The following is a 56,270-nucleotide window of genomic DNA, read 5'->3' as shown; positions in this document are numbered from 1 at the left end:
GCCACGTCGACGCCGCCGTTCCTGTACCAGCTCGGCCCCGACGGCGCCCGAAAGGTGCTCGACGACATCCAGGCCGCACCGATCGACAAGCCGGAAGTGGATGAGCAGTGGATCACCGTCGCCGCAGCTGTGGGCGACGTGCGGGTGCGCATCGTGAAGCCGCTCGGCGCATCCGGCCCGCTGCCCGCGATTCTGTACGTGCACGGCGGCGGCTGGATCCTCGGCAACGCCGGCACGCACGACCGGCTCGTGCGCGAGCTCGCCACGGGCGTCGAGGCGGCCGTCGTGTTCGTCGAGTACGACCGCTCCCCCGAGGCGCACTACCCCGTGGCGATCGAACAGGCCTACGCGACCGCGCAGTGGATCACGCAGCACGGCTCCGACGAGGGGCTCGACGCCTCGCGCCTCGCCGTCGCCGGCGACTCCGTCGGCGGAGACATGACCGCCGCGCTGACGATCCTCGCGAAGCAGCGCGGCGACGTCACGTTCGTGCACCAGTCGCTCTACTACCCGGTGACGGATGCCGCGCAGGACACCGACAGCTATCGGGAGTTCGCCGATGGTCCGTACCTCACGGCGAAGGCCATGGCCTGGTTCTGGGACGCCTACTTGCCCGATCGGGCCAAGCGCGCCGAGATCACCGCGTCACCGCTCCGCGCGACCCTCGAAGACCTCTCGGGCCTTCCCGAGGCGTTCGTGATCGTCGACGAGAACGACGTGCTCCGCGACGAGGGCGAGGCGTACGCGCGCAAGCTCACGGCGGCGGGCGTGCGAACCACGAGCGTGCGCTACAACGGCATCGTCCACGACTTCATGATGCTGAACCCGGTGCGCGAGAGCGCCGCCGCCACCGCGGCGATCGAGCAGGCGATCCATGTGCTGCGCACGGCGTTCGCGCGCGTTCCGGCGCTCGCGAACTGAACCACCCGATCGATTCATCCGAACACCGATTCATCCGAACACCGATTCATCCAACGAAAGAAGCAGGAATCATGACTGATCAGAAGCCCACCATCGTGCTCGTGCACGGCGCCTTCGCCGAGTCGGCGAGCTGGAACGGCGTCATCGAGGGCCTCCAGGCGCAGGGGTACGACACCGTCGCGGTAGCCAACCCGCTGCGCAGCCTCACCATCGACGCCGCCTACGTGCGCGACGTCATCGCCGGCCTCGGCCGGCCCGTCGTGCTCGTCGCGCACTCCTACGGCGGCATGGTGATCACCGAGGCCGCGTCGAACAACGACGCCGTGCTCGCGCTCGTCTACGTCGGCGCGTTCGCGCCCGGCACCGGTGACAGCGCCCTGTCGCTCTCGGTCAAGTTCCCGGGCAGCACGCTCGGCGACGCGCTCGCCGGCTACCCGGTCTCGACCGGCGGCAACGAACTCGTCATCCGCACCGACGTGTTCCACCACCAGTTCGCCGCCGACGTGCCCGCCGAGACGGCGGCGCTGATGGCCGCGACCCAGCGACCGGTCACCGAGGCAGCCCTCTCCGAGCCCCTGCCGACGGATGCCCCGGCCTGGACGCAGCACCCGTCGTGGTTCGTGTACGGCGAAGACGACCTCAACATCCCCGCCGAGCTGCAGCGGTTCCAGGTCGAGCTGACGAAGGCCCGCGGGGCCCGCGCGCTGGCCGGCACCTCGCACGCGCTGAGCGTGTCCCAGCCCGGCGAGGTCGTGGCATCCGTGCTCGAAGCGGTCGCCGGGGTCGCAGCGGTCGCCGCATAACGACACGAACGATGAGCGGCGGCGTCGTCGGCTCCGGCCGGGGCGCCGCCCTCTCGCATCCGCATCACGACCACGCATCCGCATCACGACCACGAAGGTGAGCCCCGCCATGAACGACACTCCCCAGCGGCTCGAGCCGCTGCAGCAGATCGCCGCGGGCGTGCTCGACGTCTCGTACTTCGAGACCGGCCCCGCCGACGGCCCGCCCGTGCTCCTGCTGCACGGGTTCCCTTACGACATCCACAGCTACGTCGACGTCGCTCCGCTGCTGGCCGAGGCCGGGTTCCGCGTCATCGTGCCCTCCCTCCGCGGGCACGGCGCCACTCGCTTCCTCGACGCCGCGACGCCCCGCTCAGGCCAGCAGGCCGCGCTCGGTCGCGACGTCATCGACCTCATGGATGCGCTCGGCATCGACCGCGCGATCCTCGCGGGGTTCGACTGGGGCGGGCGCGCCGCGTGCGTGGCCGCCGCGCTCTGGCCCGAGCGGGTGTCGGGCATCGTCTCGGTGAACAGCTACCTCGTTCAGGACATCCGGTCGTCGATGCATCCGCTGCGCCCCGACCTCGAAGCCGGCCTCTGGTACTTCTACTACTTCCTCACCGAACGCGGCAGGGCAGGCCTCGAGGCGAACCGGCGCGGCATCGCCGAGGTCATCTGGCGCCGCAACTCCCCCGACTGGGCGTTCGACGACGCCATGCTCGACCGGGCGAGCGAGGCGTTCGAGAACCCCGACTACGTCGACATCGTCATCCACTCGTACCGCCACCGCCTGAACCACGTCGACGGCGCCCCCGACTACCGGCGTCTCGAGGGGATGCTCGCGGCCCTGCCGCCCATCGCCGTGCCGGCCGTCACGCTCGACGGGCTCGCCGACGGCAACTTCCCGGCGACGGATGCCTCGGCGAGCGCCGCCCACTTCACAGCGCCGCGTGAGCATCACCACGTGCCGCACGCCGGGCACAACCTCCCGCAGGAGGCGCCCACCGCGTTCGCCGCAGCGGTCGTCGAGGTCTCCGACCTGCACCGCCGAACACGAAGCGAGTTGCTCGAGCGCCGATCGGTATAGCGTCGACGATCACAGACGGCGCAGCGGCGCCCGGCGACGAGGTCGGCGACGCGGGCGACTCGACGAACTCGAGGGTGCCGCCCTCGTGCGAGACGAGGCCCGCGGGTAGTGCGAGTCGCCTTCAGTCGCCGGTGCTCGACGACCAATCGGGATACCGCAAGACGCTCGTGACGCAACGACCCGACTCGCCGATGGAGATCTACGGCGGTGAGTTCGCGGTGGGTGGTTCGACCGGCGAACACCCGTACACGCACGGCGATTCGTTCGAAGTGCTCATCGTCGTCGTCGGCACCGTGCTGCTGCAGCTCGGCAAGCAGTACTTCTCGATGAGCGCGGGCGACAGCATCGAGTTCCAGAGCTCGATGCCGCACCGCATCTCGAACCAGGCCTCCGAGCGAGCCGAGCTCTACTGGATCGTGTCGCCGCCGAGCGAAGAGATCCAGTTCGTCCCGTCGCCGAGCATCGCTCGGAATGGCGGTCGCGAATAGCGCGAAGCACGATCCGAACTCGACGGCACCGATCGAAGGCGGCTCGCCCGCGACCTACGCTGCAGGCGCGTCATCGACGATCACGTAGAGCTTGCGCACGGTCTCGAGCACGACCCAGACCCCGCGCCATCCGCTCGGCATGACGAGGGTGTCGCCCGCACCGAGCGTGACGGGCTCCTGCGCCTCGACCTCGATCGTCACACGCCCCGAGAGGATCTGGCAGATCTCGGTGTAGCCGTCTCGGGTCGCCGTGAAGCGGCCGGGCGTGCACTCCCAGTAACCGGCGTCGAGGCCGTCGCGGCTCCAGAGCGAATCGGAGGCCTCGAAAACACCCTCGGTAAGGGCGGTCGGCTTCGGCGAGCGCTCGCCGAGGTCGCGCTCGAGCGGGCCGAGCCCCGCGACGGTCCGGTGCTCCCCTGCCACGTCAGCGGCCCGCGACGAGGTCGGCGACGCGGGCGATCGGCGACGTGGTCGCCCGGCCGCGCAACTCGGTGCGGTCGGCGGCGTGGTACGCCCCGTAGATCGCCTGCACCGCGAGCCAGCGCAACGGCTCGATCTCCCACTTGCGCGCGCGGTGGCCGACCCAGGGCAGCCGGGTGAGCTCGGTGTCGCGGTCGAGCACGAGGTCGCGCAGGGTGCGGCCGGCGAGGTTCGTCGCGGTCACGCCGGTGCCGACGTAGCCGCCGGCCCAGCCGAGTCCGGTGGCGCGGTCGTGGCCGACGGTCGCGGCCCAGTCACGGGGCACGCCGAGCACCCCCGACCAGGCGTGATCGATCGAGGCATCCGCTGCTGCCGGGAAGAAGCGCGCCAGCAGCGCGCCGAGGCTCTCGATCGTGGCCTGCTGGGTGCGGCCGTCTTGATCGACGCGCGAGCCGTAGCGGTAGGGCACACCGCGGCCGCCGAACGCGATGCGATCGTCGGCGGTGCGCTGCGCGTACATGTAGACGTGGGCCATGTCGCCGAGCGTCTCTCGATCGTTCCATCCGATTTCATTCCAGACGGATGCCGCGAGCGGCTCGGTCACGATGAGCGACGAGTTCATCGGCAGCCAGGTGCGGTGCTCGCCGCGCAGGTCCGGCGTGAAGCCCTCGGTGGCACGCAGCACGTGGGCGGCGCGCACCGTGCCGTGGTCGGTGCGCGCTTCACCGGGGCGGATCTCGGTGACCGTGGTGCCCTCGTAGATCGTCACGCCGAGGCGCTCGACCGCTGCGGCGAGGCCGAGGGCGAGCTTCGCCGGGTGCAGGCGTGCGCAATGCGGGTGCCAGAGCCCCCCGAGCGTGCCGGCCACGTTCACGCGTGCGGCCGCCTGCGTCGCGTCGAGGAGTTCGACGTCGGTCGCCGGCCACGACTGCTCGGCGGCGACCGTGGTCTTCAGCCGGGCGAGCTGCGCCGGCGTGTAGGCGACGACGAGCTCGCCGCCCTTGTGGAGGTCGGCGTCGATGCCCTCGGCGGCCGCGACGGCGATGACCTCGTCGACCGTCGCGTTGAGCGCGAGCTGCTGGGCGATCGCGGCGTCGCGGCCGTGCGTCTTCACGTACTGCTCGCGGCCGCCGGTGACGGAGTTGGTGAGCCAGCCGCCGTTGCGGCCCGATGCTCCGTAGCCGGCGAAGCGCCGCTCGAGCACGGCGACGCGCAGGTCTGGCTGGTCGCGCTTCAGGTAGTACGCCGCCCAGAGGCCGGTGTAGCCGGCGCCGACGATCGCGACATCGACGTCGAGATCGCCGGGCAGTGCCGGGCGCGGGGCGGGCAGCCCGAGCTGCTGCAGCCAGAACGAGACGCCGCCGTTCGCGGTGCCGGTCGCGGTGCCGTTCGCGGTCATGCGTGATCCTCTCCATCGATTGTCGGCGGCCATGAGACATCCGCTCGTACTAAAACAGTGTTTTGAAACGTACCGGCGCAACTGGCATGCTGTCAACCGAGCACCAACCGAGAGAGGGAGGGCACCGTGCCGATCGACGTCGACACCGATGAACGCCTCGCCGACATCGCTCGCGCGACCGTCGAGGTCGCCCGCGAGCGCGGTACGCGAGCCGTGACCCTGCGCGCCGTCGCCGAACGCCTCGGCCGCTCGACCGCGTACATCACGAACTTCGTGCCCTCGCGCGCGCTTCTCATGGCCAACGCCCTCGACCATGCCCGCGCCCAGTGGGACGTCGAACGCCATGAACACCTCGGCGAGCTCGTGGGTGTCGAGCGCCTCGCCGCCCTCGCCCGGTGGATGTGCACCTCCTCCCCCGAGGAGAACGTGCTGCGCAGCCTCTGGATCGAGGTCATCGCCGACGTGCACGGCGCCAACGAACGCGCCTACCGGGTCGTGCGCGGGGTGACGGATGCCACGTACGAGAAGTTCCTCGCCGGTGCCGAGCACGTCGAGCGCGACGGGGCATCCGTCGACCTCGAGACGGCCGCGCACATCGCCGACATCCTCTACCTCTACTGCCGCGGCTACGAGGTCAAGGCCGTCGAAGACCCGGAGTCGTGGACGGATGCGCGCGTGCAGGCTTCGCTCGAGGTGCTGCTGCGCGGGCTCGTGTTCGACGGCAGGGCATAGGCGAACGGAGCGCCTTACGGCTCAGGACGCGAGTGCCGCCCCCGGGATCGCCGCCAGCAGCTCCTGCGTGTACGGGTCCTGCGGGTCGTCGAAGATCTGCTCGGGCGTGCCGCTCTCGACGATGCGGCCGCACTGCATGACGTGCACCTCGTCGGAGATCATGCGCACGACCGCGAGGTCGTGGCTGATGAACAGGTAGCTGAGGCCGAGGCGGGACTGCAGCCCCGCGAGCAGCTCGAGGATCTGCGCCTGCACAAGCACGTCGAGCGCCGACACGGCCTCGTCGAGCACGACGAGCTCGGGCTCGAGCGCGAGGGCTCGGGCGATCGCGACGCGCTGGCGCTGGCCGCCCGAGAGCTCGTGCGGCAGGCGCGAAGACATCGCGACCGGCAGCGCGACCTGCTCGAGCAGCTCGGCCACGCGCTTGCGGCGGTCGGCCGCGTTGCCGATGCGGTGCACCTTCAACGGCTCGGCGATCGACTCCTCGACCGTGTAGCGCGGGTCGAGCGAGGCGTACGGGTTCTGGAACACGGGCTGCACCCGGCGACGGAACGCGAAGAGCTCGCGGCGCTTCAGGGCGGTGAGGTCGGTGCCGTCGAAGGCGATGCGCCCAGAGGTGATCTGCTCGAGCCCGAGCACGAGGTTGGCCGTCGTGGACTTGCCCGACCCCGACTCCCCCACGATCGAGACCGTCTTGCCGCGCGGGATCGTGAAGCTCACGCCGTCGACGGCGGTGAACGTCGTGGGCTCCCCCGCCTTCGGCGAACGCAGGTGGAATTCCTTGCGGAGGTCGGTCACCTCGACGAGCGGGCGCGCGTCGACGTCGCCGCTGCGGATCGGCAGCGGTTCGCGGCGCGAGGCGAGGCTCGGGGCCGCGGCGAGGAGCTGCTTCGTGTACTCGTGCTGCGGGTTCGCGAGCACCTCCTGCGAGGTGCCGGTCTCGACGATGCTGCCGCGGAACATCACGACGATGCGGTCGGCGCGCTCGGCGGCGAGCGCCAGGTCGTGGGTGATGAGGAACACCGCGGTGCCCATCTCGCCGGTCAGTTGGTCGAGCTGGTCGAGGATGCGGCGCTGCACCGTGACGTCGAGGGCCGAGGTCGGCTCGTCGGCGATGAGCAGTCGCGGCCGGCACGCGAGGCCCATGGCGATGAGGGCGCGCTGGCGCATGCCGCCCGAGAACTCGTGCGGGTACTGCCGCGAGCGCTGCTCGGGTTCGGGGATGCCGACGAGTTCGAGCAGCTCGACCACGCGGGCGCGCACGGCCTCGCCGGTGCCGTAGCCGTGCACCTCGAGCGCCTCGCCGATCTGCTCGCCGACCCGCATGAGCGGGTTGAGGTTCGACATCGGGTCCTGCGGCACGAGGCCGATGCCCGCGCCACGGAGCTTCACGAGCTCGTTCTCGCCGAGCTCGGTGATCTCGCGGCCCTCGAAGCGGATGCTGCCCGCCGTGATGACGCCGTTCTCGGGCAGCAGCCGGTTGATCGCGGCAGCGGTCGTCGACTTGCCCGAGCCCGACTCGCCCACGATGGCGACGGTCTCGCCGGCGGCGACGTCGATCGAGACGTCGTTCACGGCGGTGATGAGCTCCCCGCCCGAGCGGAAGGCGACCGAGAGGCCGCTGATGCGGAGCACCGGTTCGTTCGTGGTCATGTCGCGTTCACTCCTGTGTGCTGAGAATCGAGGCGAGCGCATCGAGCACGCGCTGCCAGTGGAGGTCGGTGGGCCGTGGCTCGGCGGCGAGCAGGCGATTGCTCGCGAAGGCCACGGCGATGCCGCGCCCGGGCACGAAGCCCACGGCGCAGCCAGTGAATCCGGGGTGCCAGACGAGCGGCATCCGCTCGCCCTGCACGATGAGTTCGCGGCGCCGCCAGCCGAGCGCCTGCTCGGCGTCGGGGCCGGCCGCCACGACATCCGCCGTGACCTCGGGGGTCCAGAGCTCGGGCCGCTCGTCGGCCCGGCTGAGCGCCGCAGCGACGTCGAGCACGTCGTCGATGGAGCCGAAGAGCCCCGCGTGACCGGCGACGCCGCCGAAGGCGTGGAAGCAGTTGCCGTCGTTGGCCTCGCCGTTGACGGGGCCGGTACGCCAGGCGAAGCCCGCATCGCCCCATGAGACGGGGTACGGATGCCCCGTGGCGACCATGCGCCGTTCGGCCTCGTCTCCTCGCGAACTCGTCGCCGCATCGCCTTCGACCGGCCCGTAGCCCAGCGAGCGGAGGCCGAGCGGTCTCGCCACGAGATCGCGAACCGCATCATCGAGCGGGAGTGCGGCGGCGACCTCGACGACGCGGCCGAGGTGCATGAACCCGAGGTCGGAGTAGTGGCGCTCGCTGCGCGGGGCGTACCGGAGCGGGAGCGCTTCGATCGTCGCGAAGGGATCGTCACCCGGTGGGAGGTAGAGCGGCTGCCATTCCCAGAGGCCGGCGCGATGCAGCAGGAGGTCGCGGATGCTCGTCTCGGCGTCGCCGCCGAAACTCGGCACGAACCTCGTGACGAGGTCGTCGAAGTCGAGCGCGCCCGCCGAGGCGAGGCGGTGCAGCGCGGTCGTCGTTCCGACGGCCTTGCTGACCGATGCGAGGTCGTGCAGGGTGCCACGGCGCATCGGCACGGGCGCCGGAAGCTCCGGCGCGGCGAGTCCTGCTGTCGCCACGTGCCGCGCGCCGTCGATGTCCACGCCGAGCACGCAGCCGGCGGGTGCCCCTGCGGTCGGCGCGATCATCGCCGCGGCCGCGGCCTGGAGGATCTCGGGCGCGCTCATGCCGCCACCCGCCCGGCGAGGCCGAGGATGCCGAGCCCCGGGGCATCCGACAGCACGGCACGATCGGCGGAGTACGCGAGTCCGCCGCCGACCGGGGAGGTGCGAAGCCACAGGCCCGCGTCGAGGTCGTGCACGGCATCGGGGCGGATCGCGGCGGCGAGCGACGCGGCGGAGGCGACGCCGACGGCGCTCTCCATCATGCAGCCGACGAGCACCTCGACGCCCGCCGCCCGCGCTTCGGCGGCGAGGCGGAGCGCCTCGGCGGGGCCGCCCGTCTTCGCGAGCTTGATGTTGACGAGGTCCGCCGCGCGGCGACGCACGATGCGACGGAGGTCGAGGGTCGTCCAGACCGACTCGTCGGCGAGGATCGGGGTGTCGACGGCGGCCGTCACGGCGGCGAGGCCGTCGAGGTCGCCCGCGGCCACAGGCTGCTCGACGAGTTCGAGACCGACCCCGGCGTCCTCCGCATCGCGGATGATCCGGATCGCGTCGTCGGGCGTCCACGCCTGGTTGGCGTCGACGCGCAGCGCGACCGCCGGGCCGAGTTCGGCGCGGAGTGCTGCGAGCGCCGGCACGACGGGTTCGCCCGCCGACGCCTTGACCTTGATGCAGCCGAACCCGTCGTCGATGTGGCCCCGGGCTCGCGCCACGAGATCGTCGACGGACCCCGCGGAGAGCGTCATGTCGGTCTGGACCTGGGCGGCGCGGGGTGCTGCGCCGAGAAGGTCGGCGACGCGGCATCCGGCGATCTGGGCGGCCAGGTCGGTCAGCGCGCACTCGACGGCGCTCCTCGCCGAGCTGTTGCCGACGACCGCGGTCGCGATCGCCGCGGCCCACTGCTCACGATCGGCGATCTGCACACCGAGCACCGCCTCGGCGATCGGTCCGGCGACCGCCGCCCGCACGCTCTCGGGGCTCTCCCCGGTCACGCGCCAGCTCGTGGGCGCCTCGCCCCAACCGCTGCGCCCGTCGCTGTCGACGGCCTCGACGAGCATCACGTCGATCTCGTCGGCACGACGGATCGCCGTGACGAACGGACGCACGAGCGGACTCGGCACCCGGTGCACCCGGAGTTCCGCGAGCCTCGTCATGCCGCACCCCGCCCACCACGACGGAGGCGCAGCTCGGGCTCGCCGAACTCGGCCTGCGTGCGCGCTCCCCCGTCGGGCAGCCAGCCGCGGCTCTCGTAGAACGCGATCGACGGGGCGTTCGCCGCGAAGACCCAGAGTGCGACCGACTCCGCGCCGCCGTCGCTCAGCGACTCGTACGCGGCGTCGAGCAGGCGCGTGCCGAGGCCGAGACCGCGGGCGTCGGGCGAGACGTAGAGCGAATGCACCGCACCGTCTTCGCCCTGCTGCCCGGGTGCGAAGCGGGTGACGCCCAGCACCCGGCCGTCATGCTCGGCGACGAGCACCGTGCCCTCGGTCGAGGCCAACACCCGACGCCAGAGCGACTGCGCCCGCGCATCGGTCATCGCCTCGATCGCGGCGGCCGGCAGCACGCCGACGTAGCTCTCGCGCCAGCAGGCGAGGAAGACGGCGACGATCGCGCCGTGGTCATCGCTCGTCGCGGGTCGAAGCGTCGCAGTCACGGTTCAGCGCCCCGCCTCGAGCACGAGCGAGCGCAGGGCGTCGACCGGCTTCGGCAGCACGAGCGGGCCGTCGCCGGGCGTGATGGTGCCGAGGATGCGCGGAGCGCGTGCCCCCGTGCCGCCGGGCACCGTCGACGGGACGCCGTGCATGGTGCACCAGCCGATGAGCGCGAAGGCGATGGCCTCTTTGCTGTCGGCCGGGGCGCCGAGCTCGTCGGCGAGCACGACCTCGACCTCGGGCAGTGCTGCGCGGAGCCCGCCGAGGATCAGCGGATTGCGGCATCCACCACCCGAGACCGCGAGGAAGCCGATGCCGACAGCCCGCACATCGCGGGCGACGGTCTGCACCGTGAGCTCGGTTAGCGTTCGCACGAGGTCTGCGACCTCGAGCGAGCGACCGAGGCGCGCCTCGGCAGCACGCACGTAGGCGAGGTGGAAGTGCTCCTTGCCCGTGCTCTTCGGCGCCGTCAGGGCGTAGTACGGGTCGGCGAGGAGCAGCGCGAGGAGCTCTTCGTCGACGGTGCCGCCCGATGCGATGCGCGCGTCGTCGTCGTAGCCGAGGTCGTTCAGGCCCTCGTCGACGACGACGGCGTCGACGAGCGCGTTCGCCGGACCGATGTCGTACGCGACGAGCGAGCTCTCGCCGACGACGGTCATGTTCGAGATGCCGCCGAGGTTCAGCGCTGCCGAGACGCCCGTGCGGCCGCGGAGCAGCAACTCGTCGAGGAACGAGACGAGCGGGGCGCCGTGACCGCCGGCGACGATGTCGCGGATGCGCACATCGGAGACCACCGGCACACCGAGCAGCTCGGCGATCCACGCGGGCTGGCCGATCTGGAGGGTGCCGAGCGCGTGCGCACCGTCGACCCAGTGGTACACGGTCTGGCCGTGCGAGGCGACCGCGTCGACTCCGCCCACCGCGTCGCGTGCAGCGAGCGCCGCATCGGCGAACGCCTGACCGATGAGCGTGTCGAGCTCGCAGATCTCGGCGAGCGTCGTCGGCGCCGGAGGCAGGGCGGCGATGAGCCGCTCGCGCAGGGCCGGCGCGTAGGAGGTCGTGGCGTCGTGGAGCACCCGGCCCGAGAGCGCGCCGCCCTGTTCGGTGAACTCGACGACGGCGACGTCGATGCCGTCGTGCGAGGTGCCCGAGATCATGCCGAGAACGCGCATCATGCACCTTCCATCGCGGGTCGGAGTCGGCCGCCGGCCGCCGCCAGGCGCGACTCGGCCTCGGCCTGCGACACACCGCGGGCGAGCACGAGCACGGCCGTCTTCACGTCGTAGCCGTTGCCCTCGAGCGTTGCCACCGCCTGCTCGCGCGTCACCCCGGCGATCTCGGCCACCATTCGCACCGCGCGGTCGCGGAGCTTGTGGTTGGTCGGCTTCAGGTCGACCATGAAGCTGCCGTAGGTCTTGCCCTGCTGCACCATCACGATCGTCGAGAACATGTTGAGCACGAGCTTCTGGGCCGTGCCGGCCTTCAAGCGTGTCGAGCCCGTGAGCACCTCGGGGCCGACCGCCACCTCGATGGGGAACTCCGCGGCAGCGCTCAGCGCCGTGTCGACGTTGCACGAGAGGCCGACCGTGAGGGCGCCGCGCCCGCGAGCACGCTCGATCGCCGCGATCACGTACGGCGTGCGGCCGCTCGACGCGATGCCGATCACGGTGTCGAGCGGCCCGATGTTCGCCGCGTCGATCGCGGCCGCGCCGGCATCGGCGTCGTCTTCGGCACCCTCGGTCGGGGTGACGATCGCCGAGGCCCCGCCCGCCATGATGGCGAAGACGAGCTCGGGCGGCGTGCTGAACGTCGGCGGGCACTCCGAGGCGTCGACCACGGCGATGCGGCCGGGCGTGCCGGCGCCGACGTAGACGAGGCGCCCGCCACGCGACATCCGCTCGCTCGCCGCCGCGATCGCCGGAACGATCTGCGGCAGTGCGCGATTGACGGCGCCGGGAACCGTGGCGTCCGCTTCGTTCATGGCGGCGGCGATCTCAGCGACGCTCATGCGGTCGAGCTCCGCGTAGCGCGGGTTGCTCGCCTCGGTGGCGAGGTTCGACAGGTCGTCGTCGAGCGTCATTTCTTTCCTCTGTTTCTGGGGTCGAGTGCGTCGCGCAGGCCGTCTCCGAGCAGGTTCAGTCCGACGACGAGGAGGACGACGACCGCGCCGGGCGCGATCATGGTCCACGGTGCGATGCCGATGAGCGTGCGCGCCTCGAAGATCATGGAGCCGAGCGACGGGGCCGGCGGAGGGGTGCCGAGGCCGAGGAAGCTGAGCGAGGCCTCGGTGAGCACTGCCCACGAGAGCGACAGCGTGACCTGCACGATGATGATCGAGGTGATGTTGGGCAGCACGTGCCGGAACATCACCATCGAGCGGCTCTGCCCCGTGCTCGTCGCCGCCTTCACGTACTCGATCTCGCGGAGCGAGAGCACCGGCCCGCGCGTCACGCGGATGAAGATCGGCACGTACACGATCGCGATGGCCACGGCGATCGTGAACCAGTTGCGGTCGAACACCGAGGCGAGAGCGAGCGCGAGCAGCAGCGGCGGGAACGCGAACAGCACGTTCGTCACACCCGAGATCACTCCGTCGGAGACGCCGCGGTAGAACCCCGCGACGAGACCGCAGAACGTGCCGACGAGCGCGGCGAATGCCACCGCGACGAGCGAGATGAGCGCCGAGTTGGCCACGCCCGCGGCGACGCGGGAGAACACGTCACGGCCGAACTGGTCGGTGCCGAACCAGTGTTCCGCCGACGGCGGCTGCAGGCGGGCGGGCGGGTCCTGCACGATCGGGTCGTAGGGCAGCAGGCCGAACGCCGAGAGCAGACTGAGCACGCCCAGCGCGATGACGATGATGAGGCCGACGAGGCCGCTCCGGCTGCGGAGGAGCAGACGCACGCGCTCCATGGTGCGCCCGCCGCCGGGAGCGAGGGTCGCGGTCTGGGTGATGTCGGTCATGCGGCACGCACCCTCGGGTCGATCATGCGGTAGAGCACATCGGTGAGCAGGTTCACGATCACGAACGAGAGCGCGATGATCAGCACCGTGCTCTGCACGAGCGCGTACTCCTTCTGCTGGATGCCGAGCAGCACCTGACGGCCGATGCCCGGCAGCGAGAAGATCTGCTCGACCACCACGGCGCCGCCGAGCAGGTAGCCGAACTGCAGGCCGGTCATCGTGACGATCGGCACGAGCGCGTTGCCGAGCACGTGCTTCGCCTGAAGCCGGCGGGGCGGCACACCCTTGGCCCTCGCCGTGCGGATGAAGTCGTTCGAGCGGATCTCGAGCACGGCGGTGCGGGTCGTGCGCATGATCGGGGCGGCGATGCCGAAGCCGAGCACGATCGACGGCAGCAGCATCTGCTGCAGGTTCAGCCACGGGTCGTCGAGGAAGTAGGCGTAGCCCTGACCGTTCGGGTTGAACCCGAAGCTGGACGCGAGCACTGCGAGCAGCGTCGTCGCGAGCAGGAAAGCGGGGATCGAGAGGCCGGCGAGGCCGACGACCTGCCCGAAGGCGTCGCGGGGCGAGTCGGGCTTCGAGGCCGACAGCATGCCGAGCGGGATGCCGATGAGCAGCGCGAGCACGATCGAGAAGATCGCGAGCTCGATGGTGACCGGCAGCGACTGCGCCGTCAGTTCGAGCACGCTCTGCTGCGCCCGGGCCGAGAAGCCGAGGTTGCCGGTGAAGATGTTGCCGAGCCAGCTGAAGAACTGCACGATGAGCGGCTGGTCGAGGCCGTAGTACGCCTCGAGCTGTTGCTGCTGAGCGGGCGTGAGGGCGGCGGCCTCTGTGCCGAGGCCGGCCGTGATCTGGTTGCCGGGGATCGCCCGCAACATGATGAAGACGAACACCGCAACGCCGAGCAGCGTCGCCAGTGCGGCGAGGATGCGCCGGAGCACCGGGTTCCTGAAGAGTCGTCGAAGCATGGTCTTCCGTGGGTTGAGCGGAGTCGAACCGAACGGCGCGGCGCATGTGTGAGGCGCCGCGCCGTTCGGGGTCTTAGTTGACCGTCGTGGTGCGGAGGTACTGCAGCGACCCGTTGGCCATGGGCGTGAAGCCCTGCACCTCCGACGCGGCTGCGGTGTAGGAGTAGCTCGTGAAGAGCCAGATCCACGCGGCGTTGTCTTCGAGGTTCTCCGAGATCTGCGCGTAGATGTCCTTGCGCTCATCGGCGTCGGAGCTCTGCTTGCCCTCGGCGAACAGCGCGTCGAGCTCGGGCGAGCTGTAGCCGGCGACCTGGTTCAGGTTGCCCGTGCTCGTGAAGTAGCGGCCGTACATGCCGTCGGGGTCGGGGCGTCCGCCGTTGAGGGCGACGGCCGCATCGAAGTCGGCGGCGATCCAGCGGTCGACGAAGGCACCCGACTCGAGCACCTCGAGCTCGAGCGTGATGTTCGCCTCGGCGAGCTGGGCCTTGAGGTTCTGCGCCTCGTTGACGCTCGTCGCGTACTCGCCCTGCGAGACGATCGTCTTGATCGTGACGCCGTCGGACTTGCCGGCCTTGTCGAGGTACTTCGCGGCCTGGTCGAGGTCGCGCTCGGGGCAGGGGCGGGCGTCGGGGTCCGAGCGGTAGGCCGGCGACGTGATCGGGCCGGTCACCTCGCCCTCGCCGAGGGCTGCGGTGTCGAGCACCTCCTGGCGGTCGACGGCGCATTGGATCGCGAGACGCACGTTGACGTCGGCGAGGTCGCCGCGGCGCGCGTTCAGCTGCAGCGCGTGGTAGCTGAGCTGCGGAGTCTTCTCCACGCTGACCGTGCCGCTCTCGGCGGTCTGCGCGACGAGCGGGTCGTCGAACACGGCGAGCTGCACGTTGCCCGACTGCATCGCCGACACGATCGAGGACTCGTCGGGGATGACGCGGAACTCGACCGTGTCGAGCTCGGCGACATCGCCCCAGTACGCGTCGTTCTTGGCGAGCGTCAGCGACTGGCTGGCCTTGCGGTCTTCGAGCACGAACGGCCCGGTGCCGTTCGGCGTGGTGTTCAGCTCGGCCTCGGTGTCGTCCGACGAGAGCATCGCCATGTTGATGACGGCGAGGTTCGCCGGCAGAGCGGCGTCGGGCGCGCTCAGCGTGAGCACGACGGTCTGCTCGTCGGGCGCCTCGACGGACGCGACGGAGGCGAGCGAGGTGCGGGCGACGGCCGCGGTGGCCTCGGCCTGGATGGCCTCGAGCGAGAACTTCACGTCTTCGGAGTCGAAGGCGGAGCCGTCGGCGAAGGTGACGCCCTCGCGGAGCTTGAAGGTCACGGTGAGGCCGTCTTCCGACGCCTCCCACGACTCGGCGAGCCCGGGCACGACGTTCAGGTCGGCGTCGAACTCGGTGAGCGTGCCGTACAGGTTCTGCAGCACGTTGACGGCCTGGAACTGCGTGGCCTTCCAGGGGAAGAGCGTGTCGGGGTCGCTCGTGACGCCGACGACGAGCGTGCCGCCGGCGGCGGCCTCGTCGGTGGGCGTCGGCTTCGCCGAGCTGCAGCCGGTGATCGTCAGTGCGACGGCCGCTGCCAGGCCGACCGCTGCGAGGGCGCCGCGTGCACCGCGGTTGCCTCCGTTCATGGGGGAACTCCTCAGGGCTAGGGTGCTGCCTCGTCCGGGTGGTACTGCGCTGTGTGCGCCGGCTCGAAGAGCATCGATGATCTCAGTAGGTCACAAAAGTACATCACATCAGCTAGGCATGTAACAAAATTTCTTCTAGTGTTGTCAGCACCGCCCCCCGTTGGGGCATCGAGTGTCATCGACGAGGAGAGCTGATGCCCACGCACGAGCCCCGAGCCGACGAGCACGGCCAGCGCCCCGTGCTCGTGCGCATCCGGGCGATCATGCCCGAGCTGCGACCGAGCGAGCAGCGCATCGCGTCGCTCTTCGTGTCGCAGCCGGCCTTGATCGCCGAACTCTCGATCGCCGAGCTCGCGGCGCGCTGCGACACCTCGACCACCTCGGTCGTGCGCTTCTGCAAGCGCATGGGCTACGAGCACCTCAAAGACCTCCGCATGGACGTGCTCCGCGACGTCGCGCGCGAGACGTTCGAGACGGCGGGCCTGCCCGAGATCTCGGGTGACATCGATCGCGACGACACCCTCGACGACATCGTGGCCAAGGTCTCGATGGCCGAGACGCTCTCGATCGCCGACACGGCCAAGGCACTCGACACCGAGGCCCTGCGCGCCGCCGTCGACGCCGTGGGCGCGTCGCCGCGCATCGACATCTTCGGCGTCGGCGCGAGCTCGTTCGTCGGCCTCGACCTGCAGCAGAAGCTCACCCGCATCGGCCGCACCGCGCTCAACTGGTCCGACCCGCACGCCGCGTGGACTTCGGCGGCGACGCTTCGGCCCGATGCCGTCGCGATCGCCGTGTCGCACAGCGGCGGCACGGTCGACACCCTCGAGTTCCTCGCGATCGCCCGCGCCTCGGGTGCCACGACGATCGCGATCACCAACCACGACCAGTCGCCCCTCGCCGAGCACGCCGACATCGTGCTGACGACCGCCGCCCGCGAGACCGGGTTCCGCTCGGGCGCGCTCGGCAGCCGCATCGCACAGCTCATGGTCGTCGACTGCGTCTTCATCGGCGTCGCTCAGGCGAGCTACGACCAGTCGATGGAGGCGATCCGCAACACCTATGCGGCGGTGCACCACCTCCGCGCGCGCCGCCCGTGACCCCGGCGATCCGGGGGCTCTACGCCGCGTTCGCCGGCCTGGGTGCGACCGCGGCTGCCATCCCCGCCGTGCTCCCGTCGGTCGAGCAGAGCGTCGGGGCATCCGTCGTCTCCGCCATCCCGGCCCTCTTCGGCGGCCTGCTCGCCGGCGTGCTCGCGTCGGGTCTCGTGCTGCGCCACGTGCGGGCGCTGCATCTGGCGGCGATCGGATGTCTCGTGCAGGCCGCCGCACTCGGCGGCGGCGCCCTCGCGGGCACCGCACCGACGTTCATCGCCTTCGCCGCCCTCGCCGGCCTCGGGTTCGGGCTCACGGAGGCATCGGCGAGCGTCGCGTCGAAGGCCGCCTCGACCTCGTCGACGGCCACCATGCTCACCGCGCTCACCGCGACGGTCGCGGTCACCGCGGCCCTCACGCCGCTCCTCGTCGCCCTGGCCGCCGGCATCGATCGGCCCTCGCTCGTGCTTGTCGTGGTCGCCGTCGCGCAGGCCGCTGCGGCTCTCGCGCTGTTCGCCGGAGCTCGTGGCACCGTCGCGCCGGTGCGCGGTGAGCGGGGGCGCAGCCGCGGCCTTCGTCGTGCGAGCGTGCTGGCGCTCCTGCCCCTCGCGATCGCGCTCCCCCTCTACGTCGGCGTCGAGACCGTGTTCGCCGGGTGGTCGGCCGTGATCCCTGCCGAACTGCTGCGGGTCGACCCTGCAGCGGCGGCGATCGGCACCTCGCTGTTCTGGGGACTCATGGCCGTCGGCCGGTTCATCTCCTCGGCCATGCTGCGCGGCGGCGTCTCGACCCGGCGGGCCCTGCTCGGCGGCATGCTCACCGCAGCGGTGGTGCTCGGCATCGCCGCCGTGGTCACGCCGACGGCCCCGGCCTTCGGACTCGTCGCGATCGGCGTCGCCGTCGTCGCCCTCGCCCCGACCTACGCGCTCACGGTGGGCCTCGCACTCGACCGCCTCGACGACGACGAAGCCGCACGGGCCACGGGAGTGCTCGTCGCCTGCGGCGCCGCCGGCGGCAGCTTCGTGCCCGCCGCGATCCTGTTCTTCACCGAAGATCCCACCGCCCCCGCGACCTTCGTCGCGACCGCCGTCATCTGCCTCGTGGTCGCCGCCCTCTCGGCGATCCGCGTGCGCACCGCACGCCCAGCAGTCACAGGAAGCCGCACCGCATGACCGTGTCAGCCACCGCCCATCGCTCCGCCGTCGACCCGGGCGACGCCCGGCTCGCCGCCGATCTCGAGCGAGTGCTCGGTTCCACCGCCCCGAGTTCCGGTTCGACGGCATCGGATGTCTCGGTGACCGAGTTCGACCGCATCGTCGCGGGCGTCGACGCCTCGCACGTGCTGCTGACGCCCTCCGCGGTGGTCACGCCGCGGAGTCTCGAGCAGGTCTCGGCGGTTCTCCGCTTCGCGGCCGAGACCGGACTCGGCGTCACCGTGCGCTCGGGCGGCACGAGCCTGTCGGGCCAGGCCTCGACCAAGGGGATCCTCCTCGACACGCGCACCGCGTTCCGCCGCATCCAGCCCGAGGCCGGCGGCGACCGCGTCCGCGTGCAGCCCGGCGCGACGGTGCGGCAGGTCAACGCCCGACTCGTCCGACACGGCCGGAAGCTCGGACCAGATCCGGCCAGCGAGATCGCCGCGACGATCGGCGGCGTGATCGCGAACAACTCGAGCGGCATGGCCTGCGGCACGCACCACAACAGCTACCGCACGCTCGCCTCGCTCACCTTCGCACTGCCGAGCGGCACGATCGTCGACACCTCGCTGCCCGATGCCGACCGGCGGCTCGCCGCCGCCGAACCCGAGCTGCATGCGGGCATCGCCCGGCTCCGCGATCTCGTGCGCGGCCGGCCCGACCTCCGCACCGAGATCGAGCGGCAGTACCGCGGCAAGAACACGATGGGCTACGGCCTGAACTCCTTCCTCGACTTCACCGAGCCGGTCGAGATCCTCGCGCACCTCATGGTCGGCAGCGAGGGCACGCTCGGCTTCGTCGCCGAGGCGGTCTTCGACACCGTGCCGATCGCGTCGAGCATCGCGACGGCGCTCGTCGTCTTCCCGACGCTCGACGCGGCCACCGGCATCCTCCCGGTGCTCGTCGAGACGGGCGCCGCCACCCTCGAGCTGATGGATGCCGCGTCGCTGCGCGTGATCCAGGCCGACCCCGCGGCATCCGGCATCATCGACGACCTGGCGATCGACGGGCACGCGGCCCTGCTCGTGGAGTACCACGGCCGCGACGACGACGACCTCGCCGCGCAGCTCGCCCTCGCCGGGGCCGCCCTCGCCGCCGCCGGCGCACCCGCACTCGACGTCACGCGCGATGCGAAGGAGCGCGCCCTCCTCTGGCACTTCCGCAAGGGCCTCTACGCGGCGATCGCCGGTGCGCGGCGGCCGGGCACCACCGCGCTGCTCGAGGACATCGCCGTGCCCGTCGAGCAGCTGGCCGCGACCTGCGCGGCGCTCCAGACCCTCTTCGATCGCCACGGCTACGCCGACGCGGTCATCTTCGGGCACGCGAAGGACGGCAACATCCACTTCCTCCTCACCGAGGACTTCACCGCGGCCGACGCGATCCTCCGGCAGGAGCGCTTCACCGAGGAGCTCGTCGCCCTCGTTCTGGGCGCCGGCGGAACCCTGAAGGCCGAGCACGGCACGGGCCGCATCATGGCGCCGTTCGTCGAGCGCCAGTTCGGCGCCGAGCTCTACGCCGTCATGCGCGAGGTCAAGGCACTGTGCGACCCCGCCGGCGTGCTGAACCCCGGCGTGCTGCTCACCGACTCGCCGACCGCCCACCTCGAGCACCTGAAGCTGACGCCTGAGGTCGAGCCAGAGGTCGACCGCTGCGTCGAGTGCGGCTACTGCGAGCCGGTCTGCCCGAGCAAGGACGTCACGATCACCCCGCGTCAGCGCATCGCGGTGCGCCGGGCGCGAGCCGCGGCCCGGGCGTCGGGCGACGCCGCGCTCGACGCCCGCCTCGCCGCCGCCGAGGAGTACGCCTCGGTCGAGACGTGCGCCGCCGACGGCATGTGCCAGACCGCGTGCCCCGTGATGATCAACACCGGCGACCTCGTGCGGCGTCTGCGCGAGCAGGAGGCGAACGCGCCCACCCGCGCGATCGCGGCGGGTCTCGCGAAGACCTGGGGCCCCGTGACGCGGGGTGCCGCACTCGCGCTCACGGCCGCGAAGGCAGTGCCGCCGATCGCCACCGCGGCGAGCGCGGCGGGACGTGCGGTGCTCGGCGCCGACGTCGTGCCGCAGTGGACGACCGACCTGCCGCGCGGCGGGGCCAAGCGCGCCCACGCCTCGGCGGCCACCGGCGACGTGGTCTTCTTCTCGGCCTGCGTCGGCTCGATGTTCGGCCCCGAGGGCGACGGCATCGGCGCGGCATCCGCGTTCCGCCTGCTCTGCGAGCGCGCCGGGGTCGGACTCGTCACGCCCGACGGCATCGACGGGCTGTGCTGCGGCACGCCGTGGAAGTCGAAGGGCCTCGCGGCCGGCTACGCCACCGCGATCGAGAAGACGGTGCGCGCCCTGCTCGCCGCCTCCGACGGCGGGCGCCTGCCGATCGTCTGCGACAACTCCTCGTGCACCGAGGGCCTCGTGCACGCGCTCGAGAACGTGGGCGAACTCGATGGCGCTCCCGTCTCGCTCCGCATCGTCGACGCGGTCGACTTCGCGGCCGAGCGACTGCTGCCCGGCCTCGACGTCGGCGAGCGCCTCGACTCGCTCGCGCTGCATCCGACCTGCTCGAGCACGAGGCTCGGCTCGAACGACCACCTGCAGCAGCTCGCGAGCGCGGTGGCCGTCGACGCGGTGGTTCCGGATGCCTGGGGATGCTGCGCCTTCGCCGGCGACCGCGGCATGCTGCATCCCGAGCTGACGGCGTCGGCAACCGCGGCCGAGGCGGCGGAGCTCGCCGAACGCGACTTCGACGCGCACGCCTCGTGCAACCGCACGTGCGAGATCGGCATGACGCGCGCGACGGGCGAGCCGTACGTGCACATCCTCGAGCTGCTCGAACGCGCGACCCGCTGAGACCGAGGCCGCACCCGCTGCGTCATCCGACGCGGAGCACCACGCTCCCCCGCTTGCGACCGGTGTCGACGTAGCGGTGCGCCTCGACGATCTCGTCGAAGTCGAAGATGCGGTCGATGACGGGCCGCAGCGTGCCCGACTCGGCGAGGGCCGTGAGCCGCTCCAGGCCTTCGTGCCCCATGCGCCCGCCGCGGTGGTCGACCGTGAGGCCGCTCCGGCGCGCCTGCATGCCGGAGGCCAGCATGCCCCACAGGTCGGCGATGACGAGCAGCAGTGCGCCGCCCGGGCGGAGCAGGTGGGCGACGCGGCCGAACGGTGCGTTGCCGACGCACTCGACGATCACGTCGAAGCGCGCGTCGTCGTCGGCAGAGGCGCCGGGCCCGGAGCGCGCCGCGAAGTCCTCGCGCGTGTAGTCGACGACCTCGCTCGCACCGAGCGAGCGCACGAGCTCGGCGTTCCGCCCGCTCGTCACGGCGGTGACGTGGGCGCCCCGTGCCGCAGCGAGCTGCACGACCGCCGAGCCCACCGCGCCCGAGGCGCCGTTCACGAGCACTCGGGTGCCGGGCTCGATCGTGACCACATCCAGGTAGCGCAGCGCGGTGTGCCCGCCGAAGACGATGGCGGCGGCCTCGTCGAACGAGAGGTTCGCGGGCTTCGGCGCGATCTCGCCGTCGGCGTCGACGATGACGAGTTCCGCGTGGCAGCCCATGCGCGAACCGCGCATCACGGTGACCTCGTCGCCGGGAGCGAACCGCGTGACGCCGGCGCCAACGCGCTCGACGACGCCTGACGCCTCCATGCCGAGCACCGGCTTCTTCGGGCGGAGGAACCCGATCACCGGCCCGACGGCCAGCCCGAGACCCCGGGGCACGCTGCGGCTCCGGATCCGGTGGTCGGCGACGCTCACGGTCGAGGCGCGCACGCGAACGAGGAGTTCGCCGGGCCCTGGTTCGGGCTTCGGCATGTCGGCGACGTGCACCACCTCGGGCGCCCCGAAGCGTGCGGCCACCGCGGCGCGCATCGTGGATCGGATGATGGCGGATGTCGCCGGCAGACGTGATTCGGTGGACATAGTAGCTCCCTTACGTTGTAAGACTTACGCCGTAAGATACGCCGCCGACACCGCCGTGTCTACTCCCAGGGGACGATTGCCTAACGCTGTAAGGTGAGACCATGCCACAGCGGTCGGTCATGCGCCCCCAGCTCACTCGCGAGAGCGTGCTGCAAGCCGCGCTGCGACTCGCCGATCGCGACGGCATCGAGGCCCTCACGATGCGCGCACTCGCCGAGCAGCTCGGCGTCGAGGCGATGTCGATCTACTACCACCTGCCCAACAAGGACGCGATCCTCGACGGCCTCGTCGAGGTCGTCTTCGCCGAGATCGAGCACGAGGTCGGCGGGTTCGCGCCGCCTCAGATGACGGATGCCTCGGGCTGGGCGCCCGCCCTCCGCGAACGCATCCTCGGCGCGAGGCGCGTGCTGCTGCGACATCCATGGCTGCCGAACATCATGAACGCGCGCGGCGCCTCGGGGCCGAACGCCATGCGCCACGTCGACGGCGTCGTCGGCATCATGCGCGCCGGCGGCATGTCGCACGACCTCATCCACCACTCGCTGCACGCGATCGGCAGCCGCATGTACGGCTACGTGCAGGAGCTCAGCGACGACGGGGCGGCCCCGGCGCCGGTCGAACTCGAGCAGCTCGCCGCGCTCGCCCCGCACCTGGCCGCGATGCTCGCCGAGGTCGTGCACGACGACCCCGAGTCGACCCTCGGCTGGTGCGACGACCAGACCGAGTTCGAGTTCGGGCTCGATCTGCTGCTCGAGGGGCTCGAGCGGAGGCGGGCGGCGCAGCCCGCCTGAACCCACCCCGGTGGTCGAGTAGGCGCGCCAGCGCCGTATCGAGACCCCGTCACCCGGCCTCGATACGCTCCTTCGTCGCTACTCGACCACCAGTACCAGGGCTCAGAGCGCCCCGGTCGCCGCCGTCTCGCGCACGCGCGGCGTGCCGTCGAAGACGAGCAGGCGGTCGGCGAGCTTGTCGACGAAGAACCGGTCGTGCGACACCACGATCACCGCGCCCGGGAAGTGCGTCAGCGCCCGCTCCATGACCTGCGTCGAGGTGATGTCGAGGTGGTTCGTCGGCTCGTCGAGCACGATCACCGCGGCCCCCGACAGCAGGCACTGCGCGATCGCGACGCGTGCGCGCTGACCGCCCGAGAGCGTGCCGATCTTCTGCTTGAGGTCGGCCTCCGAGAACTGCAGCATCGCGAGAAAGCGGTTCACGCTCTTCTTCGTCGCGGTGAACGCGAGCGAGTCGGGGTAGGCGTTCACGGCGTGCCCGACGGTGTCCTCCATATCGAGCGCGGCGTAGACGGCGTTGTACGACACGAAGCGCGCCCCCTTCGCCCAGCGCACCGTGCCGAAATCGGCCTCGGTCTCGCCGGTCAGCACGTCGAGCAGCGTCGACTTGCCCGAGCCGTTCGAACCGAGCACCGCGACCCGGTCGCCGCGCTGCAGATCGAACGAGAGCCCCTCGAACAGCGGCGCGCCGCCGAAGCTCTTCGTCAGCCCCGTCACCGTGAGCAGGTCATTCGAGACCCGCAGGCCCTCGTAGATGCCCGTGATGATCTGGTCGATCGGGCGCGGCGCCTGCCGCTTCTTGATGTCGGCGAGCCGGCGCGCGACCGCGTTCGACGGGTTGCGAGCGGCCTCGCGCCGCGCGGCGGAGGCGGCCTGTTCGTAGGCGAGCAACTCCTCTTCGTGCGCGAACTGCTTCTCGAGCATCTTCAGGCGCGACTGCTTCGCGTGCACGTACGCCGAGTAGTCGCCCTCGTACTCCTGCAGGCGGTAGTTCTCGAGCTCGATGATGCGGGTGACGACCCCGTCGAGGAACTGCCGGTCGTGCGAGACGACGAGCACGGCGCCGGCGAAACCCGAGAGCCAGTTCTCGATCCACTTCACGCCGTCGAGGTCGAGGAAGTTCGTCGGCTCGTCGAGCAGCAGCACGTCGGGTAACTGCACGAGGATCTGCGCGAGCGCGGCGCGGTTGCGCCATCCGCCCGAGAGCCGCCCGACGGGCAGACCCCGCCGCTCCTCGTCGAAGCCGAGCCGGGTCAGCACCGTGTCGATCGTGGTCTCGTAGGTCCAACCGCCGATGTGGTCCATGAGCTCGAAGAGCTCGCCCTGTTCGGTCAGGAGCCGCGTCATCGCGTCATCCGCCATCGGTTCGGCGAGCCGGCCGCCGATCTCGTCGAGGCGGGCCTGCGCCTCGTGCACAGCGGCGAAGTGGCCGCTCAGGATCTGCTGGACGCTCTGCTCGCCGTCGAGCTCGGAGAACTGCGAGAAGTAGCCGATCGTGGTGCCGAGCGCGACGTCGCGCGTGCCGCCGCTCGGCTCCCGCCGCCCGAGCACGACCTCGAGCAGGCTCGACTTGCCGGTGCCGTTCTTGCCGATGAGGCCGACCCGGTCGCCCTGCTTGAGCTTCAGGAACGCCTCCTTCAGCACCGGTCGCCCGTCGAACTCGATGCTGACGTCGTTCAGGCGGATGAGACTCACGGAGGTCCTTGCGGTGAAGAGGTGAAGAGGTTCGGCGAGACGGATGCCTCGAGCCGCGGCCAACTCTACCGACGCCGCCTGCGCGAACGGTGGCCGCGGCGCATTCGGCCCCGACGGGGCGACGCGTCGTGACACGGACCCCGTTCAGCCCCGCTCAGCCCCGCTCGGCGAGCGCGGCCTCGACCACGGCCAGCCGGGCGGCTCGGTCGCCGCTCACCTCGATGACCCGAGTCCCTTCGCCGACCATGTCGGGGTCGTCGCACAGTTCGAGCAGCGCATCGTTCATCGCCTCGCGCAGCTCGGGATCCTCGTCGCCGCCGATGCGGATCGCGTCGCGGTGCGCGAGCGGCAGCACCACGAGCAGGTCGACGTGCCGCATCGCCGTCGCGGCGATGCCGAATCCGCGATCGAGCAGCGCCTCCGAGCGGCCGCCGCGTCGCAGCTCGACGAGCGCGGCGAGATAGGCGAGGAAGTCGATCGGCCCGCGCTCGGCGATGACCGGATGCTCCGTGGCATCCGGTGCCGCCAGCCTCCGTGCGCTCGAGCCGAGCTGTTCGAAGAACGTCGAGGCATCCGGCTCGTCGAGCGCGTCGTCGACGAACTCGAACGGATCACCCCACCGCTCGTACTCGCCGTGCACGGCGAGCAGGTCGTCGATGAGCGTGGTCTTGCCGCTGGCGTGGGTGCCCGAGACGACGATGCGCATGCCGGGATTCTAGGGGCACGACGACTCGCTGCCTCGATCACGGGACGTGTTCGGAAGGTTCTCGGCGCCCGCCGCGTTGGGCATTGCATGAGAGCGATCGCGTACGCCAAGACCGGGGACTCGTCCGTGCTGCACCTCGTCGACCGGGAGATGCCCGAACCGGGCGATGGTGAGGTGCGCGTGCGCATCGCCGTGTCGGGCGTCAACCCGACCGACTGGAAGGCGAGGGCCGGTTCGCGACCGGGCGAGGCGGCACCGTTCGCGCAGGTCGTGCCGAACCAGGACGGCGCCGGCGTCGTCGACGCCGTCGGCCCCGGCGTCGCCGGGTTCGCGGTCGGCGACCGGGTCTGGGCCTACCTCGCCGCGCACCAACGGCCGTCCGGCACCGCGCAGCAGTTCGCGGTGCTCTCGGCCGAGCACGTGGTGCGCCTGCCGGGTGCCGTGAGCTTCGACATCGGCGCCTCCCTCGGCGTGCCCGCCATGACCGCGCACCGCGCGCTCACCGTCTCCGAGGCGGGTCCGTCGCGGCTCGGCCCCGGCACGCTCGACGGCCGCACGGTGCTCGTCGCCGGTGGCGCCGGTGCCGTCGGACACGCGGCCATCCAGCTCGCCCGCTGGTCGGGAGCGACGGTCATCACGACCGTGAGCTCGCCCGAGAAGGCCGCGCTCGCGACCGCGGCCGGAGCCCACCACGTCGTGAACTACCGCACCGACGACGCCGCGGCCGCGATCCGCGCCATCGCCCCGCACGGCGTCGACCAGGTCGTCGAGGTCTCGCCCGCCCGCAATGCCGGGCTCAACGCGAGCGTCATCGCGAACCACGGGTCGATCGCCGTGTACGCGACCGACGGCGGCGCCGAGATGACCCTCGACGTGCGCCGTCACTTCGCGCTCAACGTGCGCTACCAGTTCCTGCTGCTTTACACCGTCGGACAGCGCGCCCTCTCGGCGGCCGTCGAGGACATCAGCCGGGCAGTCGCCGACGGCGCGCTGCCCGTCGGCCAGGACGCCGGCCTGCCGATCACCCGCTTCCCGCTCGAGCGCACGGCCGAGGCGCACGACGCGGTCGAGGCGGGCGCCGTCGGCAAGGTGCTCATCGACGTCGACCCCGGGCTCGTCTGATCGGCCCCCGGGCGAGCGGCGCTCAGCCGAGCAGGTGCGACAGCTGCTCGACGACGAGCGCCACGGCGAGCACGACCATCGCGGCCCCCGAGATGCGTGAGACGAGACGCATGGCCGACGGCCGAGCGCGCAGCACCGTGCGGGCACCCATGCCGACGACGAGGTAGACGAGCGCGCAACTGGCGACGAAGATGAGGCCGAGCACCGCGAGCTGCACCGGGATCGGCCAGGCGCCCGCGGCATCCGTGAACTGCGGCAGCAGCACGACGAGCACCACGAGGCCCTTCGGGTTGAGGCCGCTCACTCCGGCGCCCTGTACGAGGCGCAGCCACGGATGCGTCTGCGCGGTCGAACCCGCCGACGCGTCCGCCGCGAGCACCGGCGGCTCGATCAGCACCCGCACCCCGAGGTACACGAGGTATGCGGCGGCGGCGAACGTCAGCCCGATCAGCACCCACGGCATCGCCGCAACGGCGGCGCCGACCCCGACCGCGACGGCGGCGACGGCGGCCAGATAACCGAGGAGGATTCCGGCGAGGGCCGGCAGGATGCTTCGGTCGCGGAGCCCCGAGGCGATGATGTACGCCCAGTCGGGGCCCGGCACGAGCACCATGAACGTCATCATCGCCCAGCAGGCGAGCAGCAGTTGGGCGTTCACGACGGCCTCCCTTCCATGGATGTGCTTCGGTTTCTGTGGAGGCACCTCGGCGGATACGACGAATGTAGGCGAGACCCGCGAGTGATCGCTGCCGTTCTCATCCCAGAACACGCTGTTCCATGGAAGAATCCACCCCATGGATGCCATCGATCGGAGAATCCTTGCCGAACTGCAGCGGGACGGCCGGCTGAGCCTCACCGACCTCGCCGCTCGCGTGCAACTGAGCATGTCGCCGACGCACCGCCGACTCCATGCGCTCGAAGCATCCGGAGCCATCTCCGGCTACCGGGCCGTCATCGACCCCGAGGTCGTCGGACTCGGTTTCGGCGCGCTCGTGTTCATCACCATGGACCAGGCCAACCGGGCGACCATCCCGGCCTTCGACGCCGCCGTCGCCGAGATCCCCGAGGTGATCCAGGCGCTGCGCCTCTTCGGCGATCCCGACTACCTGCTCCGCGTCGCCGTGGCCGATCTGCCGGCCTACCAGCGACTGTGGGACGAGCGCCTCTCGGCATTGCCCGGCGTGCGCCGGGTCGAGTCGACCCTCGTCATGAAGACGATCGTCGACGACCGGCCGCTGTCGATCTGAGAGCGTCCGTCGATCTGCGGGCCGCCCCCTCGACGCCGCCGTCCGGTCGGCGTACCGTGGCCCGCGAAGCGAACGCCCGAACGAGGAGGATCCCGATGGCCGAGCTCTCACCGATCCAGCCGTGCCTGTGGTTCGACGACCAGGCGCGCGAGGCGATGACGTACTACGTCGACGTCTTCCCGAACTCGCGCATCAGGCACATCGACGAGTACCCCGACGAGTCGCTCGACGAGCACTTCACGGGCATGTCGGGCAAGGTGCTGAACGGCCAGTTCACCTTGAACGGGGTCGACTTCGTCTGCCTCGACGGCGGGCCGCTCTTCGTCTTCAACGAATCGATCTCGTTCGTCGTGTCGTGCGCCGATCAGGCCGAGATCGACCACTACTGGTCGAAGCTCTCGCACGTGCCCGAGTCGGAGCAGTGCGGCTGGTGCAAAGACCGGTTCGGCGTGAGCTGGCAGGTCATCCCCGCGAACATGGGCGAACTGACCCGGCGGCCCGAACAGATCCAGGTGATGATGGGTCAGAAGAAGATCGTGATCGCCGAGCTCGAGAACGCCTGACGCTTCCGCATTCAGGATGTCGCGGCTCCCGCTGCTCGGTCGTACTCCCGCTGCGCTGTCGTACCCACGCAGTACCGTCGCAGGATGCGACCATTCTCGATCGATGTCTCGTCCGCCGTGCTCGACGAGCTGCGTTCGCGCCTTGCGCGCACCCGCTTCACGGAGCCGAGCGCGACCGAGTGGCGGGCGGGCGTCGATCCGGCCTACCTGCGCTCGCTCGTCGAATACTGGGCGAACGACTTCGACTGGCGTGCGGCCGAGGCCCGACTGAACTCGTTCCCGCAGTTCATCGACCGCGGCCAGCACTTCGTGCACCTTCGGCGCGACGCGAGCCGCCCGCCGGTGCTGCTCGCCCACGGCTGGCCGAGCAGCTTCGTCGAGATGCTGCCCCTCGCCGACCTCCTCGACGTCGACGTCGTGATCCCCTCGCTTCCGGGCTTCCTCTTCTCAGAGCTCGTCGACGGCCCGCTCACCCGCGCGGCCATCGCCGAGACGTGGCACACCCTCATGACCGAGACGCTCGGCTACGAGCGCTACTTCGCGTTCGGCGGCGACATCGGCGGCGCGGCAGCCGGATGGCTCGCGACCATGTACCCGCGCGAGGTCGCGGGCCTGCACGTGATCCACGGCCCGTTCCCCGCCGATTTCGACGCCTCCCCGATCACCCCCGAAGAGCAGGCGTTCCTCGATGCCGAAGAGGTGTTCGACGAATCCGACGACGGCTACAGCGCCATCATGGGCACGCGCCCCGACACGATCGCCGCGGCCCTCGCCGACTCCCCCGCCGGGCTCGCCGCGTGGATCGTCGACAAGTACCGCGACTGGAGCGACTGCGGCGGCGACGTCGAGCGCCGGTTCGACCGCGACACGCTGTGCACGATCTTCACGCTGTACTGGGCGACCGAGTCGATCGGCTCGTCGTTCCGCCAGTACCTCGACTATCCGCACAACGGCAAGCGGCCAACGATCACGGTGCCGGTCGCCATCACGCAGAGCTGCGAAGAGCCGAACATCTTCCCGCGCTCCATCGCCGAGCGCGCGGCGAGCGACATACGCCAGTACTCGGCGCCGGGCCGCGGCGGCCACTTCCTCGCGTTCGAGGAGCCGCAGCTCATCGCCGACGAGCTCGGCACGTTCATGCGCTCGGTCGGGTAGCGCGTCGGCCGCTCTGCCCGCCGTCCCTCGCACCGACCGCCCAGCCAGACGATCTAGGCTCGAAGCACCGCACCCACCTGCAGAAGGAGCCTGCCGCCATGAGCGACGCCGCGAACCTCGACGTCTTCGACCGCCGCGAGTCAGAGGTGCGCGGCTACGTCCGCGCATTCCCCACGGTCTTCGACCGCGCGAGCGGCTCGACCCTCTTCGACGCCGACGGCCGCGAGTACCTGGACTTCTTCGCCGGAGCCGGAGTGCTGAACTACGGCCACAACAACCCCGCGTTCACGCGCGCGCTCGTCGAGTACCTCGAGCGCGACGGCATCATCCACGGCCTCGACATGGCGACCTCGGCCAAGCGCGCCTTCATCGAGACGTTCGAGCGCCTCGTGCTCGAACCCCGCGGGCTCGACCACAAACTGCAGTTCACCGGCCCGACGGGCGCGAACGCGGTCGAGGCGGCACTCAAGGTCGCCCGCCAGGCGACCGGCCGCTCGACGGTCGTCGCCTTCACCAACGCCTTCCACGGGCTCAGCCTCGGCGCGCTCGCCGCCACGGGCAACAGCCACTATCGGGATGCCGCAGGCACTCCCCTCGACAACGTGGCACGTCTGCCCTACGACGGCTACCTCGGCGAGGGCGTCGACACGCTCGACCTGTTCGAGAAGATGCTCGACGACCCGGGCTCGGGGCTCGACCTGCCCGCAGCCGTCATCGTCGAGGCGGTGCAGGGCGAGGGCGGCATCAACGTCGCGAGCGCGTCGTGGCTCACGCGTCTGCGCGAACTGACGGCGGCGCGCGGCATCCTGCTCATCCTCGATGAGATCCAGGCGGGCGTCGGCCGGACCGGCGCGTTCTTCGCGTTCGAAGAGGCGGGCATCGTGCCCGACATCGTGACCGTGTCGAAGTCGATCTCGGGCTCCGGTCTGCCGATGTCGCTCGTGCTGCTTCGCCCCGCGGTCGACGTGTGGAAGCCGGGCGCCCACACCGGCACCTTCCGCGGCAACAACCTCGCCTTCGTGTCGGCGCGCGTCGCGCTCGAGACCTACTGGGCCGACTCGGCGTTCACCGACGCCGTCGCCGCCAAGTCGGCGCTGCTGCGCGCCGCGCTCGAGGCCATCGCCGCCGAGTACCCCGAGCTCGGCTTCGTCGTGCGCGGTCGCGGTCTCATGTTCGGCCTCGCCTGCGACGCCGACCGCACGCTCGCGGGCCGCATCTCGAAAGCGGCGTTCACGCGCGGCCTCGTCATCGAGACGTCGGGCGCGTTCGACGAGGTGCTGAAGTTCCTGCCCGCGCTCACGATCACCGACGACGAGCTGCGCGCCGGCCTCGCGATCGTGCGCGAGAGCCTGGCCGCGGTGCGCACGGCCTGAGCACGCTCGCACCGAATCTCATGCGCCGAATGTTAACGGCGGTCGCCGAATGATGCCGCTGCGACGGCCCGCGGCAGGTCGGACGTTAACATTCGGCAGGCATGGCGGGCGCGCGGCGTGGCGTGCACTCGCGTCCCGTCCGGGATACAACATGTATCCTAGATCGGATGTCCACGAACGCTCCTGCACCGAAGCCCGTCCACCCGCTCGCGCGCCGGCTGCGCCGGGCTCGCATCCTGAACATCGTGCTCGGTGCCGTCACGGCGTTCTTGCTCGTCGTCGTGATCGCGCAATCGATGCCGGGTGCGGCGCAAGGCACGGCGGCCGGTGCGACGCGGACGCCCGCGACCGACGGCGCCGACACCGGAGCCGACGCGACCGCCGGCGGCTCTGCCGGCGCATCCGGTGAGATCGCGACGCGCGACCCCGACGACCCGCTCGCGGTCGGCGACGTCGACGCCCCCGTGGTGCTCGTCGAGTGGGCCGACTTCCGCTGCCCGTTCTGCGCGGTCGTGACGAACCAGACGCTGCCGACGATCTTCGACGAGTACGTCGAGCAGGGCCTGGTGCGCTACGAGTTCCGCGATGTCGCGTTCTTCGGCGACGAGTCGGTCGATGCCGCCGTCGCGGCCCGCGCCGCGGGCGAGCAGGGCCGGTTCCCCGAGTACCTGGCGGCGGTCTTCGCGGCCGCGCCCGAGAAGGGCCACCCCGACATGCCGCGCGAGAAGCTCATCGGCTTCGCCGCCGAGGCGGGCGTGCCCGACCTCGCGAAGTTCGAGCTCGATCTCGATCGCGCCGACCTCCGCGACGCCGTGCTCGCGAGCACCGACGCCGCGCAGAAGCTCGGCGTCACGAGCGTGCCGTTCTTCGTCGCGGGCGACCAGGCGATCGCCGGCGCGCAGCCGATCGAGAACTTCCGCGCCCTCCTCGACGAGCAGTTGGCCGCGGCGGCCGAGTGATCGACCTGGGGCTCGCGGGCGCCCTCGTCGGCGGCATCCTCACCCTCCTGAGCCCGTGCTCGGTGATGCTGTTGCCGGCGTTCTTCGCGTACGCCTTCACGAGTCCGAGCCGGCTGATCGCCCGCACCGGGGTGTTCTTCCTCGGCCTCATCACGACCCTCGTTCCGATCGGCGTGCTCGCCGGCACCCTCGGCGCATTCGTCAGCACGAACCGGACGACGCTCGTGACGGTCGCCGCGATCGTGATCATCGTGCTCGGCGCGGTGCAACTCGTCGGCATCCCGCTGCCGGCGTTCACCCGTGGCGGTGCGAGCGAGGGCACCGGCGTGGCATCCGTCTATCTGCTCGGCACCGTCTACGGTCTCGCGGGTGTCTGCGCGGGTCCCCTGCTCGGATCCGTGCTGGCCCTCGCCGCGCTCGGCGGGCAGCCGCTCTACGGCGGCATCGTGCTCGCCGTCTTCGCGCTCGGCATGACCGTGCCGCTCTTCGTGCTCGCCGTCGCGTGGTCGCGGTCGCCCCGACTCCGCGGCATGCTGCGCCCGCGCACGGTGCGCATCGGCCGATGGACGAATACCTGGACGCAGGTCGTCGGGGGCCTGCTCGGCGTCGGCATCGGCGTGCTGCTCATCGCGACCGAGGGCACCGCCTCGCTCGGCGGCGTGCTCGGCGCCTCGCAGCAGTTCGCGCTCGAGAGCTGGGTGCTCGAGCGCACCGCCGGCGTCTCCGACCTCGTCGTGGTCGCGATCGCCCTCGCGGCGCTCGCGGCCGCGTGGGGCCTGCACCGGTGGCGGTCCGCAGCGACACGACGAGCGGATGCCGCCGGCTTCGCCGACTCCCCCGAGGCATCCGTCGCCGCACGCGGCGGTGACACCGCATGATCGTCGCGCACCCGATCACGAGCACCGGCGCCGGAGCGGATGCACCGGGGTCGCAGCAGCGCGATGATGGTGGAATGTCGACCATCGAGAGCGCAGCAGAGCGCGCCCGCGCCGCCATCCGTGCCGCCATCCTCGACGGCACGCACCGACCCGACACGATGCTCAGCGAGAACGAACTCGCCGCGCAGCTCGGCATGAGCCGCACTCCCGTCCGCGCCGCCCTCTCGCGCCTGCAAGACGACGGACTGATCACGATCTACCCGAAGCGCGGCGCACTCGTGCGCTCGCTCAGCACCCGCGAGATCGCCGATCTGGCCGATGCCCGGCTGATCCTCGAGACCGCCGGCGTGCAGCGCGCGACGTCAGCGGCACGCCTCGCGCTCGCCGATCGACTCGAGCCGGGGCTCGCCGCCCAACGCGATGCCCTCGCCGCCCGCAATCTCGACGGCTTCGTCACACTGACCATCGCGTTCCATCGCTCGTTCGTCGAGGCGGGTGGCAACGCCGTGCTGATCGAGGTGGGCGATCGGCTCGCCGATCGCCAGCGCCTGCTGCTCAGCGCCCACCGCGACACGCTCTTCGATCGCGTCGACGAGGTCGTCGACGAGCATCGCGCCCTCATCGAGCGACTGCGCGCCGACGATCCTGCGGGGTTCGCCGAGGCCCTGCGCGCCCACCTGATGGACACGCACGGGCCCGAACTCGGCCCGATCTGACCGGGTCGACGCGGGCGTCGCGGTAGTCGCGGTCGCGTCAGCGGTCGTCCGGAACCGGCACCGTGAGGCTCGCCCGCTCGTTCAGCAGTTCGGGCACGAAGCCAGCCGCGGCCTTGTAGCGGTTCGCGATCTCGGCGCGCTCGGCGTACGGCACGACGAGCTCGATGTCGCCGAACCCGCCGGGCGCCCGCTCGTAGGCGAGCTGCATGACCTGCTCGGGCCCCATCGACCGGTTGCTGAGCGTGAGCGCCGTCGTGCGAGGGCGACGCTCGGCCTCGTACGCGGCGAGCGCGTCGTCGACCGAGTCGATCGTGCCGAGCTCGAACGCGAGCGTGCGGGCGTCGATGATCGCCTGCGAGGCGCCGTTCGACCCGATCGGGTACATCGCGTGCGCGGCGTCGCCGAGCAGGGTCTGCGCACCGAAGGCCCAGCGTGGAACGGGGTCGCGGTCGACCATCGGGTACTCGAGGATCTCGTCGGCCGCCGAGATCACGGCCGGCACATCGAGCCAGCCGAAGTCCCAATCGCCGAACCGGGCGAGCACGGCGCTCGGGTCGGCGCCGCGGTTCCAATCGCTCGCTCCCGGCTCGGCACCCTCAGAACGGTACTCGGCGATGAAGTTCACCGTCTGCCGGCCGTCGTCGCCGACCGCCGACAGCGGGTAGGCGACGAACTTCTGCATCGCGTCGCCCGCCATGATCATCGTGAGCCCGTCGAGGTAGGGCCGCACCCTCGCGGTGCCGCGCCAGAGGATCAGCCCGTTCCACACCGGCGCACCCTCGTCGGGATAGTGCTGCCGGCGAAGCGCGCTGTGAATGCCGTCGGCGCCGATCACGACGTCGGCCGACACGCGAGCCGCGGCATCCTGCCCACCGCCGATCGCGACGCTCGCGCGCCCGCCCTCGGTGCGCACGTCGCCGACCGCGCTGCCGAGACGGATCGCGTCGGTGCCGAGCCGCTCGAGCACGGCGTCGCGCAGCAGCATCTGCAATCGGCCGCGATGCACCGAGTACTGCGCCCAGTTGTAGCCCGCCGCCCGCCCGCGCGGCTCGGTCCAGATCTGCTGCCCATGCCGGTTGAAGTACGAGAGCGTGCTCGTGGCCACGCCGATCTCGGCGAGCTCGTCGCCGAGCCCGAGCTCGGTCAGTTCGCGCACCGCGTGCGGCAGCAGGTTGATGCCCACGCCGAGCGGCTTGATCTCGGCGACGGACTCGTACAGGGTCACGTCGTCGATGCCCGCCGCATGCAGCGACAGTGCCGTGGTCAGGCCGCCGATGCCGGCGCCCGCGATGATGACGCTCATTGCGTCCTCCAGTCAGTTCTCGGTCAGCAGGTCGTCGAGGGCGGACGCCTCGTGCGCGACGGTGTCGAGATCCCAGTCGGGTCGCGGCACCGAGTCGATGAGCAGTCGGGTATATGGATGCTGCGGGGCGCTGAGCAGCTCGATCGTGCGACCCCGCTCGACGATCGCGCCGGTCTTCATCACGACCGTCTCGTCGCAGAGCCGGCGCACGACCGCGAGGTCGTGGCTGATGAAGAGCACGGTGAGGCCGCGATCACGACGGATCTGCTCGACGACGCCGAGCACCTGCGCCTGAACGGAGACGTCGAGCGCGCTCGTCGCCTCGTCCATCACGAGCACGTCGGGCTCGATCGCGAGGGCACGGGCGATCGCGACGCGCTGCCGCTGACCGCCCGAGAGCGTGCGCGGGCGGGCTTGCGCGTGCTCGTCGCCGAGGCCGACCTGCTCGAGCAGCCCGACGACCCGCGACCGCGCATCGGCGGTCGTGAGGGTCCGGTGCAGTCGCATGGCGTCTTCGATCGCCTTGCCGGCGGTGATGCGCGGATCGAGCGAGAGGTACGGGTCTTGGAAGACCATCTGCACCGACCGCGCGTGGGCGAGTCGCTCGATCCGGTTGCTCGGCGCCGAGGTGCGTTCACGACCGGCGATGCGGATGTCGCCGGCATCGGCCTGCTCGAGGCCCACGATCATGCGGGCGAAGGTCGACTTGCCGGAACCCGACTCGCCGACCACGCCGAGGGCACCGCCGCGCGGGATCTCGACCGAGGCGTCGATGACGGCGTGCACCGGCTCCTTGCCGCGGCGACGGTAGGTCTTCGAGACGCCGCTCGTCGAGAGCATGGGCTCGGTCTCTTCGCTGGTCGAGTAGCGAGCGCCAGCGAGCGTATCGAGACCCGGCGCGGGGTCTCGATACGGCGCCGGGGCGCCTACTCGACCAGCGGTGCCCACGACCAGGATCGTCGGCGTCGCCGCGACGAGTCGCTTGGTGTACGCGGCCTGCGGGTTCTGGAAGACCTGGCGCGCGTCGCCTTGCTCTTCGACCCGGCCCGCACTCATCACGTAGACGCGATCGCAGATCGAGGCCGCGAGGTTCAGGTCGTGCGTGATGAAGAGCATGCCCATGCCGCGGCTCGCACGCTGCTCGGCGAGCACGCCGATGATCTCGGCCTGCGTCGTGACGTCGAGCGCGGTCGTCGGCTCGTCGCAGATGAGCAGCCGCGGCGAGCTCGTGAGCGCGCCCGCGATCATGACGCGCTGCAGCATGCCGCCCGACAGCTCGTGCGGGTACTGGCCCAGGTGCTCTTCGGGGCGCGGCAGGCGCACCTGTTCCATGAGCGAGACGGCCACCGCCCGCGCCTCTGAGGCCGAACGCCCCTCGCAGAGCCGCATGGTCTCGGTGAGGTGATCGCCGACCGTGCGCATCGGGTTGATGCCGGCGCGCGGGTCTTGGAAGATCATCGAGGCCTGGGTGCGACGCAGCTCGAGCAGTTCACTGCGGCTCGCGTCGAGCACCGACCGGTCGAGCAGCTGCACCGAGCCGCCCATGCGCGCCCCGGTGGGCAGCAGGCCGAGCACCGAGCGTGCGGTGAGCGACTTGCCCGAGCCGGACTCGCCCACGAGGCCGATCGTCTCGCCCTCGGCGACGGTGAGGCTGATGCCGTCGAGCAGACGCTTGCCGTTCGGCAGGTCGAGCGTGAGCTCGGAGATGTCGAGGAGTGTCATGCGGGGATCTCGCCTCCGATGCGATCAGAGAGTTCTTCGCCGATCACGTTGACGGCGACCACGACCAAGACGATCGCGATCGAGGGGACGAGGGCAGGAAGGAAGTAGCCGCCGATGAGACCGGACTGCGCCTCGTTCACCATCGCGCCCCAATCAGCGGTGGGCGCTTGCACGCCGAGGCCGAGGAACGAGAGGCCGGCGAGCTCGGCGAGCACGTAGCCGAAGTTCAACGTCGACTGCGCTCCGACGATCGGCGTCACGTTGGGCAGCACGCGGCGCAATGCGATGAACCCGCCGCCGAAGCCCTGCACGCGATAGGCCGCGACGTACGGCCGCGAGCGTTCCGATGCGATGAGCGAACGCGTCAGTCGCGCGACGAACGGTGCGTACGCGATGCTCATCGCGATGACCGGGGCGACGAGGCCCTTGCCGAACAACGCGACCGCCATGATCGCGAGCAGCAGCGCCGGGAACGCGAAGATCACGTCGAAGATGCGGCCCAGCACGGCGTCGATCCAGCCGCCGCGCCACCCGGCGAGCAGGCCGAGCAGAATACCGACGATCGTCGAGAAGATGACGACGAGCAGCGGCGCGAGCAGGGCGGTTTGCGCTCCGAAGATCATGCGGCTGAGGGTGTCGCGGCCGAGCGCGTCGGTGCCGAGCCAGTGGGCGGGGCTCGGCGGCGCCTGCACGTTCAGGAGGTCGACCTGGTTCGGAGGATACGGGGCGACCCACGGCGCGAAGATCGCGCCGAGCGTCACCACGGCGAGGAACACGGCGCTGATGAGGAAGGTGGTGCTCGAAAGCCGCACTCGCGGCGAACGCAGCACCTTCATGGCCATGGTGGGGGTCGTCATCGGGCACCAGCTCCTGCAGCGGCTCGGGGGTCGATCCACGGTTCGAGCACATCGATGACGGCGTTCACGACGACGAACGCCGTGACGATGAGCAGCACGATCGCCTGCACGACCGGGAAGTCGAGACGGTCGACCGACTGCACGAGGAGCGTGCCGATGCCGGCCAGGCCGAACGCCGCTTCGACGATCGAGCTCGCGACGAGGAGGCCGGCCACGAGCACACCGCTGACCGTGAGGATCGGACCGATCGAGTTGCGGAAGACATGCCGGCGGATGACCGTGCCGCGCCTGAGCCCACGGCTCGTGGCGACCTCGACATGCTCACGGCCGAGCTGCTCGACCATCGAGGAGCGGGTCACCTTGCCGACGAGCACGACGAAGACGATCGCGAGCGCGGTCGAGGGCAGCACGAGGTGGTAGACGGTGTCGAGGAACCCCTCGCCGGAGCCGAACGACGGGAACCAGCCGAGCTGCACCGCGAAGATCGCGATCAGTACGATCGAGCCGACGAACGACGGGATGGCGCCGAGCACGGTGAGGCCGATGAGCACGGCGCGGTCGAGCACCCTGCCGCGGTTCAGCGATGCCACGATGCCGGCCGTGAGGCCCACGATGGCGATCATCGTGCCCGCCATGACGACGAGCATCAGGGTGACGGGGAGGCGATCGCCGATCACCTGCGAGACATCCTGGCGGTACTGCAACGAGCGACCGAAGTCGCCCTGCAGCACGCCGGTCAGCCAGTTCCAGTACTGCTGCCACGGCGGCAGGTCGAGCCCGTACTGGGCCGTCACGAGTGCGACGGCCTCGGGGCTGGGCTTCCGACCGCGCAGCAGGAAGCTGACGGGGTCGCCCGGCACGAGGAAGCGGGAGAAGAAGACGAGCAGCGATGCGAGGAAGAGCGTGAGGAGCAGGGCGCCGAGCTTGCCCGCCACCCGGCGGAGCGTGGTCATCGGGTGACCGCCGCTCCGCCGAGGTGGTTCAGGCGCCCACTGGTGCTAGCGTGCGCCAATGGTTGCTGCCCAGGGGTAGTACAGGTAGGCGACCGACGGTGCCACACCGGTGATGCGCTCACCCATGAACAGGGTGGTCGGGCCGTCGAAGAGCGGCAGCCACGGCAGCTGCTCGTTCGCGATCTGCTGCGCCTCGGCGGTCTTCTCGGAGCGCGCGGCCGGGTCTTCGATCGCGATGGCCTCGTTGACGACGGCATCGAACTCGGGGTCGGACCATTCGCCGTAGTTGCTGAACTCGCCGGTGCGCAGCACGCTGTACATCTCGAGCGGGTCGGGGCTCGAGAGGTACCACGCGGTGTAGAAGAGGTCGACGCCCTCACGAGCGCTCGGGTCGGAGAACAGCGCGGTGTACGCGTTCGGGGTGACCGTCTCGATCTTGACCTTCAGGCCGATCTGCTCGGCCGCCGCGGCCGTCGCCTGGGCGTAGACGTTGAAGTCGCTGCCGAGCGGGGCCGTCACGTACGTGAGCTCCTCGCCGGTGGCGCCGGCCTCTTCGACGAGCTTCTTGGCGGCCTCGACGTCGTAGGAGTACTCGGTGACGTCGTTGAACGCGGAATCGAGTGCGGCATCGCTCGCGCCGACCCAGACCGACTCGGTCGTGAAGACGTCGGTCTGCGTGCCGTAGCCCTTGAGCGCCGCGTCGATGATGCCCTGACGGTCGATCGCCATGAGCAGTGCCTGACGCACACGCACGTCACCGAGCGGGCCGTCGAGGTTCGAGATCACGAGGTTCGAGACGGCGGTGTTCAGGCCGAACAGCATGTCGCCGTTGTCGGCCTCGCGAAGCTGCGGCACGGCGTCGGCGGGGATCATCCAGCTGCCGTCGACCTCGCCCGACTTCAACGCGTTGGTGCGGGCGTTGGCGTCGTTCATGAAGATGAACTTCACCTCGCCCGAACGGGCCGTGAGCTCAGGATCCCAGTAGCCGTCGTAGCGCTCGAGCGTGATCGACTCGCCCGACTTCCACTCGCCGAAGCTGAACGGGCCGGTGCAGTTCACGCCGCCGGTCGAGTTGCCGTAGTCGGCGCCCTTCTCGGCGAGGGTCGCGGCCGACTCGATGACGCCGGCGGAGCCGCCCATGCCGAGGTTGAACTGCGAGTCGGGGCCGGTCATCGTAACCGTGACCTGCATGTCGCCCGTCTGCTCGATCGAGGCGACGTTCTGGTAGTTGGAGTACCACGATGAGCCGACGGCCGGGTCGAGGTGGCGGCTCATCGAGGCCACGGCGTCGGCCGCGGTGAGCGGGGTGCCGTCGTGGAAGGTGACGCCGTCGCGGATCTCGTAGACCCAGGTCTCGGGTGTCGGGTGCGAGAACGACTCGGCCAGACCGGGCGAGAGCGTGTAGTCGGGGTTCAGCCGCAGCAGCGACTCGCAGACGTTGGCGAGCACCTGGTTGTCGGCGTAGTCGAAGGCGTACGCGTAGTCGAGCGAGTAGGGCTCGGCGTAATTCGCCCAGGTGAACGAGTCGATGTCGCCCGAGGGCGCATCGGTCTGCGCGGTGAGCTCCCACTCGGCGGGCTGGGCCTTCTCGGGTTCGGCGGTGGCGCTGCATCCGGTCAGGGCCAGAGCGGCACCGAGACCGGCGGCGACGATCGTCGTCGCACGACGACGGCTCCGCCGAGACGGCATGGCAGGGGGTTGGGACATGATGGCTCCTCGTTGTCAGGCAGTGCGGGTGAAGGCGGACGTGCCCTCGATCCAAGTGGAGGTCACCGTGGCGCGGTGGATCTCTTCGTTGGGGAGGCTGAAGGGGTTCGGTTCGAGCACGACGAGGTTCGCGAGGTAGCCCTCGCGGATGTACCCGGTGTCGTGGTCGCGGTGGTTCACGTAGGCGGTGCCGGAGGTGTACGCCGCCATCGCGGTGGCGAGGTCGAGACGCTGGTGTTCGCCGCCGAGCGGTTCGGCGTCCATTCCGGGCGCGATCCGGTTGACGGCCATGTGCACGGCGTCCATCGGGTCGGCGCTCGAAACCGGCCAGTCGCTGCCCGCGGCGAGGCGCGCACCGTGACGCACGAGGTCGCCGAACGGGTACTGGCGCGCCTCGGCGCCGTCCTGCAGGAACGGCAGGGTGAGCTCGTCGATCTGGTCTTCGTGGGTCGCCCACAGCGCCTGCAGGTTCGCCACGGCATCGAGCCCGGCGAACCGCGCGGTCTCGGCCTCCTCGACGATCTGCAGGTGCGCGAGGTGGTGGCGGCCGTCGCTCGGCCCGTTGGCGTCGCGCGCGGCCTCGATCGCGTCGAGCGCCTCGCGCACCGCACGGTCGCCGAGTGCGTGGAAGTGCACCTGCATGCCGGCCGCGTCGAGCTTCGTCACGACCTGCTTCATGAACTCGGGGTCGAGGAAGGAGAGACCGCTGTTGGCGGTGTCGTGACCGTGGCTGTCGCGGTAGGGCGTGAGCATCGCGGCAGTCTGGTTCTCGGCGACGCCGTCGACCATGATCTTCGTCGTACCGAGCGAGTAGCGGTCGGTCGTACCGAGCGCGATGAGCTCGTCACGTCGCGCGACCATCTCGTCGGCCTGCTCGATGCCGCCGTCGCGCTCCCACCACTGCGAGCCCACGACGTGCACGCGCAGCGTGCCCTCGGCGACCGCGCGGCGGTACACCGCGTCGATGTCGTCGACGCCCGAGAGGGTGCCGACCATGGCGTCCTGCCAGCCGGTGATGCCGAGGGCGACGAGTTCGTCCTGCGCACGCAGCAGACCCGCGTAGGCGAAGTCGGCGCTGATCGCGGGTCGCACCTCGGCGAACAGGTGCTCGGCGCCCTCGTGGAAGGTGCCGGCGGGGAACCCGTCGGCCTCGCGCTCGATGCGGCCGTCGGCCGGGTCGGGCGTCGAGGCGTCGAGGCCGGCGAGTGCGATGGCGGCGGAGTTCGCCCAGACGCTGTGGTGGTCGCGGCTCGAGAGCAGCACGGGTCGGTCGGGCACGACCGCGTCGAGCAGGGCGCGCACCGGCGCACCTCCGGGGTAGTGGTCCATCGACCAGCCGCCGCCGAGGATCCACGGTTCGTCGGGGTTCGCGTCGGCGTAGGCCTTGACGGCGGCGACGGCGCCCGCGGCGTCTTCGGCCTCGGTGAGGTTGCACATGAGCAGCTCGACGCCGGCTCCGACCGGGTGCACGTGCGCGTCCTGGAATCCGGGGCTCAGGAGTGCGCCGTCGAGCCGGACGATCTGGGTTCCCTCGCCGATGAGGGCGTCGGCCCCGGCTTCGGGAACGACCGCCGTGATGCGATCGCCGGTGACGGCCACGACGTGACCCTGAATCGGTTGGCCGGTTCCGGTGAACACGGCCGCTCCGGTGAACAGCACATCGGCAGCTGACACGTCGCCCTCGCTTCCTCGTCGAATGATTGGTGAGGGTGACGTTAGCGATGCGCCATCGCCGCTGTCAACTGCGTTGACAACATTGCTCCCGCATTCGTTATGCTGACGTTGATCGAGCACGGCTCCGGCCCGGATCAGTGCCGCGACCATGACACGATGGACTTCGGACTTCGGACTTCGAGGATGAGGAGGGCGATGTGACTGCGACAGGCTCCACTCGCGGCGATGCTGCGCGCACGGCGACCGGCCGTGCCCGTCTCGACCGCGATTCGATCGTGGCCGCGGGCCTCGAACTGGCCGCGGCATCGGCCGCCCCCACGATCTCGGTGCGCGAACTCGGCACCCAACTCGGCGCCGACCCCACGGCGATCTACCGGCACTTCCGCAGCAAAGAGACCCTCATGCAGGCGCTGCTCGACGAGCTGATCCAGCGCAGCGTCGCCGCCGTCACGGCGGACACGTCCGACTGGCGCGAGCGGCTGCGTCAGCTCGCCTCCTCGACGCTCGAGCTCTATTCGACGTACCCGGCGATCGGCGCCGAGGCGATCGTGCTCACGACCCACGGGCCCGGCGAGCTCCAGGCCATCGAACTCATGCTCGAGGCGTTCGCCGAGGCGGGCCTCACGGGCGATGACGTCGTGCGCCACTACGCGCTGATGGCCTCGCACGTGCTGTCGAGCGCGGCCGGCATCGCCCGCGGCCGGGCCGAACGCGGCGACGGCCCCGAACCGGGGCCGTGGTTCGAGGGGCCGATCCTCGCCGACCCGCGCCGCTACCCGCTCATCACCGCATTCAACAACGAACTCGCCGATCTGAAAGACCAAGACCTCTTCGCCCTCGGCGTCGAAGCCGTCATCCAGTCGGCCGAGCGCACGGTCGAGCGCAACGCGGAGTAGGCATCACGACGAAGCGGTCGGCGCCGGGCGCAGCGCCGCGACGCCGACCCCGCCTCCCTGACGGCGCACCCATCCCGACGATCGTCAGGCGCCGTCGGACGCAGACGGCCCGGCGGCCTGATCGCCCTCGGGTAGCGCAGGCACGGGCGGCAGCCGGCCTGCGTCAGTCGACGAGCGCCCCGGCCGTGAGATTCGAGATCACGCCCGTCATCGACCGCGCCCGGTCGGATGCCGCGAACGCGAGGTACTCCGCGACCTCGGCGAGCGACGGCAGCCGGCCGAGCAGCGTGGTGCCCGCGAGGCCCGCGAGCCATTCGTCGCGACCGATGCCGCCCGCCGCGGCGATGCGGCCGAACATCTCCCCCGTGTACGAGGTGTCGTAGGCGTCGGCCATCGCATGCGGTCGCACGCAGACGACGCGCACGCCGCCGGGGCCGAGCTCACCGGCGAGGGCTCGTGAGAACCCCTCGAGCCCCGCGCTCTGCGCGGCGTTGCCGATGAGGCCCGTGCCCGAGAGCCGCGCGCCGGGCGTCGAGATCGTGAGGATCACGCCGCCGCCCTGCGCGAGCATCGGCCGGGAGACGGCCTTGGCCGTGACGAAATTCGTCTGCAGGTAGCCGGTGACCGGGTGCAGGTAGTCGGCGAGCGAGGTCTCAGCGATCGGGAGCCCCTGCACGTGGTCGAAGCCAACGGCGTTCAACGCGATGTCGATGCGCCCCGCGGCATCCGTCACCTCGTCGACGTGCCGGTCGACGGCCGTCTGGTCCATCGCGTCGACGACCGCGATGTCGACGGATGCCCCGAGCTCTCGCGCCTCGGCAGCGGCGGCTTCGAGCCGTGGCAGGCTTCGCCCGGCGAGGAACAGCCGTGCCCCTTCACGTGCGAACACCCGCGCCGTCGCAGCGCCGATGGACCCGCCGCCGCCGTGGATCACGGCCACCTTGTCGTCGAGCAGCATCATGAGTCTCCGTTCTCTGTGAATGTTCGGGCGAATCGGTCGATGATCTCGGTCCAGCCCTCGGTGTGGAGGCGCACGGCCTCCGCGTCGGGCAGGCGCTCATGGCGCACCTCGACCAGCGTGGCGTCGCCGTCGGGCGTGAAGCTGACGCGCACGAGCGAGTCGACACGGTGCGTGGCGATCGAACGCCACGTGAACTCGAGCGTGCGCGGCCGGTCGATCACGGTGTAGGTGCCGGCGTGCACGACAGCGCCGCCCGGGTCGTTCATGGTGATCGCGAAGTCGCCGCCCACGCGGGAGTCGGCGACGACGCTCGACGGCTCGCTGCCGTCGCGACGCATCCAGACGGCGAGGCTCGCCGGGTCGAGCCAGGCGTCGAAGAGGCGGTCGGCGGATGCCGCGATGCGCCGACTCACCGTGACGGCCGGGGTCATCGCGGGGCTCCGTCGTCGGTCGTGCGGTCGGGGCCGGGGTCGGGGTCGATATCGGCGAGCACGAAGGCCTCGAGCGCGGCGAGGCGCTGCTCCCAGAAGTCGCGGTACTGCGTCATCCAGGCGACGGCTTCGCCGAGCGCCTCTGCACGCAGCGACAGCACGTGGTCGCGGCCGCGCACGTGACGCTGCACGAGCTGGGCGCGTTCGAGCACCTTGATGTGCTTGCTCGTCGAGTTGAGCGAGATCGGGAACGCGCTGGCGAGCTCGGTGACGCGCGCGTCGGAGACGAGCAGCCGGTCGAGGATCGCCCGTCTCGTGGGGTCGGCGACCGCGGCCAGCACCGTGTCGAGTTGATATTCACCCATGAGGGTGAATATATGCCGACCGCGTCTCGGCGTCAAGGACTTTCCAGGGTGGGGGCAGGAACTTTCGGGGAACACGCCGGGGGAAGGCATCGCGGCTCGGCGTGTCACGCAGTTCTGCCTGCACTTACCTGAGACCGATGTCGGCGGCTGGTGGGAGACTGACGGCATGTCGATCGAGGTGCGCCCGACCGAGTTCGACGACGTGGCTGCGGTCGTCGGGCCGAAACGCAGTCGATCGTCGGCGGGTTCCCGCGCGTGCTCATGCGACTCGATCTGCGATGAGCAGGGCGTGACGCTGTCGGTCGTCTCCGCTAGGTTTGCCCCCGACGAAAGGAATGCGATGAACTCCGCATCCGAACTCCTCACCCTCCGCGCCGAACTCGGCGGAACGCTCGTGCTGCCCGGTGATGCCGGCTACGACGCCGCTCGCATGCCGTGGAACCTCAGTGTCGACCAGCGGCCGGCCGCCATTGCAGAGCCGGCGGATGTCGCGGACCTGCAGGCGATCCTCCGCGTGGCCGCGGCCGTCGGTCTCGGCGTCACGGTGCAGCCCAACGGGCACGGTGCGAACGGTGCGGTCGATCTGCGCGATGTCGTGCTCGTGCGCCCCACCCGATTCGACTCCCTCGCGGTCGACGAGCAGGCGCGGGTGCTGCGTGCCGGCGCAGGCGTCAACTGGGGCCGGGCACTCGAGCGGCTCGACGGCACGGGGCTCGTCGCCCTCGCGGGGTCGAACCCCGAGGTCAACGTCGTCGCGCTCGCCGTCAACGGCGGGCATTCGATGTTCAGCCGCCGCTACGGCATCACCGCCCGCTCGATCATCTCCGTCGAGTTCGTCGACTCGGCCGGCCGAGTGCACCGCGTCACCGACGCCGACGACCCCGAGCTCATGTGGGCGCTTCGCGGCGGTGGCGGCTCCTTCGGCATCGTCACCGAGATCGAGCTCGCGCTGTACCCCGGCGACGCGCTCTTCGGCGGCAGCCTCATGTTCCCGGTCGAGGCCGCCGAGGCGGTCGTCACCGCAGCCTTCGAACTGGCGCGCGACGAGCCCGATCTCGGACTCGACATCGGCATGATGCACTTCCCCGACCTGCCGCAGGCGCCGCCCCCGCTGCGCGGCCGCACCGTGGCGACGGTCGCGCTCGTGCACGTCGGCGACGAGACGACCGGCCGCGGCTTCGCCGAGCGCGTCGCCGCGGTCGCCGTGCCCATCGTCGACACCCTCACGGCGTTCACGATCGGTTCGCTCGCCGCCGTCGCGGCCGAGCCCGTCGACCCGATGCCCTCCGCCGAGTTCGGCGCTGCGCTCGACGGCCTCGACGCCGCGTTCCCCCGCGAATTCGTCGACGCGTTCGTGCGCGGCGCCGAGCGCGGCCTCATGCGCGCGAGCATCCGTACGATGGGCGGCGCGATCGCCGACGAGCTCGGCGCCGAGTTCGCCGCGGTCGGCGCCACCCAGGCCGACGGGCTGATGAGTTCGGGTGTGCTGCTCCTCGACCCCTCGCTCGATGCAGACGCGGCGTTCGAGCCGTTGCGCGAACTCGCGGCGAAGTACCCGGGCGGCCCGACGCTGCCCTCGTTCCTCAGCTCGGGCGCGACGCTCGCCGACGCCTACGACCGGGCGACGCTCGACCGGCTCGCCGCCGTGAAACGGCGCGTCGACCCGCACGGCGTCATCCGCAGCAACCGCCCGCTCGGCTGATGGGGCCGTCGACCCGGCAGGCGCGGTGAGCCGCGTGGAGCCGCATCGCCTCGATCGCGCCGAGGCCCGGCGCATCGCGATCCGCGCGCAACAGCTTGGTCGGCAAGCTCGACGCGAAGGCCGACCGCACGGCGGGCACACTCACCGTGCACGCGGTGCACGAAGACGTGCCATTCGGCCGCGACGTCCGCCGCGCCGTCGACGACGAGATCGCGAGCCTGGCCGAGCGGCTCTCGCTCGAGGCGTCGCAGCCCGTCAGCGACGCAAGCACCCTACAGTGAAGGCATGATCCGACACACGGTCGCCTTCCGACTGCGCCACCCCTCCGGCTCCTCCGAAGAGCGCTCCTTCCTCGCCGATGCCGAGGCGCTCGCCGGCATTCCGGGCGTCGAGCGCTTCGAACAGCTGCGTCAGGTGAGCCCGAAGAACGACTTCTCGTTCGGCTTCTCGATGGAGTTCGCCGATCAGGCGGCCTACGAGGCGTACAACGTGCACCCGGTGCACGTCGCGTTCGTGCGCGACCGCTGGGCGGTCGAGGTCGAGGACTTCCTCGAACTCGACTACGTTCCGCTCGGGGTCTGAGCCGCCGACCGCGGTCGCAACTCGGCTGCCGATCACGGCCCGCCACTGGCCGTCCGGCGCGATGTCGGCGAACATGGGCGCATGGATGTCACGGAGTGGCTGCTCGACTCGGATCCGGCGATCCGCTGGCAGGTGATGAACGATCTGCTCGACGCGCCGCCCGCCGAGGCCGCCCGCGAGCGGGCCCGCGTCGCGACGGAGGGCTGGGGCGCACGGTTGCTCGCCCTGCAACCCGACGACGGGTACTGGGGCGGCGACGAGTACGGCATGCACGGCGAGCGCACGAGCGTCACGTGGACGCTCCACCTGCTGCGACGGCTCGGCATCGAACCGGATGCCCCGCAGACCCGGTCGGCGATCGCCCGGGTTCGCGACCGCGTGCTCTGGCGCGAGTGGGGCGACCTGCCCTACTTCCACGGCGAGGTCGAGGAGTGCGTGAACGGCGGAGTGCTGGCGCTCGCCGCATACTTCGACGAGCTCGGCGCCGGTAGCGACCGCATCATCGAGCGACTGCTGCAGGAGCAGCTCGACGACGGCGGCTGGAACTGCGACCCGATCGAGGAGTCCCGGAGATCCTCCTTCGACTCGACGCTCTGCGTGCTCGAGGGTCTGCTGGCCTACGAGCAGGCGGTGCCCGACGCGCCGCCCGAGATCGCGGCATCCCGCCGTCGTGGCGAGGAGTACCTGCTCGAGCGAAGTCTGTTCCGCCGGCGCACGACGGGCGAGATCGTGCTCCCCCGCTACGCCGAGTTCAGGTTTCCGCCCTATTGGGTCTACGACGTGCTGCGTTCGCTCGACTACTTCCGCATCGCCCACGAGCGGGCTGACGCGCGGGTCGCCGACGCGGTCGACCTCCTGGTCTCGCAACGCGGCGCCGACGGCCGCTGGCCCGCGGCCGCTCCCTGGCACGGCGAGGTGTACTTCGCCGTCGACGCGCCCGAGGGCGAGCCGAGCCGGTGGAACACGCTGCGCGCACTGCGGGTGCTGCGCTGGTTCGACGGGCGGTAGCCGACGGGCGGTAGCCGACGGGCGGTAGCCGACGGGCGCGTGCTCGACCGCTACTCCGAGTCCTGACCGAGTCGCCGCAGCAGCGCAGCGAGCGTCGCCTGCTCCTCGCGGCTGAGACCCCGGAGTTCCTCGGCCTCGCGCTCAGCGAGCCGTCGCATCGCTTCATCGACGCGCGTCGCCCCCTCTTCGGTGAGGCGCACGAGCACGCTGCGTCCGTCGCGCGGGTTCGGGCGGCGCTCGACGAGGCCGCGCCGTGTGAGGTTGTCGAGCCGATTCGTCATGGCGGCGCTGCCGATCATGGTCGCCTCGATGAGCTGCGCGGGGCTGAACTCGTGAGGCGGCTCCGCGCGGCGGAGTGCCGCGAGCACATCGAACTCCCAGACCGCGAGCCCGGCGCCGCTGAAGGCGCTCGCCCGCAGCCGGCCGAGCCGGTTCGCCACCCGGCGCAGGCGCGACAGCACGTCGAGCGGCGTCAGGTCGACCTCGGGCAGGCGACGCGACCAGGCATCGATCAACAGGTCGACCTCGTCGTCGCGGTCACCGCGCTCACTCACGCTCGGGGGCATACCGCCACGGTATCCCGATGCGGGTTCGCCGCGTGCGATACACGCTCAGGCGGCCGGCTCCCAGCGAAGTGCGAGAGAATCGAAGGGCACCGCCGGCCGCCGTCCGACGCGTCCGATCAGGTGCAGGAGAACACGTGACCCTCAACCCGACGACGACCGAGCAGCTCGACCTCGCGAGCATCCGGGCCGACTTCCCGTACTTGCGGCAAGAGCTCAACGGGCATCCGCTCGCCTACCTCGACTCCGGTGCGACCGCCCAGCGGCCGCTCGCGGTGTTCGACGCCGAGCGCGACTACCTCGAGCACTCGAACGCCGCCGTGCACCGGGGCGCGTCGACGCTCGTCGGCACCTCGACGACCGCGTTCGAGTCGGCCCGCGAGACGGTCGCCGCCTTCGTCGGCGCCGGTGGTCGCGAGATCGTCTGGGCCTCGAATGCGACCGACGCGATCAACATGGTCGCGCTCGGCATGGCGGATGTCGCGGCCGGCCTCGGCGGGCCGGAATCCGAGATCTTCCGGCTCGGCCCAGACGACGAGATCGTCGTCACCGAGGCCGAGCACCACGCGAACCTCATCCCGTGGCAGCGACTCGCGGCCAAGACCGGCGCGACGCTCCGCTGGATTCCGGTCGACGATGACGGCACGTGGTCGATCGACCACGCGGCATCCGTCATCGGAGCGCGCACGCGACTCGTCGCGTTCGCGCACGTCTCGAACGTGACCGGCCACCTCGCCCCCGTCGCCGAGGTCGTCGAGCTCGCCCACCGTCACGGCGCGCTCGTCGTGCTCGACGCGTGCCAGTCGGTGCCGCACCGGTCCGTCGACTTCGCCGAGCTCGGCGTCGACTTCGCCGCGTTCTCGGCGCACAAGATGCTCGGCCCGACCGGCATCGGCGTGCTCTACGGCCGCGAGCAGCTGCTCGACGCACTGCCGCCCGCTCGCACCGGCGGCTCGACGATCACGACGGTGACGATGGAGTCGGCGTCGTTCCTGCCCGCTCCGCAGCGCTTCGAGGCGGGCACGCAACCCGTCTCGCAGGCCGTCGCCCTCGCCGAGGCCGTGCGCTACCTCGACGGGCTCGGCATGCACAACGTGCACGCGCACGAGACGGCGCTCGCCGAGTTGCTCGTCGACGAGGTCTCCCGGGTCGCGGGCGTGCGCCTCGTCGGCCCGCCGCCCGGCAGCCCGCGCGCCGCCCTCGCGAGCGTCGACGTGCCCGGTGTGCACGCGCACGACGTCGGCCAGTTCCTCGACTCGCGGGGCATCGCCGTGCGAGTCGGCCACCACTGCGCCCAGCCGCTGCACCGGCGACTCGGCCTGCGCGCCACGACTCGCGCGAGCGCTTACGTCTACACGACTCCCGACGAGGTGCGCCGCTTCGCCGCGGCCCTCGCCGAGGTGCGCGGCTTCTTCGGGGTCGGCGCATGAGCGACCTGTCGGGTCTCTATCAAGAGCTCATCCTCGACCACTCGCGTCGCCGCCTCGGCGACGGCGCACTCGCCGAGCCTCACGCGACCCACCACGAACTGAACCCCACGTGCGGCGACGAGATCACGATGGGCATCCGCCTCGATGCATCCGGAACCGTGCTCGAGGCGATCGGCTGGGAGGGCGACGGCTGCAGCATCTCGATGGCCTCGGCCTCGGCCCTCACCGAGCTCGCGGCGGGCGCCGACCTCGACCGGGTGCGCGAACTCATCGACGGGTTCCGCACGATGATGCGATCGCAGGGCGCGGGCGAGGCCGACGAAGAGCTGCTCGGCGACGCGATCGCCTTCCACGGCGTCTCGAAGTACGTGATGCGGGTCAAGTGCGCGATGCTCGCGTGGGTCGCGCTCGAGGCGTGCCTGACCGGGGCACGCGCCGACGCCGCGCGCGCCTGACGCGCCTGACCGGGGCCGGCACTGCACGTCGGCCCACGCAGGATCGAGCAGCATCCGCTCACGGCGGCGCCTCGATGACCGGAACCGGTTTCGACCGATCTCCCCCAGATCAATCACGGTTTCCGCGCGACGTCACGTCGCATCCGCTCGACGGAAGCCGAGGCATCCTCCCATCAACGAGCAAACAACGTGATCAATCATGATTGAAACCAGCAATCTCTAATCAACTCTTGACACTAAACGATCACACACACCAAGGTATGGGTACCGAGCATTCCCTGACCGAACTTGGAGAGTGTCATGACGCGTTTTCTCACCATCCCTCGCCCTACCGAGGGGCCGATCACCGCTGATCGGGACTCGGGGGCATTCGGCTTCAGCCGGCGGAACCTCCTCGGCGGAATCCTCGCCGGCGTCGCCGTCACCGCCGTCGTTCCATCCGTCGCCAATGCGGCGAGCTTCCCCGCCCGCAAGGGCGGCGCCACGTCGATGGCCGACCAGCCGTTCGACGCCGTCGACGTCGTCAAGATCGGCCTCATCGGCCTCGGCAACCGCGGCATGGGCATGCTCGACGGCTGGGTCGATGTGCCGGGCACCGCCGTCACTGCGGTGTGCGACATCCGGGCCGACCGTGCCACGAGAGCGGCCGACCGGGTCGTCGGCAAGGGCAAGGCGCGCCCGCGCGAGTACGGCGGCAGCGACGAGTCCTTCCAGAAGATGCTCGACACCGAAGAGCTCGACCTCGTGTACATCGCGACGCCGTGGGAGTTCCACCACGTGCAGGGCAGAGCCGCCATGCTCGCGGGAGCGCACGCGGCGATCGAGCTGCCGATCGCGACCGAGCTCGACGAGCTCTGGGACCTCGTCGACACCTCGGAGCGCACGCGCAAGCACCTGTTCCTCGCCGAGAACTGCTCGTACGGCCGCAACGAACTCGCGATGCTGAAGATGGCCCACGAGGGCGTCTTCGGCGACGTGACGAGCGGCCACGGCGGCTACCTGCACGACTTGCGCTCGCTGCTGTTCGCCGACGGCTACTACACCGACGACTGGCGCCGCCTCTGGCACACGCGCAGCACCGCGAGCTTCTACCCCATGCACGGCCTCGCCCCCATCGCGGCAGCGATGGACATCAACCGCGGCGACCGCCTCGACATGTTGACCGCGACCGCGACCGCGCCGCGCGGCCTCGCCGACTACCGTGAGCGCTTCGTGCCGCGCGACCACCGCTCGTGGAACGAGGAGTACATCAACGGCGACCTCGTCACCTGCATGATCACAACGGCCAACGGACGCACGATCCGCGCCGAGCACAACGTCAGCCAGCCCCGCCCGTACAGCCGCATCAACACGCTCGAGGGCAGCCGCGGCATCTTCGAGGACTACGTCGGCGGCGACTCGACGGGCGCCCGCATCTACGCGGAGCCGTACCACGGCGGCGACACCTGGCGCGGTGCGAGCGCGATGCGCACCGAGTTCGACCACTGGCTCTGGAAGGACCTCGAGGGGCCGGCCGCCGGGGGCGGCCACGGCGGAATGGACTACATCCTGCAGTGGCGCATCGTGCAGCAGATGCGGGCCGGCCTCGTGCCCGACATCGATGTCTACGACTCCGCCGCCTGGTGCGCGCCGGTGCCGCTCAGCGTCGCGTCGCTCGCGAAGGGCGGCAAGCCCGTCGAGGTGCCCGACTTCACCCGCGGCGAGTGGAAGAAGCTGCGGCTCGGGCTCGACTCCGTGCGATCCGCCATGCCCGCCGTCGTCTGATCGAACACACTGAGAGAGGAAGACCATGTCCATGAAGTTCATTCGCCGGGTCGCGATCGCCGGTGTGTTCGTGCTCGCCGCGTCCACCTGGTCGACCGCGGCCACATACGGCGCATTCGCCGAGGAGGCACCTGCCGCGTCGCAGTCGCCTGCCGCCACCGAGGCCGCCGAGACCGAAGCACCGGCGACGGATGCCGCGGCACCCGAGTCGCCCGAGGGCGACGCGCCCGAGACCGGCACGACCGAGACCGAGGCGCCCGCAGCGGAGTCGTCGACGGCGCCCGACGCCGCGCCGGAGGCATCCGAAGCGGCCGAGCCGGCACCCGAGATCACCGTCGCCATCCCCGAGATCGGCCTCGACGGCCCCGCGATCGCCGAGGTCGAGGTCACGGTCTCGAACGACTCGGACGCGAAGATGGGCTCGGTCGCCGTCTCGTTCGCCGGGCCGATCGGCTGGCAGGTCGTGCCGTCGGGCCAGAAGCTCGATGCGATCAAACCCGGCGACGACCGGACCGCGACCTTCCAGGTGCGCATCCCCGAGAAGCGCCCCGGCTTCGCCCTTCGCGTCTTCACGGCGACCGTCAGCTACAAGGGCGGCGACGGAGCGGGCAGCGCGACCGGCGTTCGTGCGATGCCGACCACACCGCCGACCGATTCGCTCGCCGCGCTGTTCAACAACGTCGGCATCACGACCGTGTCGCAGCCCACCGCGGGAAACTTCGACAGCGAGGGCAACACCTTCTCGGCGGAGCAGCTCGCGGCGGTCGGGGCCGGCCCGGGCGCGTCGATCGAGGCCCTCGGGGCAACGCTGCAGATGCCCGCCTCGCAGCCGGGTACGGCCGACAACGTCACCGCCGCAGGGCAGGCGCTCCGCATCGGCGAGCAGGGTCAGCGTCTCGTCTTCCTCGGCTCCGGTTCCAGCACGAGTGCGACCGGCACGGCGACCGTGTTCTACACCGACGGCACGACGAGCTCGGGCGCCATCGGATTCCCGAACTGGTCGTTCCACGACGAGAATGCGTACGGCGCGAAGCTCGCCATCTCGACGAACGGCCGGAACCGGCCGAACGGATACGGCGATGCCGCCTACCAGTACCGCATGTTCGCGCACTCGGTGCCGCTGACGGCGGGCAAGACGGTCGACTTCGTCGTGCTGCCGACGAACGGCTCGATGCACATCTTCGCGATCGCGGTCGCTCCCTGACCCGTTCGCGTTGAACCACTCGTGCCCGGCCGGTGTTCATCGGCCGGGCACGAGTGCGAACGCGACACGGACGTGGCCGCTCGGCTCAGGGCGTCCACCACGGTCGCATCGGCAGCCCGCCGGTGCCGCCGCGCTCATCGGGCCGCACCGCGAGCACCTGGTGCAACTGGATGCCGCCGGTCTCGAAGGCGAGCCGCGACCCTGCCATGTACAGGCCCCACACCTTCGCCGTCGGCAGCCCGACCTCGGCGACCGCCTCATCCCAGTGCGCGACGAGGTTCGCACACCAATCGCGCAGCGTCAGCGCGTAGTGGAGTCGCAGGTTCTCTTCGTGCACGACCTCGAGCCCCGCGTCCTGCGCCTCGGTGATGATGCGGCCCGAGCCGGTGAGTTCGCCGTCGGGGAAGACGTAGCGGTCGATGAACCCCTTCGCCGCGGGCTCCGAGCGGTTGTCGGGGCGCGTGATGCAGTGATTCAAGAGCAGCCCGCCCGTGCGCAGTCGCGACTGCAGGAAGGAGAAGTACGACGCGTAGTTGCGAACCCCGATGTGTTCGAGCAGCCCGATCGACGAGACGGCGTCGAAGTCCGACTCGGTGATGTCGCGGTAGTCGCCGAAGCGCACCTCGGCGAGCTCCGCGAGCCCCTCGGCCTCGATCGCCCGCTGCGCCCACGCGGTCTGCTCGGCCGACAGCGTCACGCCGAGCGCCCTGACTCCGCGCCGCGCGGCGTAGCGCACCATGCCGCCCCACCCGCAGCCGACGTCGAGCAGACGGTCGCCGGGCGCGAGCCGCAGCTTCTCGAACACCAGCCGGTACTTGTTCTCCTGCGCCTCGTCGAGCGAGGCGTCGGCATCGGGGTAGCACGCGCAGGTGTAGGTCATCGAGGGCCCGAGCACCCACTCGTAGAAGGTGTTCGAGACGTCGTAGTGGTGGTGGATCGCCTCGGCGTCGCGGCTCTTGGAGTGCCGCAGCCCCTCGGCCACACGGCGCCAGCGCGGCGGCGCCTCTTGCGGGGGCGGCGCGATCGGGCGCAGCGGCTCGAGGCCGATAGAGCGGATGACTCGGGCCATCGTGCGCGGCGGCGGCAGCCTGAACACGAGTTCGTCGGCGAGCGCCTTCAGCAGTTCGTAGGGGTCACCGGGGTGCACGCCGTGGATGTCGAGGTCGCCGGCGATGTAGGCCCGGGCGAGACCGAGATCGCCGCGCCCGGTTGCGAGGTAGTTCGTGCCCCGCGGGCTCTTCAGCTCGATGCCGAGCGTCGCATCGGGCGGCCCGGCCGAACTTCCGTCGTACGCGGTGAAATGCAACGGCAGGCGACCGCCGGCGAAGATCTCGAGGATCTCGGCGAGCGACAGCTTGCCCGAGGCATCCACCTCGTTCGTGTTCTCGTGAACGTCGGCCCTGCCCTTGGTCGTGGTCATCGTCGTTGCACCGCCTTCGCGTAGAGGTCGAGGAGTCGGGAATCGGGGTCGTAGCGCACCTTCGCGGCTCGGTAGGCGTCGCCGCCGTAGAGCGCGTCGAACTCGGCGCGGTCGTAGAACGCATCGGAGTAGAGCGACTTGTGGCCGTCGAGCGCGCTGACCTCGCGCTCGATGCGACGATTCGCCTCTCCCTCGTCGCGCCCGCTCGCTCCGACCGGCACGGTCGACCAGAAGCCGACGTTGACGTAGCTGCGGTGCGGCTCGAGCGGGTAGAGCGGCCAGGCGTCGTCGCCCCGCAGTCGCAGCGGGCACAGCCAGATCGGCGTGATGGGCACGTTCTCGAGGAACCAGTCGACGAACTCGGCGCACCGCTCGATCGGCACCTCGACGTCTTGGATCACGCGTTCGCGTGACGGCAGCCCCTTGAGATGCTCGATGCGGTTGCCGAGGTCGTAGCGCCGTTCGAGCCGCATCAGCCTCGCGTACGACTTGCTGCGCCGGTAGCGGCGCGGCCAGAGCCGGCGAACGAGTGGATGCTGCGCGCCGAACGCCGCCGAGCACCAGAACCAGTCGGTGTCCCACCGCCACAGATAGTCGTGCGTCGTGAGTCGGTCGTGCGCTGCGCCGATGTCGTGCTGCAGCGAACGGTAGAAGATGCGTCGGCCGGTGTAGTCTCTGACGGGGCCGGATGCCGCGGTGTCGCTGCCGATGCAGAGGTAGGCCTCCTCGGCGCCGAAGACCACGCCGTCGAGGAAGTCGACGTGCTGCCCGTCGTACCGACCGGTGTCGACGATGCCCTCCATCGCGGCGACGAGCTCGTCGACCGCGTGGAACCGCACGTGCGTGAGCTCGACGAACGGCAGCACGGGCTCGAGCTCGATGCGCAGGCGCACCGCGTAGCCGAGCGTGCCGTACGAGTTCGGGAACGCGCGGAAGAGCTCGGCGTGCTCGCTCGTCTCGTCGCGAGAGGCCGTGAGCACCTCCCCGGCACCGGTGAGGATGTCCATCTCGAGCACCGACTCGTGCGGCAGCCCGTTGCGGAACGAGGTCGACTCGATGCCGAGTCCCGTGACCGCGCCGCCGAGGGTGATGGTCTTCAGTTGCGGCACCACGAGCGGCGCGAGCCCGAACGGCAGCGTCGCCGCGACCAGGTCTTCATAGGTGCACATGCCGGCCACGTCGGCGGTGCGCGCCTCGACGTCGACCGAGATGACGTGCGTCAGGCCCGAGGTGTCGAGCCCCGGGGCATCCGTCGCCGCCCTCGATCTGAAGAGGTTCGAGGTGCGCTTCGCGAGCCGCACCGAAACGCCGGGCGGCACCGCGCGGTAGCTCGCGAGCAGGCGCTCGACGCCGGCGGCGTGAGCGGCACGTGCGTCGATCGCAAGTGCTGGCACGCCTCCAAACTAGTCCGGGGCGCGGTCGGGCGCATCAGGCCGCACGCGCGTCGTATCGGCTGGTGCGTGGGTGGGTGCTGGCAGACTCTCGGCATGACGACCGAGATCGGCACGCCCGGCGGCACCCCCGAGCGCCCGGCGCGCTTCTTCGCCTCGCCCGAGGAGTTCCGCGCGTGGCTCGAAGCCAACCACGAAACGGCGCCCGAACTGTGGATGGGCCTCTACAAGAAGCACGTGCCCGATCGCGGGCTGACGTGGGAGCAGGCGGTGCCCGAGGCCCTGTGCTTCGGCTGGATCGACTCGGTCTCGCAGCGCATCGACGACGACGCCCGGCGCCAGCGCTGGAGCCCGCGCAAGGCCGCGAGCACCTGGTCGAGCGTCAACATCGCCCTCGTCGAGCAGCTCACCGCCGCGGGGCGGATGCACCCGGCCGGCATCGCCGCCTTCGAACGTCGGCGCGACGATCGCTCGGGCGTCTACTCGCACGAGAACCCCGATCGGGAGCTGCCGGCCGAGGCGGCGGCGCGGCTCGCCGCCAGCCCCGCGGCGACCGCGTTCTGGCAGGCCGCGACGCCCACCTACCGTCGCCAGGTCACCCACTGGGTGCTCACCGCGAAGCAGGAGGCGACCCGCGAACGTCGGCTCGCCCAGCTCATCGACGACAGCGCTGCGGGGCGCCTCGTCTCGTTCCAGCGCTACGGCGAGGTGCCGAAGTGGGTGGAGCGAGCCGCCGAGGC

General features: G+C 70.9%; 54 protein-coding genes (1 of these 54 running past the window's edge). 27 read left to right on the top strand and 27 right to left on the bottom strand.

Translation table 11 applies throughout. The features are described 5' to 3' along the window. The 4 genes from ACWGST_RS02815 to ACWGST_RS02800 form a co-directional block, all read left to right on the top strand. Window positions 1-921, top strand: the 3' portion of a protein-coding gene (locus tag ACWGST_RS02815) for an alpha/beta hydrolase (protein ID WP_452045122.1). It extends 45 nt beyond the left edge of the window; 921 of the gene's 966 nt are visible here — the last part of the coding sequence; its start codon lies off the left edge, out of view; its stop codon occupies window positions 919-921. 71 nt (window positions 922-992) lie between these two features. After that, a complete protein-coding gene (locus tag ACWGST_RS02810; protein WP_452045121.1) occupies window positions 993-1,724 on the top strand; it encodes an alpha/beta fold hydrolase in 732 nt (243 codons plus the stop codon). A gap of 109 nt (window positions 1,725-1,833) precedes the next feature. Then, complete coding sequence (locus tag ACWGST_RS02805; protein WP_452045120.1) at window positions 1,834-2,790, top strand: alpha/beta fold hydrolase; 957 nt, start codon at window positions 1,834-1,836, stop codon at window positions 2,788-2,790. Window positions 2,791-2,921: 131 nt separating this feature from the next. Next, complete coding sequence (locus ACWGST_RS02800; protein ID WP_452045119.1) at window positions 2,922-3,278, top strand: cupin domain-containing protein; 357 nt, start codon at window positions 2,922-2,924, stop codon at window positions 3,276-3,278. A gap of 54 nt (window positions 3,279-3,332) precedes the next feature. Here the strand turns inward: ACWGST_RS02800 and ACWGST_RS02795 are convergent, their stop codons facing one another. Both ACWGST_RS02795 and ACWGST_RS02790 read right to left on the bottom strand, forming a co-directional pair. Next, a complete protein-coding gene (locus ACWGST_RS02795; RefSeq protein ID WP_452045118.1) occupies window positions 3,333-3,701 on the bottom strand; it encodes a cupin domain-containing protein in 369 nt (122 codons plus the stop codon). A 1-nt stretch (window position 3,702) separates the two neighbouring features. Beyond that, entirely contained in the window at window positions 3,703-5,097 is a 1,395-nt protein-coding gene (locus tag ACWGST_RS02790) for an NAD(P)/FAD-dependent oxidoreductase (RefSeq protein WP_452045117.1), read from the bottom strand. A gap of 126 nt (window positions 5,098-5,223) precedes the next feature. On the opposite strand from ACWGST_RS02790, the gene ACWGST_RS02785 reads away from it, so the two are divergent. After that, the gene (locus ACWGST_RS02785; RefSeq protein ID WP_452045116.1) at window positions 5,224-5,829 is read left to right on the top strand and encodes a hypothetical protein; all 606 of its coding nucleotides are present in this window, start codon (window positions 5,224-5,226) and stop codon (window positions 5,827-5,829) included. A gap of 21 nt (window positions 5,830-5,850) precedes the next feature. Here the strand turns inward: ACWGST_RS02785 and ACWGST_RS02780 are convergent, their stop codons facing one another. The 9 genes from ACWGST_RS02780 to ACWGST_RS02740 all read right to left on the bottom strand — a co-directional run bounded on the left by ACWGST_RS02780 (window position 5,851) and on the right by ACWGST_RS02740 (window position 15,732). Continuing rightward, complete coding sequence (locus ACWGST_RS02780) at window positions 5,851-7,482, bottom strand: ABC transporter ATP-binding protein (protein WP_452045115.1); 1,632 nt, start codon at window positions 7,480-7,482, stop codon at window positions 5,851-5,853. 7 nt (window positions 7,483-7,489) lie between these two features. After that, entirely contained in the window at window positions 7,490-8,587 is a 1,098-nt protein-coding gene (locus tag ACWGST_RS02775; protein ID WP_452045114.1) for a serine hydrolase domain-containing protein, read from the bottom strand. Further along, window positions 8,584-9,678, bottom strand: coding sequence for a mandelate racemase/muconate lactonizing enzyme family protein (locus ACWGST_RS02770; RefSeq protein ID WP_452045113.1), 1,095 nt, complete (start codon window positions 9,676-9,678; stop codon window positions 8,584-8,586). The genes ACWGST_RS02775 and ACWGST_RS02770 overlap by 4 nt, the downstream gene beginning before the upstream one ends. Next, window positions 9,675-10,178 (bottom strand): N-acetyltransferase family protein, encoded by a 504-nt coding sequence (locus ACWGST_RS02765; RefSeq protein ID WP_452045112.1) that lies wholly within the window; start codon window positions 10,176-10,178, stop codon window positions 9,675-9,677. The genes ACWGST_RS02770 and ACWGST_RS02765 overlap by 4 nt, the downstream gene beginning before the upstream one ends. 3 nt (window positions 10,179-10,181) lie before the next feature. Continuing rightward, window positions 10,182-11,351: an anhydro-N-acetylmuramic acid kinase gene (locus ACWGST_RS02760; RefSeq protein ID WP_452045111.1), complete on the bottom strand. Its 1,170-nt coding sequence runs from the start codon at window positions 11,349-11,351 to the stop codon at window positions 10,182-10,184. Beyond that, window positions 11,348-12,256, bottom strand: coding sequence for an N-acetylmuramic acid 6-phosphate etherase (murQ, locus tag ACWGST_RS02755; protein WP_452045110.1), 909 nt, complete (start codon window positions 12,254-12,256; stop codon window positions 11,348-11,350). Before murQ ends, ACWGST_RS02760 begins: the two co-directional genes overlap by 4 nt. Beyond that, the gene (locus ACWGST_RS02750) at window positions 12,253-13,140 is read right to left on the bottom strand and encodes an ABC transporter permease (protein WP_452045109.1); all 888 of its coding nucleotides are present in this window, start codon (window positions 13,138-13,140) and stop codon (window positions 12,253-12,255) included. Before ACWGST_RS02750 ends, murQ begins: the two co-directional genes overlap by 4 nt. Then, on the bottom strand, window positions 13,137-14,081 hold the full coding sequence (locus tag ACWGST_RS02745) for an ABC transporter permease (protein ID WP_452045108.1): 945 nt from the start codon (window positions 14,079-14,081) through the stop codon (window positions 13,137-13,139). Before ACWGST_RS02745 ends, ACWGST_RS02750 begins: the two co-directional genes overlap by 4 nt. A 100-nt stretch (window positions 14,082-14,181) precedes the next feature. Further along, window positions 14,182-15,732, bottom strand: coding sequence for an ABC transporter substrate-binding protein (locus ACWGST_RS02740; RefSeq protein ID WP_452045107.1), 1,551 nt, complete (start codon window positions 15,730-15,732; stop codon window positions 14,182-14,184). A gap of 194 nt (window positions 15,733-15,926) precedes the next feature. Between ACWGST_RS02740 and ACWGST_RS02735 the strand changes: the two genes are divergently transcribed. From ACWGST_RS02735 to ACWGST_RS02725, 3 genes are read left to right on the top strand one after another with little or no spacing between them, the layout of a single operon-like run. After that, window positions 15,927-16,832 (top strand): MurR/RpiR family transcriptional regulator, encoded by a 906-nt coding sequence (locus ACWGST_RS02735; protein ID WP_452045106.1) that lies wholly within the window; start codon window positions 15,927-15,929, stop codon window positions 16,830-16,832. Beyond that, window positions 16,829-17,998 (top strand): MFS transporter, encoded by a 1,170-nt coding sequence (locus tag ACWGST_RS02730; RefSeq protein WP_452045105.1) that lies wholly within the window; start codon window positions 16,829-16,831, stop codon window positions 17,996-17,998. Before ACWGST_RS02735 ends, ACWGST_RS02730 begins: the two co-directional genes overlap by 4 nt. After that, the gene (locus tag ACWGST_RS02725) at window positions 17,995-20,865 is read left to right on the top strand and encodes an FAD-binding and (Fe-S)-binding domain-containing protein (RefSeq protein WP_452045104.1); all 2,871 of its coding nucleotides are present in this window, start codon (window positions 17,995-17,997) and stop codon (window positions 20,863-20,865) included. Before ACWGST_RS02730 ends, ACWGST_RS02725 begins: the two co-directional genes overlap by 4 nt. 22 nt (window positions 20,866-20,887) lie before the next feature. On the opposite strand, the gene ACWGST_RS02720 is transcribed toward ACWGST_RS02725, so the two are convergent. Beyond that, window positions 20,888-21,937 carry an NAD(P)-dependent alcohol dehydrogenase gene (locus ACWGST_RS02720; protein WP_452045103.1) on the bottom strand — a complete coding sequence of 350 codons (1,050 nt, stop codon included), beginning with the start codon at window positions 21,935-21,937 and terminating at the stop codon, window positions 20,888-20,890. Window positions 21,938-22,038: 101 nt separating this feature from the next. On the opposite strand from ACWGST_RS02720, the gene ACWGST_RS02715 reads away from it, so the two are divergent. Continuing rightward, a complete protein-coding gene (locus tag ACWGST_RS02715; protein ID WP_452045102.1) occupies window positions 22,039-22,728 on the top strand; it encodes a TetR/AcrR family transcriptional regulator in 690 nt (229 codons plus the stop codon). A 102-nt stretch (window positions 22,729-22,830) separates the two neighbouring features. On the opposite strand, the gene ACWGST_RS02710 is transcribed toward ACWGST_RS02715, so the two are convergent. After that, entirely contained in the window at window positions 22,831-24,423 is a 1,593-nt protein-coding gene (locus ACWGST_RS02710; protein ID WP_452045101.1) for an ABC-F family ATP-binding cassette domain-containing protein, read from the bottom strand. A gap of 154 nt (window positions 24,424-24,577) precedes the next feature. After that, complete coding sequence (locus ACWGST_RS02705; RefSeq protein WP_452045100.1) at window positions 24,578-25,129, bottom strand: AAA family ATPase; 552 nt, start codon at window positions 25,127-25,129, stop codon at window positions 24,578-24,580. Window positions 25,130-25,216: 87 nt separating this feature from the next. Between ACWGST_RS02705 and ACWGST_RS02700 the strand changes: the two genes are divergently transcribed. Continuing rightward, window positions 25,217-26,251 (top strand): NADPH:quinone reductase, encoded by a 1,035-nt coding sequence (locus ACWGST_RS02700; protein ID WP_452045099.1) that lies wholly within the window; start codon window positions 25,217-25,219, stop codon window positions 26,249-26,251. A 22-nt stretch (window positions 26,252-26,273) separates the two neighbouring features. On the opposite strand, the gene ACWGST_RS02695 is transcribed toward ACWGST_RS02700, so the two are convergent. After that, window positions 26,274-26,909: a LysE family translocator gene (locus tag ACWGST_RS02695; protein WP_452045098.1), complete on the bottom strand. Its 636-nt coding sequence runs from the start codon at window positions 26,907-26,909 to the stop codon at window positions 26,274-26,276. Between the two features lie 136 nt (window positions 26,910-27,045). On the opposite strand from ACWGST_RS02695, the gene ACWGST_RS02690 reads away from it, so the two are divergent. The 7 genes from ACWGST_RS02690 (at window position 27,046) to ACWGST_RS02660 (ending at window position 33,142) form a co-directional block, all read left to right on the top strand. Further along, complete coding sequence (locus ACWGST_RS02690; RefSeq protein WP_452045097.1) at window positions 27,046-27,498, top strand: Lrp/AsnC family transcriptional regulator; 453 nt, start codon at window positions 27,046-27,048, stop codon at window positions 27,496-27,498. 95 nt (window positions 27,499-27,593) lie between these two features. Continuing rightward, window positions 27,594-28,061, top strand: coding sequence for a VOC family protein (locus ACWGST_RS02685; RefSeq protein WP_452045096.1), 468 nt, complete (start codon window positions 27,594-27,596; stop codon window positions 28,059-28,061). A gap of 84 nt (window positions 28,062-28,145) precedes the next feature. Beyond that, window positions 28,146-29,216: an epoxide hydrolase family protein gene (locus ACWGST_RS02680; RefSeq protein ID WP_452045095.1), complete on the top strand. Its 1,071-nt coding sequence runs from the start codon at window positions 28,146-28,148 to the stop codon at window positions 29,214-29,216. A 98-nt stretch (window positions 29,217-29,314) separates the two neighbouring features. Then, a complete protein-coding gene (ectB, locus tag ACWGST_RS02675; protein ID WP_452045094.1) occupies window positions 29,315-30,589 on the top strand; it encodes a diaminobutyrate--2-oxoglutarate transaminase in 1,275 nt (424 codons plus the stop codon). A 167-nt stretch (window positions 30,590-30,756) separates the two neighbouring features. Continuing rightward, window positions 30,757-31,548, top strand: a complete 792-nt coding sequence (locus tag ACWGST_RS02670) for a DsbA family protein (RefSeq protein ID WP_452045093.1) — start codon at window positions 30,757-30,759, stop codon at window positions 31,546-31,548. After that, window positions 31,545-32,426 carry a cytochrome c biogenesis CcdA family protein gene (locus tag ACWGST_RS02665; protein WP_452045092.1) on the top strand — a complete coding sequence of 294 codons (882 nt, stop codon included), beginning with the start codon at window positions 31,545-31,547 and terminating at the stop codon, window positions 32,424-32,426. The genes ACWGST_RS02670 and ACWGST_RS02665 overlap by 4 nt, the downstream gene beginning before the upstream one ends. A gap of 74 nt (window positions 32,427-32,500) precedes the next feature. Next, window positions 32,501-33,142, top strand: a complete 642-nt coding sequence (locus ACWGST_RS02660; protein WP_452045091.1) for a GntR family transcriptional regulator — start codon at window positions 32,501-32,503, stop codon at window positions 33,140-33,142. A 37-nt stretch (window positions 33,143-33,179) separates the two neighbouring features. Here ACWGST_RS02660 and ACWGST_RS02655 read toward each other — a convergent pair whose 3' ends face one another. From ACWGST_RS02655 to ACWGST_RS02630, 6 genes are read right to left on the bottom strand one after another with little or no spacing between them, the layout of a single operon-like run. Beyond that, window positions 33,180-34,445: a flavin-dependent oxidoreductase gene (locus ACWGST_RS02655; RefSeq protein ID WP_452045090.1), complete on the bottom strand. Its 1,266-nt coding sequence runs from the start codon at window positions 34,443-34,445 to the stop codon at window positions 33,180-33,182. Window positions 34,446-34,457: 12 nt separating this feature from the next. Then, entirely contained in the window at window positions 34,458-36,167 is a 1,710-nt protein-coding gene (locus tag ACWGST_RS02650; RefSeq protein WP_452045089.1) for a dipeptide ABC transporter ATP-binding protein, read from the bottom strand. After that, the gene (locus ACWGST_RS02645) at window positions 36,164-37,024 is read right to left on the bottom strand and encodes an ABC transporter permease (protein ID WP_452045088.1); all 861 of its coding nucleotides are present in this window, start codon (window positions 37,022-37,024) and stop codon (window positions 36,164-36,166) included. Before ACWGST_RS02645 ends, ACWGST_RS02650 begins: the two co-directional genes overlap by 4 nt. Further along, the gene (locus ACWGST_RS02640) at window positions 37,021-37,977 is read right to left on the bottom strand and encodes an ABC transporter permease (protein ID WP_452045087.1); all 957 of its coding nucleotides are present in this window, start codon (window positions 37,975-37,977) and stop codon (window positions 37,021-37,023) included. Before ACWGST_RS02640 ends, ACWGST_RS02645 begins: the two co-directional genes overlap by 4 nt. Before the next feature lie 45 nt (window positions 37,978-38,022). Next, window positions 38,023-39,684 (bottom strand): ABC transporter substrate-binding protein, encoded by a 1,662-nt coding sequence (locus ACWGST_RS02635; protein WP_452045086.1) that lies wholly within the window; start codon window positions 39,682-39,684, stop codon window positions 38,023-38,025. Window positions 39,685-39,699: 15 nt separating this feature from the next. Beyond that, window positions 39,700-41,358: an amidohydrolase gene (locus ACWGST_RS02630; protein WP_452045085.1), complete on the bottom strand. Its 1,659-nt coding sequence runs from the start codon at window positions 41,356-41,358 to the stop codon at window positions 39,700-39,702. A 197-nt stretch (window positions 41,359-41,555) separates the two neighbouring features. Between ACWGST_RS02630 and ACWGST_RS02625 the strand changes: the two genes are divergently transcribed. After that, a complete protein-coding gene (locus ACWGST_RS02625) occupies window positions 41,556-42,254 on the top strand; it encodes a TetR/AcrR family transcriptional regulator (protein ID WP_452045084.1) in 699 nt (232 codons plus the stop codon). A 163-nt stretch (window positions 42,255-42,417) separates the two neighbouring features. Here ACWGST_RS02625 and ACWGST_RS02620 read toward each other — a convergent pair whose 3' ends face one another. From ACWGST_RS02620 to ACWGST_RS02610, 3 genes are read right to left on the bottom strand one after another with little or no spacing between them, the layout of a single operon-like run. After that, the gene (locus ACWGST_RS02620) at window positions 42,418-43,215 is read right to left on the bottom strand and encodes an SDR family NAD(P)-dependent oxidoreductase (protein ID WP_452045083.1); all 798 of its coding nucleotides are present in this window, start codon (window positions 43,213-43,215) and stop codon (window positions 42,418-42,420) included. Further along, window positions 43,212-43,646, bottom strand: a complete 435-nt coding sequence (locus ACWGST_RS02615; RefSeq protein ID WP_452045082.1) for an SRPBCC family protein — start codon at window positions 43,644-43,646, stop codon at window positions 43,212-43,214. Before ACWGST_RS02615 ends, ACWGST_RS02620 begins: the two co-directional genes overlap by 4 nt. Then, window positions 43,643-44,011, bottom strand: coding sequence for an ArsR/SmtB family transcription factor (locus ACWGST_RS02610; RefSeq protein WP_452045081.1), 369 nt, complete (start codon window positions 44,009-44,011; stop codon window positions 43,643-43,645). The genes ACWGST_RS02615 and ACWGST_RS02610 overlap by 4 nt, the downstream gene beginning before the upstream one ends. Window positions 44,012-44,351: 340 nt before the next feature. Here ACWGST_RS02610 and ACWGST_RS02605 point away from each other — a divergent pair, with 340 nt between their 5' ends. The 4 genes from ACWGST_RS02605 to ACWGST_RS02590 all read left to right on the top strand — a co-directional run bounded on the left by ACWGST_RS02605 (window position 44,352) and on the right by ACWGST_RS02590 (window position 47,303). Beyond that, window positions 44,352-45,713 carry an FAD-binding oxidoreductase gene (locus ACWGST_RS02605; RefSeq protein WP_452045080.1) on the top strand — a complete coding sequence of 454 codons (1,362 nt, stop codon included), beginning with the start codon at window positions 44,352-44,354 and terminating at the stop codon, window positions 45,711-45,713. Window positions 45,714-45,808: 95 nt separating this feature from the next. Further along, entirely contained in the window at window positions 45,809-45,994 is a 186-nt protein-coding gene (locus tag ACWGST_RS02600) for a hypothetical protein (protein WP_452045079.1), read from the top strand. Between the two features lie 4 nt (window positions 45,995-45,998). Beyond that, window positions 45,999-46,295, top strand: coding sequence for a Dabb family protein (locus ACWGST_RS02595; protein ID WP_452045078.1), 297 nt, complete (start codon window positions 45,999-46,001; stop codon window positions 46,293-46,295). 81 nt (window positions 46,296-46,376) lie between these two features. Next, window positions 46,377-47,303, top strand: coding sequence for a hypothetical protein (locus ACWGST_RS02590; RefSeq protein WP_452045077.1), 927 nt, complete (start codon window positions 46,377-46,379; stop codon window positions 47,301-47,303). Between the two features lie 50 nt (window positions 47,304-47,353). Here ACWGST_RS02590 and ACWGST_RS02585 read toward each other — a convergent pair whose 3' ends face one another. Next, entirely contained in the window at window positions 47,354-47,857 is a 504-nt protein-coding gene (locus ACWGST_RS02585) for a MarR family winged helix-turn-helix transcriptional regulator (RefSeq protein ID WP_452045076.1), read from the bottom strand. 146 nt (window positions 47,858-48,003) lie between these two features. Here ACWGST_RS02585 and ACWGST_RS02580 point away from each other — a divergent pair, with 146 nt between their 5' ends. The 4 genes from ACWGST_RS02580 to ACWGST_RS02565 all read left to right on the top strand — a co-directional run bounded on the left by ACWGST_RS02580 (window position 48,004) and on the right by ACWGST_RS02565 (window position 52,719). After that, on the top strand, window positions 48,004-49,296 hold the full coding sequence (locus tag ACWGST_RS02580; RefSeq protein ID WP_452045075.1) for a SufS family cysteine desulfurase: 1,293 nt from the start codon (window positions 48,004-48,006) through the stop codon (window positions 49,294-49,296). Then, the gene (sufU, locus tag ACWGST_RS02575) at window positions 49,293-49,751 is read left to right on the top strand and encodes a Fe-S cluster assembly sulfur transfer protein SufU (protein WP_452045074.1); all 459 of its coding nucleotides are present in this window, start codon (window positions 49,293-49,295) and stop codon (window positions 49,749-49,751) included. Before ACWGST_RS02580 ends, sufU begins: the two co-directional genes overlap by 4 nt. A gap of 300 nt (window positions 49,752-50,051) precedes the next feature. Beyond that, a complete protein-coding gene (locus ACWGST_RS02570) occupies window positions 50,052-51,515 on the top strand; it encodes a Gfo/Idh/MocA family protein (RefSeq protein WP_452045073.1) in 1,464 nt (487 codons plus the stop codon). A gap of 31 nt (window positions 51,516-51,546) precedes the next feature. After that, entirely contained in the window at window positions 51,547-52,719 is a 1,173-nt protein-coding gene (locus tag ACWGST_RS02565; protein WP_452045072.1) for an NEW3 domain-containing protein, read from the top strand. Window positions 52,720-52,804: 85 nt separating this feature from the next. Here the strand turns inward: ACWGST_RS02565 and ACWGST_RS02560 are convergent, their stop codons facing one another. Beyond that, window positions 52,805-54,139, bottom strand: a complete 1,335-nt coding sequence (locus ACWGST_RS02560; RefSeq protein ID WP_452045071.1) for a class I SAM-dependent methyltransferase — start codon at window positions 54,137-54,139, stop codon at window positions 52,805-52,807. Further along, window positions 54,136-55,533: an FAD-binding oxidoreductase gene (locus ACWGST_RS02555; RefSeq protein WP_452045070.1), complete on the bottom strand. Its 1,398-nt coding sequence runs from the start codon at window positions 55,531-55,533 to the stop codon at window positions 54,136-54,138. The genes ACWGST_RS02560 and ACWGST_RS02555 overlap by 4 nt, the downstream gene beginning before the upstream one ends. 93 nt (window positions 55,534-55,626) lie before the next feature. On the opposite strand from ACWGST_RS02555, the gene ACWGST_RS02550 reads away from it, so the two are divergent. Then, a partial coding sequence (locus tag ACWGST_RS02550) for a YdeI/OmpD-associated family protein (protein ID WP_452045069.1) occupies window positions 55,627-56,270 on the top strand: 644 nt, incomplete at its 3' end.

The organism is Agromyces sp. NPDC055520 (assembly GCF_053619715.1).
Note: the sequence above shows the minus strand (reverse complement) of the source record. Positions and strands in the feature narration are given on the sequence as shown.

What these genes read in the sequence shown, in the direction of transcription:
- ACWGST_RS02680 (WP_452045095.1), top strand. Translation starts at nt 28,146, where the DNA reads ATGCGACCATTCTCGATCGATGTCTCGTCCGCCGTGCTCGACGAGCTG.
- ectB (WP_452045094.1), top strand. Translation starts at nt 29,315, where the DNA reads ATGAGCGACGCCGCGAACCTCGACGTCTTCGACCGCCGCGAGTCAGAG.
- ACWGST_RS02700 (WP_452045099.1), top strand. Translation starts at nt 25,217, where the DNA reads ATGAGAGCGATCGCGTACGCCAAGACCGGGGACTCGTCCGTGCTGCAC.
- ACWGST_RS02635 (WP_452045086.1), bottom strand. Translation starts at nt 39,684, where the DNA reads ATGTCCCAACCCCCTGCCATGCCGTCTCGGCGGAGCCGTCGTCGTGCG.
- ACWGST_RS02645 (WP_452045088.1), bottom strand. Translation starts at nt 37,024, where the DNA reads ATGACGACCCCCACCATGGCCATGAAGGTGCTGCGTTCGCCGCGAGTG.
- ACWGST_RS02605 (WP_452045080.1), top strand. Translation starts at nt 44,352, where the DNA reads ATGAACTCCGCATCCGAACTCCTCACCCTCCGCGCCGAACTCGGCGGA.
- ACWGST_RS02685 (WP_452045096.1), top strand. Translation starts at nt 27,594, where the DNA reads ATGGCCGAGCTCTCACCGATCCAGCCGTGCCTGTGGTTCGACGACCAG.
- ACWGST_RS02725 (WP_452045104.1), top strand. Translation starts at nt 17,995, where the DNA reads ATGACCGTGTCAGCCACCGCCCATCGCTCCGCCGTCGACCCGGGCGAC.
- ACWGST_RS02560 (WP_452045071.1), bottom strand. Translation starts at nt 54,139, where the DNA reads ATGACCACGACCAAGGGCAGGGCCGACGTTCACGAGAACACGAACGAG.
- ACWGST_RS02705 (WP_452045100.1), bottom strand. Translation starts at nt 25,129, where the DNA reads ATGCGCATCGTCGTCTCGGGCACCCACGCCAGCGGCAAGACCACGCTC.
- ACWGST_RS02615 (WP_452045082.1), bottom strand. Translation starts at nt 43,646, where the DNA reads ATGACCCCGGCCGTCACGGTGAGTCGGCGCATCGCGGCATCCGCCGAC.
- ACWGST_RS02790 (WP_452045117.1), bottom strand. Translation starts at nt 5,097, where the DNA reads ATGACCGCGAACGGCACCGCGACCGGCACCGCGAACGGCGGCGTCTCG.
- ACWGST_RS02570 (WP_452045073.1), top strand. Translation starts at nt 50,052, where the DNA reads ATGACGCGTTTTCTCACCATCCCTCGCCCTACCGAGGGGCCGATCACC.
- ACWGST_RS02640 (WP_452045087.1), bottom strand. Translation starts at nt 37,977, where the DNA reads ATGACCACGCTCCGCCGGGTGGCGGGCAAGCTCGGCGCCCTGCTCCTC.
- ACWGST_RS02650 (WP_452045089.1), bottom strand. Translation starts at nt 36,167, where the DNA reads ATGACACTCCTCGACATCTCCGAGCTCACGCTCGACCTGCCGAACGGC.
- ACWGST_RS02655 (WP_452045090.1), bottom strand. Translation starts at nt 34,445, where the DNA reads ATGAGCGTCATCATCGCGGGCGCCGGCATCGGCGGCCTGACCACGGCA.
- ACWGST_RS02720 (WP_452045103.1), bottom strand. Translation starts at nt 21,937, where the DNA reads ATGTCCACCGAATCACGTCTGCCGGCGACATCCGCCATCATCCGATCC.
- ACWGST_RS02750 (WP_452045109.1), bottom strand. Translation starts at nt 13,140, where the DNA reads ATGACCGACATCACCCAGACCGCGACCCTCGCTCCCGGCGGCGGGCGC.
- ACWGST_RS02610 (WP_452045081.1), bottom strand. Translation starts at nt 44,011, where the DNA reads ATGGGTGAATATCAACTCGACACGGTGCTGGCCGCGGTCGCCGACCCC.
- ACWGST_RS02775 (WP_452045114.1), bottom strand. Translation starts at nt 8,587, where the DNA reads ATGAGCGCGCCCGAGATCCTCCAGGCCGCGGCCGCGGCGATGATCGCG.
- ACWGST_RS02740 (WP_452045107.1), bottom strand. Translation starts at nt 15,732, where the DNA reads ATGAACGGAGGCAACCGCGGTGCACGCGGCGCCCTCGCAGCGGTCGGC.
- ACWGST_RS02780 (WP_452045115.1), bottom strand. Translation starts at nt 7,482, where the DNA reads ATGACCACGAACGAACCGGTGCTCCGCATCAGCGGCCTCTCGGTCGCC.
- sufU (WP_452045074.1), top strand. Translation starts at nt 49,293, where the DNA reads ATGAGCGACCTGTCGGGTCTCTATCAAGAGCTCATCCTCGACCACTCG.
- ACWGST_RS02670 (WP_452045093.1), top strand. Translation starts at nt 30,757, where the DNA reads ATGTCCACGAACGCTCCTGCACCGAAGCCCGTCCACCCGCTCGCGCGC.
- ACWGST_RS02590 (WP_452045077.1), top strand. Translation starts at nt 46,377, where the DNA reads ATGGATGTCACGGAGTGGCTGCTCGACTCGGATCCGGCGATCCGCTGG.
- ACWGST_RS02805 (WP_452045120.1), top strand. Translation starts at nt 1,834, where the DNA reads ATGAACGACACTCCCCAGCGGCTCGAGCCGCTGCAGCAGATCGCCGCG.
- ACWGST_RS02760 (WP_452045111.1), bottom strand. Translation starts at nt 11,351, where the DNA reads ATGATGCGCGTTCTCGGCATGATCTCGGGCACCTCGCACGACGGCATC.
- murQ (WP_452045110.1), bottom strand. Translation starts at nt 12,256, where the DNA reads ATGACGCTCGACGACGACCTGTCGAACCTCGCCACCGAGGCGAGCAAC.
- ACWGST_RS02770 (WP_452045113.1), bottom strand. Translation starts at nt 9,678, where the DNA reads ATGACGAGGCTCGCGGAACTCCGGGTGCACCGGGTGCCGAGTCCGCTC.
- ACWGST_RS02715 (WP_452045102.1), top strand. Translation starts at nt 22,039, where the DNA reads ATGCCACAGCGGTCGGTCATGCGCCCCCAGCTCACTCGCGAGAGCGTG.
- ACWGST_RS02810 (WP_452045121.1), top strand. Translation starts at nt 993, where the DNA reads ATGACTGATCAGAAGCCCACCATCGTGCTCGTGCACGGCGCCTTCGCC.
- ACWGST_RS02660 (WP_452045091.1), top strand. Translation starts at nt 32,501, where the DNA reads ATGTCGACCATCGAGAGCGCAGCAGAGCGCGCCCGCGCCGCCATCCGT.
- ACWGST_RS02735 (WP_452045106.1), top strand. Translation starts at nt 15,927, where the DNA reads ATGCCCACGCACGAGCCCCGAGCCGACGAGCACGGCCAGCGCCCCGTG.
- ACWGST_RS02595 (WP_452045078.1), top strand. Translation starts at nt 45,999, where the DNA reads ATGATCCGACACACGGTCGCCTTCCGACTGCGCCACCCCTCCGGCTCC.
- ACWGST_RS02690 (WP_452045097.1), top strand. Translation starts at nt 27,046, where the DNA reads ATGGATGCCATCGATCGGAGAATCCTTGCCGAACTGCAGCGGGACGGC.
- ACWGST_RS02620 (WP_452045083.1), bottom strand. Translation starts at nt 43,215, where the DNA reads ATGATGCTGCTCGACGACAAGGTGGCCGTGATCCACGGCGGCGGCGGG.
- ACWGST_RS02565 (WP_452045072.1), top strand. Translation starts at nt 51,547, where the DNA reads ATGAAGTTCATTCGCCGGGTCGCGATCGCCGGTGTGTTCGTGCTCGCC.